Source organism: Aquisalibacillus elongatus, assembly GCF_003843875.1.
GTDB classification, from domain to species: Bacteria; Bacillota; Bacilli; order Bacillales; family Alkalibacillaceae; genus Aquisalibacillus; species Aquisalibacillus elongatus.
Map to the genome: position 1 here is coordinate 576,716 of NZ_RKRF01000008.1, position 45,862 is coordinate 622,577.

Here is a 45,862-nt window from a genome sequence, read left to right on the forward strand (position 1 = left end):
AAAACAGACCTTAAGTATTATCCTGACATAATCACTAAAGTGAACAATAAGACATTTGCTATTTCAATCGTAACTAATGTTAGCCCTACTACTGATAGCAGCTTAGCAAAGCAGATAAATACTAGGCATGAGTATTTCAAGGATAATGATATGATTCCGCTTTGGTATATTGAAAAAAAGGAATCTGCAATTGAAAAAGACAAAAACGCTATAGTTCTTTGGGATGCTGAAAACAATATTTCTTCAAAAACTAAGGAAGACAGAGAGTGGGATAGACATTTAGAGGATATTATCAAAGACAAAGAATTCTTTAAGCCTTTCAATTACCCAATTAGCATGGATGAAATAAAAATTGATGTTAGAAGTATGTACTACATTTATTCAACTGAGACAAATATTAAGGTCAAATTGCAAAGGTTTTTAAGGGACCGAACTGCTAAACCCTTTCGTGCATTCCTTCTGCTAGATGGATATGAACTTCCATTTGCCAGCACATTAAGGTTAGCAGAAGAATTTGAACTAAATAACGCTGAATTAGAGAAGCGAAGAAGAAGTGAGTTTTATGATTATTACTTTAAATTAAATGAAGAATATAATAAAAAAATGAAAGATGAAGAAGAAGCCCAATTAAAACTCATTGAAGATAACAAGAGAAAGCATCAATTAAATATAGAAAAAATAAAAAATGAAAATGTATTACTAGATAGTTCTTCATATTTTTCATATGATGATTTACGTTCTCTTTTAAAAGAGAAAATTAATCTTACTCAAAAAGAACAGAATTTACTTTGGTCAAAATATATGACAAGAATTGGATTCAAAAATCCCTATGTAGTATGGAATGTGGTGGTTAAGAATGGATGTAAGTCTTTTGATGATTTGCATAAAATTCTTGACGATGAATTACGAAAAAGAACTATAAAGAATTATTTTTAAAAATACTAAAAGACGTCTTTCATGGCGTCTTTTTCCTTTTCATTTTTATTGTTTACGTCAATTCATTGTTATTAATCTATTATTTAATGTAGGTAATAAATTTTTCTAGAATCTATTTATGATTATAAAAAATGAAAAGAAGCAGCCACTTAGGCTACTTCTTCTCAGGTAACTTTGATTTAGCAATAGTCAACCTTATATTAGGATGACCACCTTCTACGACAATTTTATTATAGAACTACTATAAAACTTAAGTCAAATTTCAATATAAATTACTGTATCAATTGGGTGTACTCTACTGGGACAAGATGAATTGCTTGATTTACCTAGTTTCGCAGTTTCCCATTTACATGTATCAAAACTAGATATAAAATATTTCTTAATATTACAATAATTAGTGGTGAATAAAAAAGTTCAACTAATTTTTTTATTGGAAAAATTTATTGTAAATCAGGGGTGCATTTTTAAGGTAGTTAAAAGTTATACGGAGGAATATAAATGGAAGAAGTTACTCAAGCAATATTAAAATATATTGACCAAGATAAACCAGATTATGCAATAATGATTAATGGTCCGTGGGGGAGTGGAAAAACATATTTTTGGAGGAATATTGTCAGGCCAGCTATAGCCGAAAAGAAAAATGAAAATAAGAGTTTAAAAGTTATTTACACTTCACTATATGGACTCAAATCGGTTGATGAATTGGGAAAAAAAATATTCTATGAATTTTATGCAAACTCAATAAAAAGCAATTCAAATATTAAAAAAATTACGGATAATAAATTTGTTGGAGCTATTCCTGAAATGGGGAAGATATTGCTTAATATCGGTAGTGGATTCGGTGTTAGTTTTGGTAATAAAAGTGTTGAATATGAAAATTTATTTGATTTGGAGAATTGTGTTTTATGTTTTGATGACTTAGAAAGAACAGATATAGAACTTACAGAAATACTAGGCTATATAAATAACTTCGTTGAGCACGACAATATTCACACAATAATAATTTGTAATGAGGATGAAATTGAAGGGAAAAATCATTCAATAAATTATGAACAAAAAGTTCAAGCAGCGGCAAGTCTAGTTGGTAATTCTATTAATAATATTGAAGAAAAAGTTGATTTCATTAATAATAATTTGACAAGTTTATTTGACACAATGAATGATTATAAAAGAATTAAAGAAAAACTAGTGGGCAGAACTATCACATTTGTTCCTAATTATGAGGAAATTATAAGAAATGTTGTTACTAATTCAGCAAGTTCAAGTGATATTAATCAATATTTAAATGATAAAATTGAGTTGATAATAAGAGTCTTTAATCAGAGTAAAACTAATAATGTTAGAATATTAAAACAAGCGTTAGTTGATTTTAGTTCTATATATGAGGAGACGAAAGTCGATAGTGAGTTAAAATGCCTTCAAGAAAAAATGTTAGTTTTAACACTTATACTATCTTTTGAAATTAAATCGGGAAACATAGATAAATCAACATTAAAAAAAATAGAAACGACGAAAAATTTAAGCTCATTATCTCTGCAATTTTATATTAAAGATAAAGGTAATGATACCGCTAAAAATAGATTGTTAGAAATGATACAAAAATATAAACTCACTTATCTTAAAAACATTCCTTTTTTAAAATTTATAGAGAGATTAATATGCGATGGAATAATAGATGGAAATTTATTGCTTCATGATAAACAAGTTATATGTAAAAGTGAAAGGGAACTTGAATCTTTTGAACATTTACTAAATGGGTACTGGGATTTGACAGATAATGAATTTCAGAAAAATTTAAGTGATACTTTATATAAATTAAGTAACAACGAAATTCCATTTTATTTATATCATAAAATTTATACCATATTGCGTAATCTTAGTGAAAATCAACTTATTGAGAACTTTGAAGAAGTTGTTAATCAGATTAAAAAGAATCTCCAAAAAGATTTAGACAATATTAAAGGAAGTTATCAGGATGATATTTCAATGAAACTTGATATTTTTAATAATTATCCAAACGATAGTGATTTGAATGAAATCAAAGAATTAATTTTAGAAATTAACAATGACATAAGAAACGAAGAAGACATAGAAGTATTAGAAAATCTAATTAAAAACACCATTTCTCTAGAGGAATTTATACAGGAAGTTGATAAAAAATTTGGGTTAAAACCTATATTTGACAAAATTGATTTACAGCTTCTAATTAAAACTCTTAATAAGATGGAAAATTCTGATTTAGTATCTTTTAATACATTGTTGAAAAATCGATATGCCTCCCAACATGATGAATTAAAAACAGACTATCCTTATTTAAAGGAACTAAAAAATTTAATTAAAAAAAATTGCTTAAGTGAATCATTAAAATTAAGCGATGTTATATTTAAACAAATTATTTCTAATATTGATAATATTGTTACGAAACAAAGCTAATATCATAAAAATAATTTATAAAACAAAACTTATATCGCTAAAAAGGAAAATACTAATGTCACTATTTGAGTTTCCTTTTCTTTCTAGTGTACAAACTTCAACACCATTAACCAGGTCAATTGACGGTGAAATTTATTCAGAAGTAATTACTCCTCAAACAAAAACTCCGACAACATTAAAAGAATACTTGAGAAAGCAAGAAAAAATTTTTTAGCGGATGGAACCATAGAACTAAAATATAACTTTTCGATTTCCACAAAAAGCACAGTGTAAACCAAGGCCACATTAAGAATTCTTTTCTTAATGTGGCCTTAATTTAATGATAGCAAGTCTACTATGTATATAATATTAGTTCATAAGTTTCATAGAATAATAATTTCATATATAATTAAAATAGTAATATTTGTTAGGAGGTAAAATTATGGCAGTTAATAACTATCTTACCCCCTATTATAATATCAGTATTATCAACCATTATAAAATCAAGTGTATACCTTTAATCAGTACTTTATTTACCGTTATAATTTTTTTAATATTTGGAGTTATATAAATATCTAAGTTAGTTTAACTTTAAGATGGACAAGCATCCTTGAAGTGTTGATTCCCAATTTTACATTGATTATATGATTGTCTTTATAAAGAATTATAATACTAAAAACTATCGTTGAATTTATGAACTGAAAAATTTGTATTAAAACGCTACAACAATGGAATACCTAGAATATTATAATCATTATTTATTTAGAATTTTAGAAGTACATACTACGTATTGGCAAGTATTATTTTGAGAATCCTGAAAGGAGCGTAACTAAATTGCAAGAAACAGGTTTAGCAACAAAAAAAGTAGAATTCCTTTTGAATAAACTAGAGCAATCTAATGAATTAGAATCATTAAGGTTAATTGCAGAATTTTTGGAGTACCAAATAATTAAAAATCCTATTGACCCTACAAGTGATTGGCAATTGTTATCCCACCCAGAGTTAGATGATGATTCTCAATCATTAATGGCTTTATATTATGATGAAACATTGGACGCCAACACAACAGTTAGAGAATTAAGGAAAAAATATGAACAAGTTGAATCTCAAAAAGAACTGTTTAGGGGGTATGATGTTTATTTATATGCTTTTGTAGGCAAGGGTCGCATTTTGGTATTTAAAGGGTATGACAGTAATCGAGATGAACGATTGGATATTTCGAAAGAATCCATTGAAAAAGTATCCTTATTTGCCGATAATTTATTAGCTCTTAGCAAAGACCGTATCACAATACAAGAAGATAGTTTTGGGTTCGGGAAAGAAGTTATAGGGCTTGATGAACTATTTAAGCGTGAATTATCGAACCTATTTATGTTGACAGTTCAATTATATAGAAAACGCATTGCAGAACTTATTACATCGAATAAGTCATTGGAAACTAAAATTCTAACACTATTACCTGAATATGAACAAATGACTTTAAAAAAGCAATCGTTAAATCATAAATTACTTAATGTTAATTTCAAACAGGCTATTGGTAGTGTTATTGATACCATTGTATTAAGAGTAATTTTGAGAAGGTTCCTTGAAAGTTACCATGGTATGGATACATTTACAAAACATGGTGGTTTTAAGGATATTGGGTTAGGTATTAGAGAAGGTAAAATGCAGGAAGTTATCCACGTTATGGCTGAGATTGAACATAAACATATCACCGAAAACAAACTAAAAAAAGTAATTAATGATGAAACACTAGGACAGATGTCTCTAGATTTATTTGATGAGATAACTACAGGGGTTCATGTAAAAGAAACAGAAATCACATTTGATGAAGTTTATCAAAGGATGAGAAAACAATTTGAGTCAGCATATGGTGGGGATTTGTTTTCTAGCGACATCTCTGAAGTAGTTAATAATGTTGAAGAAGAAATAAATCAAATAGAACCTGATTTACTATTAAGATTATTAGCTGATATTTCAGAAGAACGTTTTAACTTTAGATATGAGGACTTACCTCCTGAAATGATTCAAGATTTCTATGAAACAAGCATGGGTTATTCATTACATTACAGTTTAGACAAAAACGGAAACTCTGTTGTCACATATGCAGATGATTTACAAGAAAGAAAACAAAAAGGTGCCTATTATACTAACCAAGAATTAGTGGATTACATGGTAGCTAAAACAGTAGGTAAAAAAATAGACAGTTATCAGAATCAATTAAGTGAAGCCATTAAAAAACAAGACTCTAAAAAGATTAAGCAATTATTAAGTGATTTAGTTACACTTAATGTTATTGATATCACTTGCGGAGGTGGCTCGTTTTTAAGAGGAGCCTTTAGATATATATCCAGTCGACGAGATGGTATTGTACGCACCATAGAACAAATTCAAGATGATAAACTCTACCAAGATTTAATTGAAAAACATCCTTATTTTAAAAATGATGTTAAAGCTGAAAGTTTATGGGAAAAACATGTATTACTTGAGATGATTTACGGTATTGATATTGATTATAAGGCATTAATAATAAGTTCTCAGACCTTAACACTCAGTGCATTAAATCATTGGAAAATAGGGTCAAATTTACCACAATTAATCGGTCTTACGTTAATGCAGCAAAATGCACTAATCGGCCCTATAAGACCAAATGAGAGAAAAAAAATATTTGAGCCTTATAAACAAGAAATTAGTCGTATGATTGAGTTGCGAAGACAGGTGAGGAAAGAATCAATTCCTTCCATTGCAGATGAAGCAATGGAAGAACTTAAACAAATTAGGTTATCTGTACAAGGACATTTAAACCGAGATATTGAGGGGATTTTTGATGAAGAAGTCAAAGAAGCTTTAATGTCCCAGTCAATCGAAATAAACTTCCCTGAAGTATTTTTTAATGATAAAGGTGAATTCAAAGAAGATGGTGGTTTTGATATCACAATAGGAAACCCACCTTGGGAATCCTGGAAGCCGTTAGCAGATGAATTTTTTGAGATATATGACCGCTCCTACCGACAATTAAAACGAAAAGATAAGCTTGAGTTACAAACCGAAATATTTGATAATTATCCAGAAGTTGAGGAAAAGTGGAATTGGCTCCAAAAGTATTACGAGTCAGGTAGTCGCTATTTCTTAAGGCATGAATTTTATAATTATCAACGGATTAAAGTTGATGGTAAATTTACCGGAAGTGACATTAATTTATATAAAGTTTCTACTGAGAGAAATTACCAAATTTTAAAGCCTAATGGCATTTGTAGTTATCTCATTCCAGCCAACATGAATACCGATAGAGGTGCGACAGGTATCAGAGAGATGTTGTTTAATAACACTGACTTGCATGAAGTCGCGTCATTTGAGAATAGACGTGGAATATTTGATAACATACATCGAAGTTACAAATTCCAAGTAGTTACATTTACAAAAGGATATATAACGAAGGAATTCAAAGGTTTTTTCTATCAATTGCATTTAGATGCACTTCATCAATCCAACAAATTTATGAATATTCCAATAGAAGTAGCTAAAAAGCTATCTCCTAAATACTTTGCTATACCAGAATTCAGGGATAAAACAGAGGTCAACTTAATGAAAAAACTTGTACAATTCTCTCCATTAGAGGATTATCGTAGAGGTTCGTGGAATTTAAGGTTTATTCGAGAATTTGATATGACCAATGATAGTAATTTATTCAACATAGAAGGAAAGGGTTATCCTTTATATGAAGGGAAAGATATTTGGCAATATGAATTAAATATGGATAATGTTCGATATCACGTTGATAAATTAATTGGAAAAAAAGTATTAACAAAAAAAGAATTAAAACGAATCAAAAAAGTTAATAAGACAATTAAAAACCCAGAAGTCAAACTCCACAGTGACTACTATAGAATAGGGTTCCGTGCAGTTGCATCGAGCACTAATAGAAGAAGTTTAATTGCAACTGTACTACCTAAACATGTATTCTGTGGGAATAGCTTAGTACTGAGTATCCCTTACGAACTTGAAAACATAAATAATAGTATAAAGCGCTTGCCAAACTATACATTAGATGAATTAACCGTGATAACGGCTTTATTAAATTCATATATTGCTGATTTCATGTTAAGACGAAAAATCTCAACAAATGTCAATATGTCTTATGTATATGAACTACCTATCCCTAGACTACAAGTTGGAGACATGTATTTTGACGAAATAATGAATCGTTCCGCAAGACTGATATGTACATCAGATGAATTTGATGAGATTAAAAACGAAATTGGCATCAGAGATTCCGTTTACTCCTCTGAGGATAGGCAAACTCTTCAAAATCAAATAGATGCATATATCGCTCATATTTACGGGTTAAATAGGGATGAATTTTTATATGTATTATCAACTTTTAAATCGGCTAATCATGCAGATAATGTGGAAAAAATATCACAAGATATTATAGAGCACTATGATGTTTTAAGCGAAGGTGGTGAATTATCTTGTCCGAAATAAGTAATGTATTTGCAAGGAAGGTTATCGATAATCGAGAGATTAGTATGGTAGACTCATTTAAACAAATATTACCGTTATCAAACCATATTGACATAGGGGTAGGGTATTTCTTCTTAAGCGGGTTTGAAGTTATAGAAGACAACATAACAGAATACATGAATCGTGGCGGTAGCATCCGCATACTTATGGGTAATATCACCACAATTAAAACAGGTGAAACCATTCATGAAGGTTATGAACAAAAAGCACAGACAAAAGAGCTTTTATTTGAGGAACTATCAAAAGCTAATCAAAAAGACGAAAGTTTAACATTAATTAAGAAGATACATCAATGGATTTCAGAACAAAGGCTTGAAGTTAAAATATATACTGGTGATGCAAACTATTTCCACGCTAAATCTTATTTGTTTTATCGACAAGATAAAAACCAAACCTACGATGGAGTGTCCATCGTAGGTTCTAGTAATTTCACTAAAAGTGGATTTATAGGAAATACAGAGTTGAACTCCGTAAGCCAAGATAATTTTGGACCTCTTTCAATTTGGTTTCAAGATATTTGGAATAGCGAAGAAGTAATGGATTTTTCAATGGAGTTATTAGATTTTATTGATTCTCAGGTCATAAAATCTGACGTAGAATTAGAGAAAATTATATATATGCATCCAAAAGAAACTTATAGCACTTTTGCAAAGTACTTTGTAAGAAAATTGCCTGAACAAATTAGCGGCGAATTTATGGACAATCTGTACAAACACCAAAAAGTAGGGGTATCAGAATGTAAATATAGGCTAGATAGATATAATACTTGTGTCTTGGCAGATGGTGTAGGCTTAGGAAAAACAAGAACTGCTGCAGCAACTATTTTGGCATCTCACTCTAAACCCGTTCTCATATTAGCATCAAGGAAGCTGCATGAGCAATGGAGAAATGAACTAAATGCTGTAGGGGTTCGAGAAGACCGTTACCTACTAAAGAGTAAAGAAGAAGTGGCTAGAAAAGAGTTAGCATCCTTAGATGAATATTTGGATACAGAGTTAATCATTGTGGATGAAGCGCATCAAGGTTTAAAGAACAGCCGAACTAAACTCTATAGGAATTTGTATTTTATTAAAGAAAGAAGTCCTCAAAAAGTAAAAGGTCTTTTATTAACAGCTACTCCCTGGAATAATTCACGAAGTGATGTTTTTAATCTAGGTCGTTTATTTTTAAGTGTTAAAAACATTCATGCCGAAACTCCTTATTACCCATATTTATTTCATGGAAGGCGTAAAGCTGAAAAAGCAATCCAAGAAGATGATAAAGCTTTTAAAACGTTTTGGAGAGATTTATTTTTACAACGAACTAAACGAACATATGGTGGACAAGACGTCATTTATTCTGAAAGGAACTTTCCAGTTATAGAGGTTAAATATGAACCTCAAAAAGAAAAAGCTTTTTCAGCAAATGGTGAAAGAATTGACAGATTACACTTACCTTACATGAACCCTCTTCGATATATAAGAAATGAAGAACAAGAAGAGTTCACTGCAAACCGAATGAAAGTATTGTTTTTAAAGCGTGCGGATTCTTCTTGGGCGGCTTTTAAGGATACTTTGGAGAAAGTTTTATATCATAATTCTAAACTTTTGAATGATTTAAATAATATTTATCAAAAATCCGATAATGTCGCACAATTTAAAGAATGGTTAAGGGCTTTTTATGAATTGGATATAAAAGACCAATACGGAGAGTTATTTGAAGGTATTGATGAAGAAGAAATCAATGAAATGTTCAAGTTGGAAGAAATATCTTTCCAACGTAAAGAAAAGAATCGTATTCGCTTAGATACTAAAATTCAATCTATATCTCATAACAAAGCTGTACAGACAATGAAAGCCATGATTAAACATGCTGAAGATGACTTAACTATTCTGAAAACTATTATTGATGAATTAGATACTGCCTTTAGACGAAAAGATGAAAAATATGAGAAAATTAGAGATTCTATTCTCTCATATCTAAAAAAAGGAGAAAAAGTACTTTTAATATCCCAATTTCGTTCAACGGTAATTAATTACTATAAACGTTTTGTTAATGATGAAAAATTCAAAAAATATAATTTAGCACAAGTTACTGGAAGTGATGATGAGTGTTATATAAACCATGATTTAATCAATTCAAAAGATGAGGTGTTAGAACGCTTTTCACCGCAGTCCAAAAATCGTACTGACATTGTTCATAGTAACCGTGAAGTGCAATTAGTCATTGGAACAGAAACACTATCTGTAGGACAGAATCTACAAGACTGTAATGTGTTAATGAATATCGACTTACCTTATAATCCAATGAACCTCGAACAACGCATAGGAAGAATAGACAGACCAAGGGAAGAAGTTGGAACTGGAATAATTGATATTATCACTTTCCCATCAATGCCAGTAATTGAATCAGAATTAAAACTAACTCAAAGATTAAGACAGAAATTACATGGCATATATGAAGATACTAAATTTGATAATTTGGTATTACCTGAATATCAAGATTTCTTAAATCAAGTATTAGACAAAAGAGCCGTAGGTGGAAAAGACATGGAAACAATGGTCGATAAGACCATTCAATCTACTGTTTTAACAATAGATGCAGAAGAACATTCAGTTGCTTATATTGAATCACAAAAACGCATGAAACAAGAACTTGATAAAGAGTATGAAATTAATCATGAGGCAGAAATTAGAGATTGTAGTTTTTCTAAAAACAGTGGACACACTGCTGTTGTTAAAATCACATTGAAAGATGTTAATAGTAACATTATCGATGAATACAACAAACATATTATGATATACAATAATGATATTAAAGAGGAACTTACTGAGGTAGAGCCTTTATGGTATAAAGCTTATGACTCAAGTATATTAAATCAAAAAGAATTAAGTTTAGATGAAGCTCAAAATAAGTTAATTGAAGTAAAAAATGAAATTGTTAATTCATTTCTTAAAAAGGAAATAAATCAGTACAACCAAAGAATAAAGATTGAAGATGAATTGGATAGTCAAATGGTTGATAAAAAGGTTAAAAAGGTTATAGTTGATATTAAAGAAAACACTAGGGGACAAAACAAAAACCTAATTGCCTCAAAAATTAAACAAGCTGGTTTTGAACCTAAATCAATTAAAGTTCTCATTAATCATATCCAATATATTGACAGGCAAATTGATGTTCAAGATATGGAGTTAATTAATGAGTTATATGAGAACATCGGTAAATTATGGGATAGTTATTCATATTATTATTCTCAGTTAGTTAAAGAAGAACAAATGGAACTTGACCATGATTTTTCTGGTGCTGTGCGTATGGCGGATGAACAGCAAAGCGAAGTCCAATGGATAATAGGAAACATAGGGATTAACTTCTAATTAATATGAGAAAAAACACGTTCTAAATTAGTTAAAAAGAATATAATTTAATTTAATTTAATTTAAAATTAAATATTACACAAATTTTAAGGCAGAAGTTATTGATTTTTATACTTCTGTCTTTTTTAGGAGGATTATAATGACTATTAAAACAGTTAATTCTGGTTTTGAATCATTTATTAAAGATTTTGTTAATTTAGATGAAGATAATACTAAGACTGCTCGTTCAAGTAGGGATTGGTTATATGAGCAATTAAAAGATTTCCCTAATAAAGTTGATAATTTCCCAAGTTTATATAGTGGAAAAGAAACCAAAGGTTTTGGCTCTTTTCAACGTCGGACTAAGATACGTCCTTTAGATGATATCGATTTTCTACTTGTATTTAAAGGTGAAGGAACAACATATACGGAATATTCGGTAGATGAAATAGAGTTGAATGTCCCTGATTCATCAGAAAAACTTAGGAAGTTATGTAATGCAGATAACAAGTTAAATTCTATTAAGGTAGTAGAAAAAATTAAAAATTCGCTCTCTAACATACCACAATACCAAAAAGCAGAGATTCACAGGAGGCAAGAAGCTGCTACATTAAAAATGACTTCCTATGATTGGAATTTTGATATAGTCCCCGCGTTTATAACGAATGAAGATTCGTTTGGTAAAAATTACTATATAATACCGAATGGAAATGGTAAGTGGAAAAAGACCGACCCTAGGATTGATAATGATAGAACCAGAAACACTAATAAAAAGTTTGATGGGAGTATTTTAGAGTTTATTAGGTTAATAAAGTATTGGAATTGTAATTCTAACACTCCTAAAGTTTCATCGTATTTAATGGAAAATATTATCTTGGATTATTTTGATGGTAAACATTCTTGGATTGGAAGAAAAGAGGAAATAAGAGATTTTTTCTTTAACTTAAAAACCTCAATCTTTCTTTCTCATTATGACCCAAAGGGTATACAAGGAGACTTAAATGATTTAGATTATGATATTAAAGTAAAAATAAGTAATCATGCTGGTAATTGCTATGATTATGCATCTGAAGCAATTGAGTTAGAGTCTCAAAGTGAACATAAGAAAGCAGTAGAAAAGTGGCGAACAATTTTCGGAAATGATTTTCCAGAATGTGACGAGTAGGAGATAATAAAATGCTTGATAGACAGAATGAAGAAAAAAATATCCTTTTACTAAAAGCAATGAGGCATACTTATAACCGAGCCAAGAAAGTCTATGGGATAAGGATGACAATAGGGGTTTTTATCCCTATTAGTTCTATTATATTTTCATTATTAAATCAATATGGAATAACTGGTGATTTTTCCTCTTTGTTTTCCATATTAGGCTTAGTTTGGCTTCCTGTCTTCTACTTTTTAAATCAACTTGAAAATAACGAAATAGGAAATGGAGCAAAAATCCAAGAAGAATTTGATACGAATGTATTTTCACTTCCCTGGAATAAAGCTTTAGTAAGAACTAGGATTTCTCCAGAGGATATTCAAGAGAAAGCTATTTTTTATAAAGGGAATATTTCAACTTTAAGAGATTGGTATGTTGGATTGGATTCTAAGCATTACTTAGTAAATGTGCTTTTGGCTCAAAGGAGTAATTTAATGTGGGCAGTTTCTTTGAAAAAGAGGTTTTCAAAATTAATTTTAATAGTCTCAATACTATACCTAATCATAACAGTAGCTTATGCATGTTTTATTGATATGTCAATGCAGAGCTATTTAATGATAATTTTCTTACCTTCTATTTCAGTATTACTCTATGGGGTGAGTACATGGTGGGAATTAAGAAAGCAAAGTAACATAATTTGTGAACTGGGAGAAGACATAAGAATTGATTGTGAGAAATTTGTATCAAATGAAATTGATTTAGATATTACGTATTGTAGACAATATCAAGATGCTATTTATGTTTATAATAGAACAAATTCTGTACTTATACCAGAATGGCTATACTGGATGAGAAGGAAAAAAGATGATGAGAAAATGCTTGAAGTAAATAGAAGACTTAGTAAAGAATCGAATAAAAGAGAGAGCTAACGTATAATTAAACTAAAATTAACAATATGTTATTAATGGATAATGGAGGATTAGCATGGAAAAAAGACCAAGAACAATTCAAATCTTTTTGCCTTATGGTTCACCACGGGGAATAAAAATTGCAGAAATCACAAATAGGACTGTTCAAGCTATTTTAATACCTAGAAATGAATTTAATCGAATTAGCGAAAGACATGAAATACAGAATGTAGGTATTTATTTTTTATTTGGTCACGACGAAGAAAATTCGAAGCCTCAGGTATATATAGGAGAGGCTGAAAATTGCTACAAACGTTTGAACACTCATAATAAAGAAAAAGATTTTTGGGAAGTTGTTGTTGTATTTGTAACAAATAATCCCCAAAATCAATTTACTAAAAGTGATGTGAAGTATTTAGAAAATCTTTCTTATCTTAAAGCTGTTGAGAATAATAGGTTTTATATTAATCAAACTATTCCACAACAAACTTTTGTGCCAGAATGGAGAAAAGCAGATTTAGAGGATATTTTTAATACAATTAAAATTTTGCTATCCACACTTGGATACCCACTATATGAATCTATGAGAAAAGTAAGTGAAACTGATGAGAGTGAGATATACTTTTGTTCTAATAATGAAGTAAGCGCAAAAGGAGAATATAACGAAGAAGGATTTATCGTTTTTAAAGGTTCAAGTGTTAGACCACTAACAACGAAAGCTTTTAAAGCTAAAAGTAAAAGAGATAAACTAATAGAAGATAAAGTTATTATTGAAAAAGACGGAAAGTTTATATTTTATGAAGACTATCAATTCACATCGCCTAGTTTGGCTGCTTCAATAGTTTTAGGAAGGAATCAAAATGGATGGATAGCTTGGAAGAACAAAGCAGGGAAAACACTGGATGAGATTAAGAGGCAGTAAAAATGAGTAACATTGTTAACAGGGTTAGTTAAGGAGTTAACACCATCCACAATTTTGTCCCACCTACTAACCTCACAATAAGTATTCTAGACTAAAAGAAAATGAAGAAATAAGCATGTTAACAAGAACCTTTCTTATTGCAAGGTTCTTATTTTATTAACTGGTAATTTTATGTATTCAAAAAATCTTTACTAGGAAAAAATAGCTTTTATTTTAAGGACATTTATATGTATTTTTTTCTATTAATTGTTGATTTGATGATAAGGTACTTTAATCCTGAGAAATATATATATAATGCTAATGTAGATAACTTATAGATAAATTCTAATAATTTTAATTTGAAAATTATGGTACTATTTACTAAAGGAACTTTTAAACTTAAAATTTGATTTTTAAGGGGAGGGTATTATGTCGACATTGTATGAAGCTATATTGGAATGTTTTAGAACTTCACAGAAAGTCATGACTATTCAGGAAGTGAGTGACTATATTGATAAGAACTATTCACAGAGTTGGAAAGATATTAGGACTACCCTAGCAGATATGACCCACGAGAATTACGATGGGAATTCTAGTTCTACAGTACCATATGAATTTAGACGATTAAAAAGAGTGGGCAGAGGTAGATATGAATTAATACCACTACAACATGAAAATCGGTAATGATATCAAATCTATTAAAAGGATGATTTTTAATGTCAGAAGTACACTATTTTCCTAGATATTCACAAAAAGAAAATATGGTTACAAATAACACCTTATTATTATTTAGAAGACTATATAATCATAGCCCTATAAAATTTACTGAATTCATGAATGCTCTTTTCGAAAACAATGATATAGTACTGAATACAACAGTAAAGTTTAAGCAGCAAGAGAAAGCATCAAGTGGTAGTGTTCCAGATGGTTATATTGAACAAGAAAGTATTAAAGTAGTTATTGAAACAAAGTTGTATGGGCAGAAAAATTTACCTCAAATAAAGAAACATTGGGATGGTTTTGAAAACGAAGACCAACAAATATTTTTATGGATAAACAAAGAGCCTATTTCTGGTGATTATCTAGATAAAATAAACAAAGTATTAAATACTTATAATGATGACAATCAACAAAATATCCAATTTGTAGCAACAACATTTAAAGATATTTGTAATAGTTTTAATAATGTTCTAAATGACTATGATTTAGAGATGAAAGGTCTAATAGATGATTATGAATCATTTTGTAATGAAACAAACTTAATCGATAATTCTGATTCAAAAATTAGAGTCGTATTAACAGGCAAAACATTAGAACAGAATTTAAAATATAATGTTTACTATAATCCTGCTGACAGAGGTTATCAAAACACGAAATATTTAGGTTTATATAAAGAAAAGGCTGTTCGAGCAATTGGTGAGTTTTCATGTATTGTTGACGCACAGTACATACCTAAAGCAGACAAAATAGATATCATTAAAGAAGTAAAAGGAAGTGTAACAGAGGAACAAAAGGAAATTATTAAAGAGGTAACGATTGAAGCGAAACATAAATATGGCTATCAGCTTGAAGAAGGACGAAGGTTTTTCTTTGTTGATAAATACTATGAAACTAATTATATGAAAAAATCAAAAGGAGCTGTGCAAGGCACACGATATATAGATTTACCAGAGATTGATGGTATTGACCAAGATATGTCAGCGGCTGATATTGCCGAACTATTAAACGGTAAAACATGGGAGATATAGGTTGGAAATTTCTAATGGGAGATGTGGTAACTTGGAACCAATCAATTTAGAAGACAAAATTTCATCTAAACAAAAAGGTGATATTACCGAGAGTAGAGTTGCAGAACTAATAACTCTAGGTTCAAGAGGACAGTTAACATGTTACACACCTTCTTCAGATGATGATGGAATTGATATTATTGTAAATGCTAAAGGTGAATTTAATACTTTATACATACAAGTTAAAAGTAGATTTAATTTAAATAAGAAAAAACGTTTTGTTACAAATATTGGTTGTAAAACATTTAAAAGTCACTCTTCGTTTTATATCATTTTCATGTATTTTAGTCCTAAAGATTTAGAAGTAGAGACAGTATGGTTAATACCTTCAAAAGATTTTGAACAATTAGCTTATTTAATATCAGAAGGCAAATCTCATAAATCTTCTTACCGATTCGCTGCTAATCCTAAATCTGAAATTGATAAATGGGCGAAATATAAAGTTGATAAGTCACAGTTAGGGCAACAGATTTTAAAAACTTGTTTAGAGGAAAATGATAAAGAAGAAATCATTCACCATTGTGGAAAAAGTTATTGTTAAATTAAGAGAGAGTGATTGGGAGGGAAACCTTTGGCTAGTCGCGAGGTTATAAAAAGTGAGGAAGTAAGAGAATTATTTAGTGATAAAACCAATGATATAGTTGAAAATTTCTTAAAATTATATGAAAGTAAATCATCAAGACGCACGTATAAAAGTAAGATAAATAAGTTATTGTTTTCTTTAGAAAAGGAAGTTACTGAAATAACAATAGATGACTATTATGCAGAAATTAATAAAAATGGACAAAATTCACATAAAGAATCCTTTTTTAAATTCTTATATGCCTTTGAATATTTAAGGAATCCGGATGGCTTTAATTCGTTATGGATTAAAGAAAATTTAATTGAGGAGTTTTCAAAGGAAAATAGAAAGAAACAAACAAAAAAGAAAAAAACTAATGAACCTTTATCTGTATTAGAACTAACAACTATTCAACAAATATTAAAAAAAGATTTTACAAGACTCGAATTGCATAAAATGGATTTTTGTTGGTATATGTTGTTTGAACTAGGGTGTAGTGTAGAAGAAGTGAAAGAACTAAAAAGTAATCAATTAGCAAATGGTTTTATTACTACTCATTTAGGTAATAATCTAAAAATCCCAGAACGATTTAATCGGATGTTCGATGAACTTAATAAACGTGATAATAATTACAATGGATTCTATACGGTTCATGTGCTTATAGCCGAATTAGGAGAAATGGCAGGTTTAGAGAGGAAATTAACACCTATAATTATTAAAAAAACTAGAAACGCAAATATGTTAACATGTTCAAATTGTATTGAATCATATTGGAATACAACGGATAATTGGTTTTCCATTAATAATAGGGTTATCTGTAAAAAATGTTCTGATGAGTTAAAAAAAAACTAGGATTTCAACTAGAAATAAGTTCTATAAAGAATAAAGACGTTGAAGTTATGTCTACTGAACATGAAGTTAATTTAAACCCGTTTATGTATTCATACAACATTTTAAAGGACAATATTAAGAATCAACCCATTGATTATTTACAATTACATGAAATACAAATGAAAATTGGTAAACTAGGTGAAGCGTTTGTCTATGAAATTGAATGTGAGAAATTAAAGGGTACAAAATTTGAGTTAGAAATAGATAATAAAAAAGCCTTAGACCCTAAAAATGGTTACGATATTCTCTCATTTACTATTGAGGGTGAGCCAATTCATATAGAGGTTAAAGCTACAACGGGAACGGAAGAGACTTTCTACTTGTCTAAAAATGAATTTAGAACAGCGGAAGAAATGAAGAAAAAAGGGAAAGTTTATGTAATTTATTTTGTTCGAGATATAATGTCTGATAACCCTAATTTAAATATAATTAAAGATATTACAAATAATGAAGAATACTCATTTGAAGAAATGAATTGGAAAGTATCGAAAATTTTATAACATCATATTAAATGAAAATATAATTTTATCATGATTTTAAAGATGGTGGGTAGTTGATTGAAAATTTTAAAATTAATTAAAATAGTTTTTGGTAATATATGCAATTTGATTCTAGTGTCATATATATGTAAGAAGAGAGGCTATTTCCAGTCTCAAAAACGGTAAGATTTGGGATGTTTTTTTCAATTTAAACTCTAAATAAGGTTACAGAGGAAGTTGAAGAATGGAATGTTATGTATGTAACAATGATTTAACAAAAGAAAATGAGACTGAAGAACATATTATATTAAATGCAATCGGAGGAAAATTAAAATCAAAAAAACTAGTATGTAAAGACTGTAATTCAAAGTTTGGCTTTGAAATTGACAACATACTTGCTGAACAGTTAAATCCAATAGCGAATCTATTAGATGTTAAACGGGACAGGGGCCAACCTCGTAGTATCAAAGGAACATATCAAAACAAAGAAATTTTAATTGAGCCTGGAGGAAAAATGAAACTTGCAAGACCCTATTTTGATTTGGATAAAAATCACTTTAAAATTCAAACATCATCAACAAAACAAGCTAGGCAAGTACTTAATGGGTTAAAAAGGAAATATAAACAAATCGATATTGAAGAAAATCTTAATAATGCAAAAAGAAACAAGTCTTATTTACCTTCTGTTACCATTAATATTAATTTTGGAGGAGAGAATACTAGCCGTGCTTTATGTAAAATGGCTGTGAATTATTTCATTTTTAACGGAGGTAATCGAAATGAGATAAAACATCTTTTACCTTTTATAAATGGAGAAAAAGCTGAAGAAGAAGTAGAAGTTTATTATTTTTACCCTAAATCAGAGGTTTTTAATAAAGGTGATAATGACATATACCATTCTTTGATATCATTGGTGAACCCCAACATAATCTTCTTTATGTTTTTATTGAACTTTTTAACGAATTTAAAATGGTTGTTTTTTTAAACAGTCAATACATTGGAAACCAAGTATATGAAAGTTATCATTATAATGTAGTTACCAATGAAGTAGTCGTGTTTGAAGAGCCTGTTAGTATTTCACCTCAGCAAATAAAAAAATACACTTCTAAAAATATTAATACAAAAAAGTTTAAAGAAAGAATGAAATACCTGTTGCAGAGAATAGATAAAATTGTAATTGATAGAAGGATAAATGAAATAACAACGAATGCTATGAAGGAAATGAATGAAAAATATCCTCAAAAAGAAAATCCAGTATTTACTCAAGAAATGATAAGTTTTTTGTCTGAAAAGATAGCTAAAGAGTTTGTTTTGTCATTTCAACATAGATTTAGTAAAAAGAATTAGTTAATAAAGTAACAAGTAATATAGATGTTAACACATTGAACGAGTGACGGAGTTGAATGTTGATTTTGTCATTTCGTTCAATTAATATATTATTAACGTAATTAATTACGTTAATAAATCAAATAACACGAAATGCAAGTAGAAATTTCACGACATTTAACCTCGAAATATTACGTAAGCAGTTCGATTGCACGTGAGCGAGTCTTGTGTTTTGCCGAGTGGAGTGTAACGGATAACACATGAGATTCCGGTTCTCACGATGGGGGTTCGATTCCCTCCGAGGGCGTTTATATTAAAATCAAAATCCCAAATAGAGTGCCCAAATAATATGAAACATAAAAAACACCTCCTATGTCTAAATTATTATTAATTTGACTTTTAAGAGGTGTTTTTCTTTATGAGCAAAAACAATTTTTTAGTAAGACACGATATAGTTTTTATTAGCCTATAATAACCTTCTCTTTTGGATAGTGATAATTGTCTTTATAAGTATATCCTCGTAATAAGAATAGGAAAGAGAAAATGCCAATACGACCCACAAACATAAGAAATATAATTACACATTTACCTGGAGTAGATAGTTCTGGTGTAATGCCCATGGATAATCCAGTCGTTCCGAAAGCTGATGACACTTCAAACATGATGGCCATTAATGGAAAATTTTCTATCTGAGTCAGAACAATAATGGCCAAAATACATAGCATGCCAGCTGTTGTAATGACAATAAATGATCTTATAATATCTTCAGTTTCGATTTCACGCCCAAATACTTTAATGGATTGGCGCCCTTTGGAAAAGTTATAAATTGTTAATAGCATAATAGCAAATGTTGTCGTTCTAATACCTCCACCAACACTACTAGGTGATGCCCCAATAAACATAAGAGCACACATCATAATTAATGTAGGGTTTGTGAATTCACTTACATCCATTGTAGACAGACCGCCATTCCGAGTCGTGACACTTTGAAACAGACTATAAAAAATTCGTTCATGCCAAGATTTATCAGCAAAAAACGTTCCATTATGTTCTAGCAATAAAATTAATACAAATCCCACTAATATTAATATAAAAAAAGTGAGTGTAGTTAATTTTGTAAATAAAGAAAAACTGTTTTTAGGATGTATCTCTCTACGCCCTTTCGAAATGAGATCCTGGACTTCTATTAATACAGGAAAACCAATTGCACCAAGGATTAGTAATAACATATTTACAAATTGAACGAAGTAGTCATTAGAAAATGGCTGGAGTGATGAACCGGTAATATCAAAACCAGCATTTGTCGTTGCACTGACTGCACCAAAAAAGCCTTGTAATATTGCTTCATACCACGTATCGAAGTATTGTAAGAAATAAGTACTAAGGATTATAGTGCCTACCAATTCAACGATTAATACGATCTTAAAGACTTTTAATAATAAATTGACTAATCCCCCTAGGGTTGCTCTATTTTGGTCAATTTGTATAAGCGCTCGCCCTTTTAATCCAATTTTTTTACCTAACAATACCCAGATTAAAGTGCCAAGTGTCATGATCCCAATGCCACCAAACTGTAATACGACCGCTAATGCAATACTACCTGCTGCATTAAACGTTTCTGCTGTAGAAACGACAGTAAGACCAGTGACACTCACAGCACTTACAGCTGTAAATAATAGATCAATAAACGTTAACTCCACACCTTCATTATGAAAAAAAGGAAAGCTTAATAATATTGTCGAAAACAAGACGGCCACAACATAGAAGAGAACAATTAATCTTATTGTTGATAACTGTGTTATTTTAAATATTTTTGAAAATATTTTCATAAATATTTCCCCCGTTTAGTCGGTGGCTTAAAATATTATATGGTAAGTAAATCACTGGTTTATATAAAAATCAATATTAAATTTGCTTTAAAATCTATTAATAGAGGGAAGTTTTCAACACATATTCCAACACATAAGAAGATGAAATTACTAATACATCAACGTTTAAAAATAATTATAAATTCCTTTGAAGAGCGTTTTGATAAAAATTGACGAGTGGAAAACAACCTCAATCCCTTGCAAACAAAGGGGTTGAGGTTATTTTTGTCTATAATCTACAATTGCATCAATTTTCCAATTACTTTAAGATTAAAACACATAAATTTGTTTCGTAGATTTTTTCTTAGGAGAGTGATTTATTATAAATAAAATAACTATGATGTCGATTTTCATCGCTTTTATTTTACTGTGTGTTAGTTGTTCTCCTAGTGAAGAAAACTTACACTATGAAGGAGTGACGGGATCAATTATTAATATCGATGATAATTCATTTTTGATACAAAGTAATAATGAAAAAGTGGATTTAACAATTACTAATGATACTGTCTTTGAGGGAAAAGATCGTAATGATTTTAAAAAAGGTGACAAAGTTAAAACTTGGTATAGTAATGAACCTCTTGATAGCAATCCATTACAGGTTGGAGCATCAAAAATAGAATTTATTGAATAAATATAAACAACCCCAATCCCTTGCAACAAAGGGATTGGGGTTGTTTTTGCACTAAATAAATGCAAGAAACAATATTAGACTCATATAGTATGGATAACGTCACATTTGTTGGGAGTGAGCCTGATCATGCTCAAATACAAAATACTATTAGGTTTATTATGTATAATTACAATAGTAAACGGTGTTTATACGTATCTCAATCCAGGTAGTAACTTTCTTTCTACACTAAACCCCATACTATTATTCTTAATAGCTATAGTTTTGTTAATAATTGGAAAGAAGTCGGATTAACCAAATATTGATTGATATAAATAACCAATATACATGAATATAAAAAAGCTAAGACTCATGAAGATATTTGAAATGATGCCTATTTTGCTTTTGCCTAAATATCCTAGAAAAATTCCAATGGGGTTAATAAAAAATGTGATGATCCAATAACCGTATGCCTCTTGGAGAATAATGTTAGGGAGCCATGCAGCTAGTCCAATTAGTATACAAAAAAATGAAAGATACCTACATATGGTTTTAACATTATTCAATAGACTTCGCCCCATTCCCTAAAAAAGTAATTGTATGAAAATTGTACCATAAGAGGTATGTTGAAAAATGCTTCTTATTAAAATCAGGCACCGATTAAATTCGGTGTCTTTTGCTTTAGCGCAGTTTTAGGTCAAATTTCTAATTTTGTAGTACAGAAAAACTATTTCCTTAATATTCCTTGACAAGAATATTCCTTAAATGGAATAATAAAAATAACATCATAGTACGACTGAAATTTAAATAAGGTGGAGGTGTTATGCTAACAAAACTCTTAAGTTTGGCGGTCGTATTCAAAATATTATGGTAGGAGCTGATTCAACATGAACGCACAGACATTTAGTGCATTGGCAGATTCTAATCGACTAGAAATCGTAGAGTTACTTCTTGATCAACCGTTATCAGTAGGGGAAATTACAGAGCAGCTTGACTTAAACCAACCTCAAACATCTAAACATTTACGTGTGTTGAGTGAAGCTGGATTAGTCGAGGTTCAGCCTGAAGCTAATCGCAGAATTTATAAATTAAAGGCAGAAACATTTCAGGAAATGGATAAGTGGCTCAACTCTTACCGCCGAATGTGGGAGGCAAAAATGGATCGATTGGATGATTATCTTGATGTATTACAAGGTAAGAAACCATTGAATTGATGATTAGAAAAAGTTATTTACTAAATCTAAATCAAGGGAGGAACTTAATATGTCTATTAATGAAATGAGTTCTAAAGTGGAGAATGACCAGGTGCTGATTCTTGAACGTGATTTTGATGCGCCGCGTGACCTCGTTTTTGAAATGTTTAAAAAGCCTGAACACCTTAAGCATTGGTGGGGACCTGCTGGCTGGGAACTTCCCGTTTGTAAAGTTGATTTTAGGCGGGGAGGTATTTGGCATTACTGTATGAAATGTGTAGACCCTAATCAAGGTGATTTTTATGGAATGGAAGCGTGGGGTAAAGCCATTTACAAAGATATCATCGAGCCTGAGATGATAGCATATACAGATTATTTTTCGGATGCTGAAGGTAACATAAATGAAGAATTACCACCTTCTGAGAATACATTAGAATTCGTCGATCTAGGTGGTCAAACAAAGCTCGTGAATCGTGCTGAGTTCAAATCTGCTGAAGATCTTAAAACAGTTATGGATATGGGCATGCTCGAAGGTATCACCGAAACTTGGGATCGCCTAGAAGACTATCTTAACAAGGTTCAGTAAGGTCTCAAGATTAATAAGGAGGAATTTAATGCATAATCAAAAAATTGTCCCGCATTTATGGTTTGATGATCAAGCAAATGAAGCGGCCGAGTTTTATACGTCTATTTTTCCTGACTCAGCCATTACAAATCTTTCGACTGTAAACGACACGCCGTCTGGAGATAGTGATATCGTGTCATTTAATCTAGCAGGATTTTCGTTTATGGCCATTAATGGAGGGCCACATTTTCAATTTAACCCTTCAATTTCCTTTTTCGTAAATTTCGATCCATCTAAGGATCCAAATGCGAAGGAAAACTTGGACTCACTATGGGATAATCTAGCGCAAGGTGGCGAACCACTTATGCCACTTCAAGAATATCCTTTCAGTAAACGCTATGGTTGGATCCAAGACAAATATGGTCTTACGTGGCAATTGATACTAAAGAGTGAAGAGGATGAAGAACAACCGTTTATCATGCCGTCGATGATGTTTGTTCAAGATATGGCTGGAAAGGCAGAGGAAGCAACTGATTATTATCTTTCTGTTTTTAACGACTCAGAGAGAGGGAGTTTGGCACGTTATCCTAGTGGTATGGAACCAGAACAAGAAGGAACGGTTATGTATACGGATTTTATGCTTGAGAATCAGTGGTTTGCGGCTATGGATAGTGCGCAGCAACATGATTTTAAGTTTAATGAAGCCATCTCACTATTGGTTAAATGTGAAAATCAAGACGAGATTGATTACTATTGGGATCGACTTTCTTCAGATCCAACGGCTGAACAATGTGGCTGGTTAAAAGACCCTTATGGTGTCTCATGGCAAGTCTGGCCCGAAGTGATGGGGGAAATGCTGTCGGAGGCTGAAGGCGAACAGAAGGAACGTCTGACCCAAACGTTTCTACAGATGAAGAAGTTTGATATACGTAAGCTGGAGGAGGCGTTTCGTGGTAAATAGTCTGTAATTGTATATTAAATATAAGTGTATGTTACATGAAAGAATTGAATAATATAAGTTATAATTAAAAGGAATGCTATCTCATCACAGCTCCGCATGCATGATAGTGAGCTGTTCACTCTCTTAGATGCTTAGTTTTTCTTACGACTACCTTGCTCCCTTAAGCAAGGTAGTTTTCTTTTGTCTGCGTTGATCATAAACATCAACGGTAAAACAAACTTCCTTTATAACAATCGTTATGTAATTAGACAATTGCGACATTTAACAAAACCCTTCATATTTATCCAATATTAACCGATACCTCCAATTAGGAGGGATATCATGTTAGACATTCAATTATTAAACAAACAATTCATTGCAGGAAAATGGATTGATGGACAAAGTAGTAAAACGTTAAAAGACCTGAACCCTTATAATGGTGAGCTCATAACAGAATTTAAAATGGCTTCGACTGATGATGTTGATCAAGCTTATCAAGCAGCTCAAGATGCGATGGAAGAATGGAATCAGATTAACGCATATAAACAGCGAGATATTCTTGAAAATGCGGTGAAGTACATAGAAGAGCACGAAGAGGATATCGCGAATATTATCATTGATGAATTAGGTGGGACTCGACTTAAGGCGGCTTTTGAGATCGGTCTTGTTAAAAATATGATTAAAGAAGCGGCAACGTTTCCGTTAAAGAAAGAGGGCAAGATTTTACCATCTGTTGAGGATGGAAAAGAAAATCGGTTATATCGTTTACCGGCAGGGGTTGTCGGTGTTATTAGTCCGTTTAACTTTCCGTTTTTCTTATCGATTAAATCGATTGCTCCGGCTCTTGGTGCAGGAAATGGTGTTGTACTTAAAGCGCATGAGGAAACGCCAATTGTTGGTGGGACGTTGATTGCTAAGATTTTTGAAGAAGCAGGCGTTCCAAAAGGGCTCTTTAACGTCATTGTGACGGACATCAAAGAAATTGGGGATTCGTTTGTCGAGCATACGATTCCGAGAATTATTTCATTTACTGGTTCAACAGCCGTTGGTCGACACATTGCTCAGGTAGCAGCTAAAAACTTTAAAAAGCCATTGCTTGAATTAGGTGGCAACAGTGCCTTTATCGTGTTAGATGACGCCGATATTGATTATGCGGTGAATGCAGCGGCGTTCAGTCGTTTTACGCACCAAGGACAAATTTGTATGTCGGCGAACCGGGTCATGGTTCATGAGTCGATCTATGATGAGTTTGTAAGTAAGTTTAAAGAAAAAATTGCATCACTTAAAACGGGTGACCCTCGCGATCCGGATACGGTAATTGGTCCGGTTGTTAATGAAGGGGCTGCTCAGAACCTTGAGAGATTAATAGAAAAAGGTATTGAGCAAGGCGCAACAGCAGTTCTAAAAGGTAATATTTCTGGAAACATGGTGGAGCCAACGATTTTAGCTGATGTGACGACAGATATGGATGTAGCTCAAGAGGAAATGTTTGGTCCAGTTGTTGGTGTTATGAAGTTTAAGACAGATGAGGAAGCGATTCAAATCGCCAATGATGCTCAATTTGGTTTAAGTGGTGCGGTCCATACGGCTGATGGTGAGCGTGGCGTACAGCTAGCTAAACAAGTTCAAACGGGGATGATTCATGTCAATGACATTACGATTAATGATGAACCGATTGTTGCTTTCGGTGGCGAAAAACAGTCCGGCATTGGTCGTTTAAATGGTGAGTGGAGTTTAGAAGAATTTACGACGTTAAAATGGATTTCGATCAATCATGGTCAGCGTCAATTACCATACTAATAATAATGGAGGGATATGATGACTGAACAAACACCTCAAGTTGAAACACAATCAGATATTTTAAATGCATTTATTAAAGTAGCACCTATGCTTAATCGATTAATTAATGATGATATTACAGTTGGAATCTATGATACTGAGAAATTAATCATTAATATTCCTGGTGAGACGTTTTCATTAAATGTTAAACCAGGGGACCCACTAGTAGAAGGGGATATTATTACCAAGGCAATTAGAAATAATGAACAAAAGTCAGAAATTGTGCCGAAAGAGTTATTTGGATTTCCGTTAATCGCAAGGGCGCTTCCTGTAAAAGATGAGACAGGGACAATCGTTGGCGGTGTTGGAATTGGTACAAGTTTAGAAAAAGCAAATAAACTTAATGAAGTAGCTGAAAGCCTTTCAGCGGTTGTTGAAGAAACAGCGGCATCCGTTCAAGAAGTTACAGGTTCTATTACAGAATTAGCGAACCATGTGACGGAAGTCTCTTCTCAGGTAAAAGAAGTTAATCAAAGTACAGAGGAAATAGGTGAGGTTTCATCGGTTGTAAAAGGTATTTCTGATCAAAGTAACTTACTAGGGTTAAACGCATCAATTGAAGCTGCTCGAGCAGGTGATGCTGGAAAAGGTTTTGGAGTTGTTGCTGAAGAGATTCGGAAATTATCGACTAATTCTAAAGACAATGTGGACAAAATCGATGAAGCAACAAATAGAATTCAAGGTTTAATCCAGCAACTTGATGAATCGTTCACAGGCATTCATGAAATGACGGACAATCAAGCGGCTGCAATTGAAGAAATATCATCTACCATTCAAGAAATTAGTACAAACGCACAGGATTTAGCTGAACTAGCTGAAGAACAACTTAAAAAAGAGTAGTAATAAAAACGGCACCCGACCAATGCTGGGTGCCGTATTTTTATCTATTCATTTTTCTTACTTAATTTGTTTTCAAGTTTTCCGAGTTGTGTTTTAGCAAATTCACGGCCGCCAATACCAAATGAGATGGCGAATGCGATCATAAGACCACCTAGAATGAGTAGGAAGCCGATGTTGACGATTGTTTTTGCGAATTGTAGTTGGTCTAGGGTCATGAATACAGCAAATACAATCACAACATATTTGACGATTTCGGCTGAGAATGGACTGTTCGTATATTTCGAGATCCAATTACTTAGTAGGTTAGCTAAGAATAGTCCACCACCAAGAATGAGTAGGGCACTTACTAAGAACGGTAGATATCCGATTAGCGCGTCTCCAATAGTGTTAAGCACTTCAAGTTCTAGAACGTTTAAGGCTTCAACTGTAAAGAATAGAATGATTAATGTTTTGACAACCGTTCCGAGTAATTGAGCTAGATCTACGTTTGGTTTATCTTCATTGTTTAAGCCAAATGATTCATAGATATTATTAATACCTGTACCTTGTAGAAGGTTTGTTAATAAGTTGCCTAGTAGTTTTGCTAGATAGTAACCAACAATTAATAGAACGATCGCTACGAAGATATTTGGAATCATGGTTAAGACATCATTTAAGACAGCTTGAATCGGTTCAGAGATCGTTCTGATTTCTAACGCTTCAAGTGCCATCGTGATGACTGGAATTAGAATGATGATATAAATGATATTGGCTAGAACAGTGGATAGTGTTGTTTGAACGTCATCTCCGCCTGTGTTATTTGGACTGACTTTGTTGAACCAGTCATCTAGGTTTAGGCTTCTGAAAAACTTTTCGAAAAGGTCTTTGATGAGTTTAGCAATGAAGATTCCAATCACTAATATGATAGATGCGGCTATGAGGTTAGGGATAAATCCGAGAAGTTTATCCATCATATTGGAGATTGGTTCGGAGACCGATCTCATATTTAGAGCGTCTAAAATCGCTGGTAAGAATAAAATGAATACAAGGAAATAAATCACTTTACCAAGGCTTTCTAAGATGCTTTTACCTTGATTTTCATCTTCAACGACAGGTGTTTTACCTAATCCTTTGTGTAATCCAATTTTGACAAAGAGTTTTTGGACAATGTTTTTGGATACAACTGCAACAATCCAAGCTAATAATAGAAGTAGTAAAGCTGTAATGACATTCGGAATGGCTTGGATTAAATCGTTCAGCATATTCTGGAATGATGTGGCTAAATCGTTCATTTAATCCTCTCCTTTTTTGTATGGTATATTTTTTATATAACCTAATATCACGATCTAAAACATTTAAGAAGGTGTATTTATATGTCAGCTAACCAAGTCCACTTTTATACAAAACCTGAATGCAAACTATGTGACGAAGCCAAAGCAATGCTCGAGACGTATCAATTGATGTATGAATTTGAAGTCATAGAGCATAATATCGAAGAGAATAATCAATTACATGAGCAGTATTTTTTGAAAATTCCAGTTGTGAATATTGGTGAAGTAGAACTTGATGCAACAGAGCTTAATATGGCGACATTAGATGATGTTTTATCCGAGAAGTTTAAGGCATAAATTGTTTGCCAAAGTACAATCGGTTTGCTATTCTAATGATAGAATATTTTTTTGATCTACGCGGGACATTTTTTGACTAACTGAAGGACATTTTTTGACCATTAAAAGAAGGTGATCGTTATTTGAATAAACTTTATCAGTTTCAAAAAATGCTTGTCCCTGATCTGTTAGATGTGATCGACAGGCGTTATCATGTGTTAAAAACGATTCACTTATATGAGCCAATCGGCCGCAGAATGTTGGCTGACCGTTTGAATAAAACGGAACGCCAAATGCGGAGTGAGATTGAGTTTTTAGTCGAACAAGAATTAGTATCGGTCACCACTAAAGGGATGTGGGTGAGTGATGAAGGCAAGCAACTTGTCGGAGCTTATCCTGAAGTCATGCGTGATATTTCTGACATTGATAACTTAGAAGTGAAGTTGAATCAAACACTTCCAGTTAAAAAAGTCAAAGTTGTCCCAGGCGATGCGGATCAAGACGAAGATGTAAAGCAACTGTTAGGTCAGGCAGCTGCGCATGAAATGAATCAGTTGGTACAAGATGATTCCATTGTGACGGTAACAGGCGGTTCAACGATGGCTGCTGTTGCTAGTCAGTTGCACCCGATTGACCGCATTCGTCCTTTGTTTGTCCCAGCACGGGGTGGACTAGGAGATATGCACGAATATCAAGCCAGTTCAATTTGCGTGCAGATGGCGAAGCAAATGAATGGTAGCTACAGACTACTTTACGTGCCGGATACGGTCGGTAAAGAAGTTTACGCGAAAATGATGGAAGAGCCAGCGGTTAAAGATGTCATTTCGTTAATTGAGAAAGCCAATATGGTGATTCACGGCATTGGTGATGCGCTTAAAATGGCGAATCGCCGGAAAGCAAGTGCTGAGCAGATGGACATTTTAAAAGAAAATTCAGCAGTTGGCGAAGCTTTTGGTTATTACTTTGACCAGAACGGGAAAACTATACACCAGTTGAACTCAATCGGAATGACGAAAGAGCATTTAACCGATGATAAGAACGTAATAACGGTTGCTGGTGGTACATCGAAATGTAAGGCAATTTCGGCTTTCTTCAAATGGGGGCGCAGTGATGTGCTCATTATTGATGAAGCCATTGCTCGATACTTATTAACTCAACAATAATTTTAGGAGGTATTCATAATGGCAGTAAAAGTAGGAATTAACGGTTTTGGACGTATTGGACGTCGTGTGTTCCGTGCAGCTTTAAAAAATGATGACGTAGAGGTTGTAGCGGTTAACGACTTAACAGATGCTGACATGTTAGCGCATCTATTAAAGTATGACACGGTTCATGGTGAATTAGATGTAGACGTTGAAGCGAAAGGTGACGCTATCTCAGTTGATGGAAAAGAAGTCAAAGTGTTATCTGAACGCGACCCAGCGAATTTACCTTGGGGCGACTTAGGTGTTGAGGTTGTTATCGAATCAACGGGTCTATTCCGTAAGCGTGAAGAAGCTAATAAACACATTGAAGCAGGAGCGAAGAAAGTTATCATCTCAGCACCTGCACCTGATGAAGACTTAACGGTTGTAATGGGTGTTAACGAAGATAAATATGACAAAGATAGTCATGACATCGTATCAAACGCATCTTGCACAACGAACTGCTTAGCTCCAGTAGCAAAAGTACTAAGCGACAAGTTTGGGCTTAAGCGTGGCATCATGACAACAGTTCACTCATTTACTAATGATCAGCAAATTTTAGATCTACCACATAAAGACTACCGTCGTGCGCGTGCAGCTTCTGAGAATATCATCCCAACGACAACTGGTGCAGCAGAAGCGGTTGCAAAAGTGTTACCTGAAGTGAATGGTAAGTTAACAGGAATGGCGATGCGTGTTCCAACGCCAAACGTATCATTGGTAGACTTAGTGGCTGAATTAGATCAAAACGTAACAGCTGAAGAGTTAAACCAAGCACTTAAAGAATCAGCTGAAAATGAATTAAAAGGTATTATGGACTATAGCGACCTTCCATTAGTATCAAGTGACTATAACGGAAGCCCATACTCTTCTATTGTTGATGGCGAATCTACGCTTGTAATTGAAGATAATATGGTAAAAGTCATTGCATGGTATGATAACGAATCTGGTTACTCAAACCGTTGCGTAGACCTAGCAGCTTACATGGCTAAGCAAGGTTTATAAGTTTATTCGAATGATTGGTTGAATAATGGTAAAATATAGGGAGGGACATTCAGTTGTTCCTCCCTATTTTCTAGAATTTTGTCGATGTAAGTAAGAACTGCTATATTAGTTACATAAAGACTAATGGAGGTAATTTTTTTATGCGTAAGATGACGGTAAAAGATATCGAATTAAAAGGTAAGCGTGTTTTTTGTCGCGTGGATTTTAACGTGCCAATTTCAAAAGGTGAAATTTCTGATGATACGCGTATTCAAGCAGCGCTTCCGACGATTCAGTATTTAGTGGACCAAGGCGCGCGTGTTGTATTGGCAAGTCACTTAGGTCGCCCAGGTGGCGAAGTGGTTGATGAACTAAGATTAGATCCTGTGGCGCAACATTTAAGCAATTTACTCGATCAGCCTGTACTGAAGGCAGACGACGTGTATAGTGATGAGGTCGTTAGTAACGTGAATAGTTTAGAGAACGGCCAAGTGTTACTACTAGAAAATGTCCGTTTCCATCCAGGTGAGAAGAAAAATGATGAAGAGTTAGCGAAGCAATTTGCATCACTTGCTGATGTTTATGTCAATGATGCTTTTGGCGCAGCTCACCGTGCGCATGCGTCGACTGAAGGTGTGGCACATCACTTACCAGCTGTGTCTGGACTTTTATTAGAAAAAGAATTACGTGTACTAGGTGAAGCCTTAGAAAATCCGGATCGTCCATTTACAGCGATTATTGGTGGGGCGAAGGTTAAGGATAAGATCGGTGTAATCGACCATTTACTTGACCGAGTGGACCATCTATTAATCGGCGGTGGCTTGTCTTATACGTTTATTAAGGCATTAGGTTACGAAATCGGACAGTCGCTTCTTGAGGAAGATAAAATTGATATGGCGAAGGGTTTTATTGAACAAGCGAAGGAAAAAGGCGTATCGCTTCATTTACCGATTGATTGCGTAGTCGCAGATGACTTTTCACGTGAAGCGAATACGAAAGTGGTTCCAATTGAAGAAATCCCTTCTGATTGGGAAGCACTTGACGTAGGACCTAAAACGGTTGAGAAGTTTGATGAGATTATTCAAGATTCGAAGCTCGTAATGTGGAATGGACCAATGGGTGTGTTTGAATACGAAGCGTTCTCTAATGGTACCAAAGGTGTGGCAGCAAGTTTAGCTCGTACGGAAGGTTACACTGTAATTGGCGGTGGTGACTCCGCATCAGCCGTTGAGAAGTTCGGATATGCCAATCAAATGGATCACATTTCAACAGGCGGCGGTGCATCATTAGAGTTTATGGAAGGTAAAGTGTTACCAGGTGTTGCAGCATTAAAAGATCATGAAGATGAGGTGAAATAATGCGAAAACCAATTATTGCAGGAAACTGGAAAATGAATAAATTAGTCGCAGAAGGGGCGCGATTTGTCGTCGATATTCGCGAAAAAGTTCCTTCGGGTGACGAGGTAGATACAGTGGTGTGCGCACCATTTGTTCATCTTCCGTTTTTAACCGAAGCGGCAAGGGAGTATCATGTTCAAATTGGCGCACAAAATATGCATTATGAAGAAAGCGGTGCTTTTACTGGCGAAGTAAGCCCGCAAATGCTTGAAGATCTATTAGTCGATTATGTCATTATTGGTCACTCTGAGCGTCGTCAGTATTACAATGAGACGGATGAGACGGTTAATAAGAAGACGCTTGCGGCGTTTGAAAATAATTTAAACCCGATTGTTTGTGTTGGTGAAACGTTAGAACAGCGTGATAATAACGAGACGATGAGTTTTGTTGAAGGGCAAGTCAGACAAGCGCTAGACGGTTTAACTGAAGAGCAAGCGAAGCAAGTTGTCATTGCTTATGAACCGATCTGGGCAATTGGTACTGGTCGTACAGCGACAAGTGAGCAAGCAAATGAGGTTTGTGCACATATTCGAAAGGTCGTTAAAGATCAATTTGGCGAAGACGTTTCGGAAGCTGTTCGTATTCAGTATGGCGGAAGCGTTAAGCCAGCAAATATTGAAGAACTACTAGGCATGTCAGATATTGACGGAGCACTTGTTGGTGGTGCGAGTCTTAAGGAAGAAGATTTCTTAAAATTAGTGGAGGCTGGTCAGAATGCCCGCTAATCCAATGGCAGCTCTGATCATCTTAGACGGATACGCTTTACGCGACGAAGAATACGGCAATGCGGTGAAGCAAGCCAACACGCCGAATTTTGACCGCTATTGGAACAAGTTCCCGCATTCAACATTAAAGGCGTTTGGCGAAGCGGTCGGCCTTCCAGAAGGTCAAATGGGCAACTCCGAAGTCGGCCATTTAAACATCGGCGCAGGTCGTGTCGTATATCAAAACTTAACACGTATTAATTTATCGATTAGAAATCGCGAGTTTCATCAAAATCTAGCGTTTGCAAATGCTTCATCGCATGCGAAAGGTCATGATGGTGCGCTTCACATCTTTGGACTTTTATCAGACGGTGGCGTGCACAGTCATATCGATCATATTTTTGCTTTGCTTGAAATGGCGAAGGAGCAGGACGTTGACGAAGTTTATGTTCATGCGTTTTTAGATGGACGCGATGTTGGTCCAAAAACGGCGACGACTTATTTAAAGCAGTTAAATGAGAAAATGTCCGAGCTAGGCGTTGGAAAATTGGCGACGGTTTCTGGCCGCTATTACGCCATGGACCGTGACAATCGTTGGGAGCGCGTGGAAAAAGCGTTTCGCGCGATTCGAAAAGGCGAGGGTTCAATAGCTGAAGACGCTGTTCAAGCCGTTGAACAATCATACGAACAAGACGTCGTTGATGAGTTTGTTGAGCCGTTTGTCATGACTGAAAATGGCGATTCTGTCGCTCAAGTGCATAATGGCGACGCCGTTATATTTGCCAACTTCAGACCTGATCGCGCACTTCAGTTAACTGATGTATTAACGAACAATCGATTAGATGTTTTTCAAGGACAGTATGAGGACATTCGTGATCTTTATATGGTGACGATGACGCAATATAGTGACGAGCTTGATGTCGACGTGGCTTACCCACCTGAAATGCCAAAAAATACGATTGGTGATGTCGTTGCAAATGAAGGTTTAACTCAGGTACGTATTGCTGAGACCGAAAAATACCCGCATGTGACATATTTCATGAATGGTGGTTTAGATCAGGAGTTTGACGGCGAAGACCGAATTTTAATTGATTCGCCGAAAGTTGCAACGTATGATTTAAAGCCTGAAATGAGCGCGTACGAAGTGACTGATGCCTTACTAGATAAGTTAGAAAATGACACGCCGAATCTCGTTATTTTAAACTTTGCTAATCCAGATATGGTCGGGCACTCAGGTAGACTTGAGCCGACGATTCAAGCAGTCGAAGCGGTTGACGAATGCTTAGGAAAAGTCGTGGATAAAATTCATGGCTTAGGCGGCCATGCGGTTATTACAGCCGATCACGGTAATGCTGACCAAGTCATGAACGATGACGGAAGCCCAATGACTGCACATACGACGAACCCTGTTCCAGTGATAGTGACGAAAGAAGGCGTCGAGATTCGAGACGGCGGAATTTTAGGCGACTTATCACCGACTGTGTTAGAGTTGTTAGGGATTAAACAGCCTGAAGATATGACAGGCGAGTCTTTAATTAAAAGATAACTCCAAACCTGCTGGTAAATTTGAAAAACTTGCGGGTAAATCTTGAAAACCTGCTGATAAAATTTAAATCCTGCCGATAAATCTCGAAAACCTGCTGGTAAAGTCAGAAAACTTGCCGATAAGTTTGAAAATTTTAACGTAATATTTCAAGAACTTGCCGTAAAATCGGAAAAACAGGCCGTAATTATTAAAAAACTTACCGAAACAAAGGCCTAGAAAATTATAAAGGAGCGTTTTAAACATGCCATTTATTGTTGATGTTTATGCTAGAGAAGTGTTGGATTCACGAGGTAATCCAACAGTAGAAGTTGAAGTATCCACCGAGTCTGGAGCATTCGGAACAGCTTTAGTGCCGAGTGGGGCTTCAACAGGTGAATATGAAGCGGTTGAGCTTCGTGATGGCGACAAAGATCGTTACTTAGGAAAAGGCGTTGAAACAGCGGTTAAAAACGTCAATGAAATCATTGCGCCTGAAATTGTAGGTTTTAGCGTAACGGACCAAGTTTTAGTGGACCAACAACTAATTGCGATTGATGGAACTGAGAATAAAGGTAACCTAGGCGCTAACGCCATCTTAGGCGTATCAATGGCTACTGCTCATGCAGCGGCTGACTATCTTGGCGTCCCGCTTTATCAATACCTAGGTGGTTTCAATGCCACACAGCTTCCTGCACCAATGATGAACATTCTTAACGGTGGCGAGCATGCGGATAATAACGTAGACATTCAAGAGTTTATGATTATGCCGGTTGGCGCACCAACATTCAAACAGGCGTTACGCCAAGGTGCTGAAATCTTCCACGCGCTTAAGAACGTTCTGAAAGATAAAGGCTACAACACGGCTGTAGGTGATGAAGGTGGTTTTGCGCCAAACTTAAAATCGAACGAAGAAGCGCTTGAGACGATCGTGACAGCGATTGAAACAGCAGGCTATAAGCCAGGTACAGAAGTGAAACTAGCAATGGACGTCGCTGCTTCTGAAATTTATGATAACGGCAAGTACAACCTTAAAGGCGAAGGCGTAACCCGTACAGCTGAAGAAATGGTTGATTGGTACGAGTCGTTAGTCGATAAATTCCCGATTGTTTCAATTGAAGACGGTCTAGATGAAAATGACTGGGACGGCTTTAAGCTATTAACCGATCGCATTGGCGACCGTGTGCAGCTTGTCGGTGACGACTTGTTTGTAACCAACACTAAAAAGCTTTATGAAGGTATTGAAAAAGGCATCGGCAACTCAATCCTCGTTAAAGTTAACCAAATTGGTACATTAACTGAAACGTTCCAAGCGATTGAAATGGCGAAAAAAGCTGGATATACAGCAGTCATCTCTCACCGTTCAGGTGAAACGGAAGATGCGACGATCGCAGATATTGCTGTTGCAACAAATGCTGGTCAAATTAAAACAGGTGCGCCATCCCGTACGGATCGCGTAGCAAAATATAACCAGCTCTTACGCATTGAAGATTATTTAGGAACTGCTGCAACATACGCAGGCACATCAGCTTTTTATAACATAAAATAAACCTTTACCATCCCCATCAATTCCCAGATGGGGATGATTTTAACATCCGTGTAATGGTCAAACGTGTGCTAAACTAGAATAGCTCGTCTATTATTATATAAAGTATCCATTTAATCAAAAGGGGAGGGATCTTTTTGAAGAATCTAACAAAATGGATTTTAATATCGCTTTTATTAGGTATTATTGTAGGTTTAGGCATGAACTTCTTAATGCCAAATGTATTCGATTCAGTAGACTACTATTTCTTTTCACCACTAGGGGATATATTTTTACGTTTAATTCAAATGATGGTTGTCCCTATCGTCTTTATCTCAATAGTATTAGGTACAGCTAGTATCGGCGATCCGAAAAAGTTAGGGCGTATCGGAGGAAAAACAATCGCCTTTTTCTTATTATCAACTGCGGTAGCGATTACAATTGCGATGACACTAGCGTTTATCGTTAAACCAGGTTCACCTGGACTCATGGATGAAAGCGCTGCAAATTACGAAGCTTCAGAATCACCATCTGTTGTGGATACGTTGGTAAATATCATCCCAACGAATCCAATCGCCGCTATGACAAATGGTGAAATGCTACAGATCATATTCTTTGCTATTTTCATAGGTTTTGGTTTAACGATCTTATCGAAGAAAACTGATCGCATTTATCGTTTATTTGAACAGGCTAATGAGTTAGTTATGTATTTAGTTATGGTTGTTATGTACACTGCTCCATTTGGTGCATTTGGTCTAATCGCATCAGCTGTTGGTGGGGCTGGAATGGAAGCGATTAAATCGATGGCTGCTTACTTCTTAGTGGTTTTTGTAGCACTAATTATTCATGCCATCGTCACTTACGGTTCCGTTATTAAATTTGTTGCTAAGAAAAGTCCGATATGGTTCTTAAAGAACTTCTCGCCAGCGATGAGTGTCGCATTTGGTACAGCAAGTAGTGGAGCTACTTTACCGGTTAGTATGAAAACTGCTCAAGAAAACTTAGGCGTTCGAAAATCAGTCAGTAGTTTCGTTCAGCCTCTAGGCGCAACGATTAATATGGACGGAACTGCGATCATGCAAGGCGTTGCAACTGTATTCATCGCTCAAGTTTATGCAGTTGATTTAAGTTTCACTCAATTATTAACCGTACTTCTGATTGCTATATTAGCATCCGTCGGTACAGCAGGTGTACCAGGGGTGGGTCTAATTATGTTAGCAATGGTTTTAGATCAAGTTGGACTACCGCCAGAAGCGATCGGCCTTATTTTAGGTGTAGACCGCTTACTCGATATGATGCGTACAGCAGTTAACATTACAGGTGATGCGACTTGTGCCTTATTCGTATCTGAAACTGAGAAAGATTTAGAAGAGAAAAATCCAACTGAAGAACAAGCATCATAATGTTAAGGGGGCTCGCATGGGCTCCCTTTTTATTTTTATAGAAAGCCTTTTGAGCACTAAATTATGTGTTTTGAGGAGAAAGAACATCTTTTTGAGCACTAATTGGATCTATTTGAGCAGTAATTACGTCATTTGAGCACTAATCGCACTTATTTGAGCACTAAGCAAAAGGAGTGAGACTTTCGTCGATTGATTACTTCAAGGCACTACAGAATAATCCCTATAAATATTATCTTGCAACTTAGGCTATGAGTATGCTACATTTATATTATGGAATTGTCCGTATGAACTAGGAGGTCAATGAGTATGTATACATTTTTAGTGACGCTATTATTTATTGTAACAATCGGATTAATAACTGTTGTTTTACTACAAGCTGGTAAAAGCGCTGGCCTATCTGGTGCAATCTCAGGTGGCGCAGAGCAATTATTTGGTAAACAAAAAGCAAGAGGAATCGATGGCGTATTGCACCGTCTCACAATTGTGTTTGGTGTATTATTTATGGTCATCACTTTCCTTTTAGGTTATATTGTTTAAGACAAAATAAATGATTAGGTTAAACAGTAAGTGTCATGCTTACTGTTTTTTTATGGAAACATGCATTGGTAATGATTAGCAATCCATTAAATAGGGAAAATTAGAAGAAGTGAGTTGCGGGAGGAGATCAAGATGGAAATTAAACTACCAGAACCATTTACATTTGAAAAAGGGAATCGAGCTGTCTTATTACTACATGGATTTACAGGCCATACAGCAGATGTTCGAATGCTAGGGCGATTTTTAGAGAAAAAAGGCTACACATCACACGCGCCGATTTATGAAGGTCATGGTGCACCGCCAGAGGATTTAGTTAAATCAACAGCTAATGATTGGTGGCAGGATGTGTTAGATGGATATGATCATTTAAAAAATTCAGGTTATGACGAAATTGCTGTTGCAGGATTATCATTAGGAGGTGTACTCGCTCTTAAATTAGCTTACAACAAACCAGTAAAAGCCGTAATTCCGATTTGCACACCTATGTATTTTGATAATGTTGAGGAATTGACGCAAGGTTTTAAGCAATTTGCGAAAGAATATAAGCAGTTAGAAAAGAAAGAAGACGACCAAATCCAGAATGAAATAGAGGAATTAATGAAAGATTCCGATGAGACGTTTGAAACGCTCAGTCATTTGATCCAGGAAGTGCATGACAATGTTGATACCATTTACGCTCCGGCGTACGTACTTCAGGCAGAAGAAGATGACATGATTAATAAAGATAGTGCCAATTATATTTATGAAAATATTGAATCAGACGAAAAAGATATTAAGTGGTACGAAGGTGCACCACACGTGATTACATTAAGTGATTACAAAGATCAGGTGCACGAAGACGTCTATCAATTTTTAGAAGGGCTGGATTGGTCAGAATAGAAATGAGGTGACAATATGGAAGGATTGAAACAACAGTTGATGACGTATTTTGAAGAAGAGGTTCAAAGACCGATGAAAGTCTCGGACCTTCAAGAAGAAATGGATCTTCACGATGGTGATCAACTAAAAACATTAATGAATTCATTAAATGAACTAGAAGAAGAGGGAAAGCTCGTACGAAATCGTAAAAACCGCTACGGCTTACCGGAAAAAATGAACCTAATCCGTGGCCGTATTCAAATGCACTCTAAAGGATTTGCATTTTTAATCCCGGATGATGAAGACCGATCTGATATCTACATTCATCAGTCCGATTTAATGACAGCGATGAATGGTGATACAGTACTCGTTCGCGTTGAATCGGATTCAGTCGCAGGGAACCGCCCAGAAGGTGTTGTCGTAAGAATCGTAGAACGCAATAACGCGCCAATTGTCGGGACGTATCAGGATAATGGTCGTTTTGGCTTTGTGATTGCTGATGATAAGCGAATCCCGAATGATATTTTTATCCGAGAAGGTAATTCCGGCGGTGCCATTGACGGACATAAAGTTATTGTCAAAATTACTGTATACCCTGAAGGACGAAAAAGTGCAGAAGGGGAAGTCGTTGATATTTTAGGTCACAAAAATGACCCTGGCATTGAGATCTTATCGATTTTACACAAGCATGGGATCAATTCGGATTTCGACCCGGAAACGATCGAACATGCGAACTCAGTGCCGGATGAGATTTCAGAAGACGAAATCCCGAACCGCCGTGATTTACGAGACAAAATGATCGTGACTATCGACGGTGCTGACGCCAAAGACTTAGACGATGCCGTTCGTGTTGAAAAAATGGACAACGGCAACTACTTATTAGGCGTTTATATTGCCGATGTTTCGTACTATGTAACCCAAGGCTCACCAATTGATAAGGAAGCATTTGAAAGAAGTACAAGTACTTATTTAACCGACCGTGTCGTACCGATGATTCCGCACCGACTGTCTAATGGTATTTGTTCCTTAAACCCACAAGTTGATCGTTTAACGTTAGGCTGTGAGATGGAAATCGATTCAAACGGCGATATCGTTAATCATGAAATTTTCCAATCTGTCATTAAAACGAATGAGCGCATGACGTATGTTGACGTTAACGGCATTCTAAGTGGTGAGGAAGCTTTAAGAGACCGCTACGAATCACTTGTGCCGATGTTTGAAAACATGCAGGAACTTGCTCAGGTTTTGAGAAATAAACGTATGGCGCGTGGTGCGATTGATTTTGACTTTAAGGAAGCAGAAATTTTAGTCGATGATCAAGGCGAGCCGACCGATGTAGTCCTTCGTGAACGTGGCGAAGCTGAACGAATCATTGAAGACTTTATGTTAGCCGCGAACGAAACAATTGCTGAGCATTTCCATTGGATGGACGTGCCGTTTATTCACCGAATTCACGAAGACCCAGATCCTGGCAAACTTCAAACATTCTTTGAATTCGTTGCTAACTTAGGTTATACAATTAAAGGCTCGATGGATGACATTCATCCAAAAGCCTTGCAAGGTGTGTTAGAAGAAATACGCGGCAGTAGAGAGGACTTAGTTGTCTCTAAACTGATGCTAAGATCCATGCAACAAGCCCGCTATGCGCCTGAGAGTGTCGGACACTTTGGGCTTGCGACGGATTTCTACACACATTTTACATCACCAATTCGTCGTTACCCAGATTTAATTGTCCATCGCTTAATACGCACGTATTTAATTGAGGGCAATATAGGAAAAGACACGCAAGATCATTGGAGTCAAAAACTCCCAGACATCGCTCGTCACACATCCGAAATGGAACGACGTGCGGTGGATGCTGAGCGCGAGACCGATGACCTTAAGAAAGCTCAATTTATGAGTCATAAAATTGGTGAAGAGTTTGATGGTATCGTTAGCTCAATCACGAACTTCGGTATGTTTGTTGAACTTCCGAATACGATTGAAGGCTTAGTGCACGTCAGTACGCTAACCGACGATTATTACCATTACGATGACCGCCACCAAGTGATGATCGGTGAGCGGACAGGTAATATTTATCGAATTGGCGATGCCGTTCGTGTACAAGTCGTCAGCACCAACGTTGAAGAACGTGCCGTTGATTTTGAAATTGTCAGCGCAGATGAAGACGATGAGGTTGTTGAGGAGCCTAAGGTTATTAAGGCAAAGAAACTCAATAAACGACCACGTAAAAACAAATAAAAAAACAGCCACAGTTGATCGCTGTGGCTGTTTTATGGTTTACTTCCATTTTCCGTGTAATATCCAAGGGTCTTGAATTTGAAAGGCGTCATCGACTGCTTTTTCGCGGGTCGTATCCGTTAAGTCAGTGCGAATATGAACATCTTCACCGTACTCTTTTTTGAAGAGTTCATGCGTTTCAAAGATGGTTTCCCATAAGCCTGGCTGTTCAAACAGGTCATCCCATAAATAGACGACATGCGCATAGTTATACTTTTTCTGGTCGTAATAGATGATTAGCACGCGGTCGTTTTCTGGGTTTTTAAAGAAATACCAGTCCTTAATCTCATCATCCTTAAACAACTTAGAAGAGGCAGGGAAAGGATAGTAAGCTTGATATGGAAAAATTAACTCAGAATCCTGTTCAAATTTAGAAGTCCACTCACGCTTCTCATCTAAAGAGGTAATTGGAGTCCAAGGCTCACCTTTTTCGTAGTTTAACAGCCTAGGTTTAACCAAGGTGGACGCGTGAAATGTTATTAACTGAGGTAAGTCCGATTTTTCCATCACTCTTAAGGCTGAGTAGTTATGGAGCTGCGTGTTGGCTCCAACCCACTTAATCTCTGGGACTTGATTAAGTTCTTTTATTATATGTTTGAATAATTGAGTGGCATAACCATTCCCAGAATAACGAATGTCACTTCTTAAACGGCCAAGCATCGCATATTGTTCAGCAAATATCGTATAACCCGCAATGGATACGAGTTGACTTTCAACAAATAAACCGTATACTTTATGTTCATCATTCGTCATGAGTCGCTCCCAGATCCGAATGATATAGTCATCTTCAATACCCGTTTCCATTTGCGTCAAAAGATCATAATCATCCATGGTTAACGGGCGAATTTGAACGGTGTCAATCATGTCGTGAACCCCCTTAAATTCTTATCTAATTACATATAGTGCCACAAAAATGAAATCATTGTCTATTAAAACGTTAAATAGGATTTTGACAGTTTGCTTTACGCCTTGTATTTGGTAAAATATCGTTATGCAGTGAGGAGGAAGAGAAATGGCGAAAAAAAGTTCTGATGCCATTGCAACAAACCGAAAAGCTAGACATGACTTTTTTATAGAAGAAACGTTTGAAGCGGGAATTGTGCTAAAAGGTACAGAGATTAAATCGATTCGCGCTGGAAGAGTGAACTTAAAGGACGCCTTCGCTCGGATCTCAAAAGGGGAAGCTTATGTTCATAACTTGCATATCTCACCTTATGAGCAAGGCAACCAATTTAACCACGAACCAACACGAGCAAGAAAACTTTTACTTCATAAAAAAGAAATTAATAAGCTAATTGGTCAAACACAGCAAAAAGGCTACTCCTTAGTCCCACTCAAAATTTATATTAAAAACGGTGTGGCTAAGTTATTGATTGGATTAGGTAAAGGTAAGAAGAAATATGACAAACGTGAAGACTTAAAACAAAAGGCCATGAAACGCGATGTCGAACGCGCTTTAAAGGATAACTACTAAGCAAGTATTTCCATTTTCAATTGTATGAGTGCGTGTTATAATAAGTATACAAACGAATAAAGTTTGATTTTATCCGGGGACGTTCCGGATTCGACAGGGATAGGTCGAGCTTAAGTAGCGAGCCGAGGTGACGACTCGTTAAACGTCATACAGTTAATAATAACTGGCAAACAAAACGATTTCGCTGTAGCTGCGTAAGCAGATTCTACAGGATCCTTCCTGCCATCGCCCGTGTGGCAGCCTGAAGGGTCTCAAACGAAGCGGGCTACGCTAAAGGCCACCGTCTGAGGTCTTTAGAAGAGAATAATCAGACTAGTCACTCGGAAGCCTGTCGGTAGGCTGAAGGGTCGGCGAATGACAATATACCGAATACGCTCGTAGAAGCTTAAGTGCCGATATCCTTGGACGCGGGTTCGACTCCCGCCGTCTCCATAATTTTGCATTAAAACTAAAATGCAAATGTGTGACTTAAGGCATAAGTTTGCAGTAATTGCAAACTTATGCTTTAAAAAACTCTCTACAATTTTATGCTTGAAATAATGAACTGTAAACATTAAATAGCGTTTACAGTTTTTTTGTTTTATACAAATGTAAATTAATTTATTAATAACTTCATTATAAAACAATGAACTAAAAAATGGATAATTATGTTACGATTTAAGAAAGAATTTTAAGAGTTTGTGAAGAAATGTACTTAAATTAACGGGGCAGGTTAGTTGAACAAGAAAAAGCGTAATTTGTAGTGGGAGGTGTAGGTCATAAAAAAATTCTATGTTCCAATTTTACTTGTGTTTCTCCTAAGTTTTATGGGAGGAAGTTACTTTATCTTACGGCTTAGTAATATTAGCAACATTACAGTAATTTTATTAACGTTAACCCTAATGATTCTCCCTCCAATGAGTGTCTATTGGTTATTGATACGTCCAAAGTCAATGCCGAAATTATTTGTTTATCTTTCAATTATTGTATGTTTGGGAGCATCCCATTTAATAATCCCTTCTTCGCAAAAGGGATTATTTAATCAGATTTTGATTTGGCTTATACCTGTCTTGGAAGTTAGTATCGTAATTGTAGTAGTGTATAGTGTTATAAAAAGCATAATCCGCTATAAGAGAAACAATAAAAGTAAAGAAAACGATTTTCTTGAAATAACTAGAATAACGCTTGAACCTAAATTGGGCAACGGTTTTGTTTTAGAAGCAATTTTAACAGAACTAAGCGTTTTCTATTATTCAATAGTAGGATGGTTCAGAAAACCAACCGTGATTGAAAATGGAAAAGTCTATTCATATCATAAGACTTCGCAGATAAAGACTATTGTAATCGTATTCTCAATCTTAATTATATTGGAAGGAATATTATTTCATTTTCTTATCCAGTTATGGAGTGAAGTTGCTGCGTGGATTTTTACAATAATAAATATCTATGCATTGCTTTATATGATAGGACTGTATAATTCTGTACGATTTTTGCCTCATAACTTTTATGGAGATAAACTCATTATTCGCTTTGGATACCAGAGCAGTATTGAATTAGATATTACAAATATAGAAAGTATCAAAACCGCAAGAGAACAAGGTGGCATTTGGGAAAATAAATCTAAAGAAACGTATTACGCATTGTTGAATATGGATACTCCACAGTATGAAATCTTTTTAAAAGAACCTGTTTTAATGATAAGTTCGTATGGAAGAAAAAAATATGTTAAAACGATTGTATTTAGGACTGACGAACCAAAAAAAATGGTTGAGGAGATAAATTTTAATATAAACTCTTTAAGTGGATAAAAAGATAATTGTTCAATTAACTGGGGCAATAGCTTAAGAAGGCGATCATTATGTTGGTCGTCTATTTATTTTATCTGATAAAATGTTGGAATATTATGTTAACATTATTTTAGAAAGGTCTTGAGCTAAATAGGAAGTATAGTGGAGTAAGCTTCAATGTATTTTTGAGACCCATAAAAGGTATTATTCGTAACGTAAAATAGAGGTGATAAATTGTATTTTTCGTCAAAAAAAGACTCATGGATGACAATTATAGTTTGGTTGTTTGCATTTCTTTTTATTGTGCCACCTATTTTCTCTCCAGACTTTGGAGTTTGGATGACCCCTGAGTTCCTGGACCAACATTGGATCAAAATAGTTTTTTTATGTCCAATAGGATTTTGTTTACTATGGATATGGTTTAAGACTGGATATACAATCCAAAACAATTTTATCAAAATACAATACGGACCTTTTAAAAAGGAAATAAAGATTGATGAAATTCACAGTATTAGGGAGACCAAGAATCCATTTACAGCTCCCTCGCTTTCAATGTACCGAATTGAAATAAATTACGGAAAATATAATACAATACAAATCTCTCCTAAAAACATAGATGAATTTATATACGAGTTAGAAAAGAGAAATTCCAATATTCAAATTAAAAAAATTTAACCTTTAAATGGATAAAAAGCAATATTCAAGTAAAAAGGCAAGAATTGAAGAGAGAAGTTTGACTCTTGTTCAGGAGAAAGGTACATAATGAGATAATTGTTTTCGAATTATAAAAATTTGAAAGGGGTTTTAAAAATGAGTGAGAAATTATTGAGGGTTGGAACTACTTATATTCCAGTAACTAATGTAGAACTTTCATCTGAATGGTATGTAAATAAATTAGGTGCGGAGTTAAGTTATATAGATGAAGACAAAGCGATTTTAAATCTTGCTAACCAAAGTATTTTTTTAGTTAAGTCAAATGAAAATCAAAGTTCTAATTTTATTGATATTTATGGTCAAGAACGTTTTTCTTTAACTTTTGAAGTTAATGGGTTAAATGCTCTAGAAGCAGTACATAAGGAATTTATAGAAAAAGAGATAAGAGTTGGAGATATTGAAAACAGAGGACACTCTGGCAGGAATTTTGTTTTTTACGATTTAGATGATAATAAATTTGATGTATGGAGTGAACTTAGTCCAATTTTCAAAGAAAAATATTTAATCTGAACAATAATCAAAAACTATTACTTATTGTGCTAACGGGGGCAATAGTTGAAGAAGGAATTCTAGCGTTGATCAACTAAAGGGGCAATTAGTAGAGAAGTAAAATAAAAAGGGGAAATAAAATGAAAAGTACATTTTTAAAAAATATTACTGAGTCATATAACAAGAAGGCAGTTGAAAGAAATACATCTAATATACCCGACTGGAAGGTTAAACAAAGAGAGAATTTTTTGAATCTGATACATAATGAAAGTTATAGTAGTTTATTGGAGATTGGAGCAGGAACAGGGAAAGATAGTCTTTATTTCAAAGAGCAAGGATTAAATACATTCAGTACCGATATTTCATCTGAAATGATTAAGTTGTG

At 34.5% G+C, this 45,862-nt stretch carries 37 protein-coding genes, 1 other RNA gene and 1 pseudogene (1 of these 39 only partly in view); 36 read left to right on the top strand and 3 right to left on the bottom strand.

Annotated elements, in window-relative coordinates:
• The 13 genes from EDC24_RS07930 to EDC24_RS07990 all read left to right on the top strand — a co-directional run.
• Positions 1–936, top strand: partial view of a competence protein CoiA family protein gene (locus EDC24_RS07930; protein ID WP_124221398.1) — the 3' portion only. 354 nt of this gene lie to the left of the window's left edge; the window shows 936 of its 1,290 coding nt (coding positions 355–1,290); its start codon lies off the left edge, out of view; the stop codon is at positions 934–936.
• A 498-nt stretch (positions 937–1,434) separates the two neighbouring features.
• Entirely contained in the window at positions 1,435–3,369 is a 1,935-nt protein-coding gene (locus EDC24_RS07935; protein ID WP_124221400.1) for a P-loop NTPase fold protein, read from the top strand.
• An 813-nt stretch (positions 3,370–4,182) separates the two neighbouring features.
• On the top strand, positions 4,183–7,833 hold the full coding sequence (locus EDC24_RS07940) for an Eco57I restriction-modification methylase domain-containing protein (protein ID WP_124221402.1): 3,651 nt from the start codon (positions 4,183–4,185) through the stop codon (positions 7,831–7,833).
• Positions 7,821–11,225 (top strand): helicase-related protein, encoded by a 3,405-nt coding sequence (locus tag EDC24_RS07945; RefSeq protein WP_124221405.1) that lies wholly within the window; start codon positions 7,821–7,823, stop codon positions 11,223–11,225. Before EDC24_RS07940 ends, EDC24_RS07945 begins: the two co-directional genes overlap by 13 nt.
• Positions 11,226–11,364: 139 nt before the next feature.
• Positions 11,365–12,369 (top strand): nucleotidyltransferase, encoded by a 1,005-nt coding sequence (locus EDC24_RS07950; protein ID WP_124221407.1) that lies wholly within the window; start codon positions 11,365–11,367, stop codon positions 12,367–12,369.
• A gap of 11 nt (positions 12,370–12,380) precedes the next feature.
• Positions 12,381–13,277 carry an S-4TM family putative pore-forming effector gene (locus EDC24_RS07955; RefSeq protein ID WP_124221409.1) on the top strand — a complete coding sequence of 299 codons (897 nt, stop codon included), beginning with the start codon at positions 12,381–12,383 and terminating at the stop codon, positions 13,275–13,277.
• A 55-nt stretch (positions 13,278–13,332) separates the two neighbouring features.
• Positions 13,333–14,178 carry a GIY-YIG nuclease family protein gene (locus EDC24_RS07960; RefSeq protein ID WP_124221411.1) on the top strand — a complete coding sequence of 282 codons (846 nt, stop codon included), beginning with the start codon at positions 13,333–13,335 and terminating at the stop codon, positions 14,176–14,178.
• 695 nt (positions 14,179–14,873) lie between these two features.
• Positions 14,874–15,905 carry a hypothetical protein gene (locus EDC24_RS07965; RefSeq protein WP_124221413.1) on the top strand — a complete coding sequence of 344 codons (1,032 nt, stop codon included), beginning with the start codon at positions 14,874–14,876 and terminating at the stop codon, positions 15,903–15,905.
• Between the two features lie 31 nt (positions 15,906–15,936).
• Positions 15,937–16,485: a PDDEXK-like family protein gene (locus EDC24_RS07970; RefSeq protein ID WP_124221415.1), complete on the top strand. Its 549-nt coding sequence runs from the start codon at positions 15,937–15,939 to the stop codon at positions 16,483–16,485.
• Positions 16,486–16,515: 30 nt separating this feature from the next.
• Positions 16,516–17,358 carry a hypothetical protein gene (locus tag EDC24_RS07975; RefSeq protein ID WP_124221417.1) on the top strand — a complete coding sequence of 281 codons (843 nt, stop codon included), beginning with the start codon at positions 16,516–16,518 and terminating at the stop codon, positions 17,356–17,358.
• 47 nt (positions 17,359–17,405) lie between these two features.
• Positions 17,406–17,897 carry a protein NO VEIN domain-containing protein gene (locus EDC24_RS07980; RefSeq protein ID WP_124221419.1) on the top strand — a complete coding sequence of 164 codons (492 nt, stop codon included), beginning with the start codon at positions 17,406–17,408 and terminating at the stop codon, positions 17,895–17,897.
• Positions 17,898–18,120: 223 nt separating this feature from the next.
• Positions 18,121–18,861 carry an HNH endonuclease gene (locus EDC24_RS07985; RefSeq protein ID WP_124221421.1) on the top strand — a complete coding sequence of 247 codons (741 nt, stop codon included), beginning with the start codon at positions 18,121–18,123 and terminating at the stop codon, positions 18,859–18,861.
• Positions 18,846–19,223, top strand: a complete 378-nt coding sequence (locus EDC24_RS07990) for a hypothetical protein (protein WP_170158511.1) — start codon at positions 18,846–18,848, stop codon at positions 19,221–19,223. The genes EDC24_RS07985 and EDC24_RS07990 overlap by 16 nt, the downstream gene beginning before the upstream one ends.
• 440 nt (positions 19,224–19,663) lie before the next feature.
• Here the strand turns inward: EDC24_RS07990 and EDC24_RS08000 are convergent, their stop codons facing one another.
• The gene (locus EDC24_RS08000; RefSeq protein WP_124221425.1) at positions 19,664–21,031 is read right to left on the bottom strand and encodes a TrkH family potassium uptake protein; all 1,368 of its coding nucleotides are present in this window, start codon (positions 21,029–21,031) and stop codon (positions 19,664–19,666) included.
• Between the two features lie 379 nt (positions 21,032–21,410).
• On the opposite strand from EDC24_RS08000, the gene EDC24_RS08005 reads away from it, so the two are divergent.
• The 6 genes from EDC24_RS08005 to EDC24_RS08035 all read left to right on the top strand — a co-directional run bounded on the left by EDC24_RS08005 (position 21,411) and on the right by EDC24_RS08035 (position 27,054).
• Complete coding sequence (locus tag EDC24_RS08005; RefSeq protein WP_170158512.1) at positions 21,411–21,701, top strand: DUF3221 domain-containing protein; 291 nt, start codon at positions 21,411–21,413, stop codon at positions 21,699–21,701.
• A gap of 863 nt (positions 21,702–22,564) precedes the next feature.
• A complete protein-coding gene (locus EDC24_RS08015; protein WP_124221429.1) occupies positions 22,565–22,891 on the top strand; it encodes an ArsR/SmtB family transcription factor in 327 nt (108 codons plus the stop codon).
• A 49-nt stretch (positions 22,892–22,940) separates the two neighbouring features.
• Positions 22,941–23,456, top strand: a complete 516-nt coding sequence (locus EDC24_RS08020; RefSeq protein WP_124221431.1) for an SRPBCC domain-containing protein — start codon at positions 22,941–22,943, stop codon at positions 23,454–23,456.
• A gap of 28 nt (positions 23,457–23,484) precedes the next feature.
• Complete coding sequence (locus tag EDC24_RS08025; RefSeq protein WP_124221433.1) at positions 23,485–24,396, top strand: VOC family protein; 912 nt, start codon at positions 23,485–23,487, stop codon at positions 24,394–24,396.
• 321 nt (positions 24,397–24,717) lie between these two features.
• The gene (locus EDC24_RS08030) at positions 24,718–26,175 is read left to right on the top strand and encodes an aldehyde dehydrogenase family protein (protein WP_124221435.1); all 1,458 of its coding nucleotides are present in this window, start codon (positions 24,718–24,720) and stop codon (positions 26,173–26,175) included.
• Positions 26,176–26,193: 18 nt separating this feature from the next.
• On the top strand, positions 26,194–27,054 hold the full coding sequence (locus tag EDC24_RS08035) for a methyl-accepting chemotaxis protein (RefSeq protein ID WP_124221437.1): 861 nt from the start codon (positions 26,194–26,196) through the stop codon (positions 27,052–27,054).
• Positions 27,055–27,098: 44 nt separating this feature from the next.
• On the opposite strand, the gene EDC24_RS08040 is transcribed toward EDC24_RS08035, so the two are convergent.
• Entirely contained in the window at positions 27,099–28,325 is a 1,227-nt protein-coding gene (locus EDC24_RS08040) for a mechanosensitive ion channel (RefSeq protein ID WP_124221439.1), read from the bottom strand.
• An 81-nt stretch (positions 28,326–28,406) separates the two neighbouring features.
• Between EDC24_RS08040 and EDC24_RS08045 the strand changes: the two genes are divergently transcribed.
• The 11 genes from EDC24_RS08045 (at position 28,407) to rnr (ending at position 40,995) form a co-directional block, all read left to right on the top strand.
• Positions 28,407–28,661, top strand: a complete 255-nt coding sequence (locus EDC24_RS08045; protein WP_124221441.1) for a glutaredoxin family protein — start codon at positions 28,407–28,409, stop codon at positions 28,659–28,661.
• A 122-nt stretch (positions 28,662–28,783) separates the two neighbouring features.
• Entirely contained in the window at positions 28,784–29,803 is a 1,020-nt protein-coding gene (locus tag EDC24_RS08050; RefSeq protein WP_124221443.1) for a sugar-binding transcriptional regulator, read from the top strand.
• Positions 29,804–29,821: 18 nt separating this feature from the next.
• The gene (gene gap / locus EDC24_RS08055; protein WP_124221445.1) at positions 29,822–30,829 is read left to right on the top strand and encodes a type I glyceraldehyde-3-phosphate dehydrogenase; all 1,008 of its coding nucleotides are present in this window, start codon (positions 29,822–29,824) and stop codon (positions 30,827–30,829) included.
• A gap of 140 nt (positions 30,830–30,969) precedes the next feature.
• Entirely contained in the window at positions 30,970–32,166 is a 1,197-nt protein-coding gene (locus EDC24_RS08060) for a phosphoglycerate kinase (RefSeq protein WP_124221447.1), read from the top strand.
• Positions 32,166–32,930 carry a triose-phosphate isomerase gene (gene tpiA, locus EDC24_RS08065; RefSeq protein ID WP_124221449.1) on the top strand — a complete coding sequence of 255 codons (765 nt, stop codon included), beginning with the start codon at positions 32,166–32,168 and terminating at the stop codon, positions 32,928–32,930. Before EDC24_RS08060 ends, tpiA begins: the two co-directional genes overlap by 1 nt.
• On the top strand, positions 32,920–34,455 hold the full coding sequence (gene gpmI / locus EDC24_RS08070; RefSeq protein WP_124221451.1) for a 2,3-bisphosphoglycerate-independent phosphoglycerate mutase: 1,536 nt from the start codon (positions 32,920–32,922) through the stop codon (positions 34,453–34,455). Before tpiA ends, gpmI begins: the two co-directional genes overlap by 11 nt.
• Positions 34,456–34,696: 241 nt before the next feature.
• Positions 34,697–35,980, top strand: a complete 1,284-nt coding sequence (eno, locus tag EDC24_RS08075) for a phosphopyruvate hydratase (protein ID WP_124221453.1) — start codon at positions 34,697–34,699, stop codon at positions 35,978–35,980.
• 134 nt (positions 35,981–36,114) lie between these two features.
• Positions 36,115–37,359, top strand: a complete 1,245-nt coding sequence (locus EDC24_RS08080) for a dicarboxylate/amino acid:cation symporter (protein ID WP_281274507.1) — start codon at positions 36,115–36,117, stop codon at positions 37,357–37,359.
• A 306-nt stretch (positions 37,360–37,665) separates the two neighbouring features.
• A complete protein-coding gene (secG, locus tag EDC24_RS08085) occupies positions 37,666–37,896 on the top strand; it encodes a preprotein translocase subunit SecG (RefSeq protein WP_124221457.1) in 231 nt (76 codons plus the stop codon).
• A 132-nt stretch (positions 37,897–38,028) separates the two neighbouring features.
• Positions 38,029–38,775 carry an alpha/beta hydrolase gene (locus tag EDC24_RS08090; protein WP_124221459.1) on the top strand — a complete coding sequence of 249 codons (747 nt, stop codon included), beginning with the start codon at positions 38,029–38,031 and terminating at the stop codon, positions 38,773–38,775.
• A gap of 15 nt (positions 38,776–38,790) precedes the next feature.
• The gene (gene rnr, locus EDC24_RS08095; RefSeq protein WP_124221461.1) at positions 38,791–40,995 is read left to right on the top strand and encodes a ribonuclease R; all 2,205 of its coding nucleotides are present in this window, start codon (positions 38,791–38,793) and stop codon (positions 40,993–40,995) included.
• A 39-nt stretch (positions 40,996–41,034) separates the two neighbouring features.
• Here rnr and EDC24_RS08100 read toward each other — a convergent pair whose 3' ends face one another.
• Complete coding sequence (locus EDC24_RS08100) at positions 41,035–41,898, bottom strand: GNAT family N-acetyltransferase (protein ID WP_124221463.1); 864 nt, start codon at positions 41,896–41,898, stop codon at positions 41,035–41,037.
• 148 nt (positions 41,899–42,046) lie between these two features.
• On the opposite strand from EDC24_RS08100, the gene smpB reads away from it, so the two are divergent.
• The 6 genes and pseudogenes from smpB to EDC24_RS08130 all read left to right on the top strand — a co-directional run.
• Positions 42,047–42,508: an SsrA-binding protein SmpB gene (gene smpB, locus EDC24_RS08105; protein ID WP_124221465.1), complete on the top strand. Its 462-nt coding sequence runs from the start codon at positions 42,047–42,049 to the stop codon at positions 42,506–42,508.
• A 75-nt stretch (positions 42,509–42,583) separates the two neighbouring features.
• Positions 42,584–42,943, top strand: a transfer-messenger RNA (tmRNA) gene (ssrA, locus tag EDC24_RS08110).
• Positions 42,944–43,557: 614 nt separating this feature from the next.
• Positions 43,558–44,295, top strand: coding sequence for a hypothetical protein (locus EDC24_RS08115; RefSeq protein WP_245998030.1), 738 nt, complete (start codon positions 43,558–43,560; stop codon positions 44,293–44,295).
• A gap of 243 nt (positions 44,296–44,538) precedes the next feature.
• A complete protein-coding gene (locus EDC24_RS08120) occupies positions 44,539–44,949 on the top strand; it encodes a PH domain-containing protein (RefSeq protein ID WP_245998033.1) in 411 nt (136 codons plus the stop codon).
• A 135-nt stretch (positions 44,950–45,084) separates the two neighbouring features.
• On the top strand, positions 45,085–45,498 hold the full coding sequence (locus EDC24_RS08125) for a VOC family protein (protein ID WP_124221471.1): 414 nt from the start codon (positions 45,085–45,087) through the stop codon (positions 45,496–45,498).
• Positions 45,499–45,617: 119 nt separating this feature from the next.
• Positions 45,618–45,862 (top strand): annotated as a pseudogene (locus tag EDC24_RS08130) (class I SAM-dependent methyltransferase); the annotation flags it as partial.

Coding starts and splice junctions, on each gene's coding strand:
- tpiA (WP_124221449.1), top strand. CDS start 32,166: ATGCGAAAACCAATTATTGCAGGAAACTGGAAAATGAATAAATTAGTC.
- EDC24_RS07980 (WP_124221419.1), top strand. CDS start 17,406: ATGTCTACTGAACATGAAGTTAATTTAAACCCGTTTATGTATTCATAC.
- EDC24_RS08125 (WP_124221471.1), top strand. CDS start 45,085: ATGAGTGAGAAATTATTGAGGGTTGGAACTACTTATATTCCAGTAACT.
- EDC24_RS07960 (WP_124221411.1), top strand. CDS start 13,333: ATGGAAAAAAGACCAAGAACAATTCAAATCTTTTTGCCTTATGGTTCA.
- EDC24_RS08005 (WP_170158512.1), top strand. CDS start 21,411: ATGTCGATTTTCATCGCTTTTATTTTACTGTGTGTTAGTTGTTCTCCT.
- EDC24_RS08035 (WP_124221437.1), top strand. CDS start 26,194: ATGACTGAACAAACACCTCAAGTTGAAACACAATCAGATATTTTAAAT.
- EDC24_RS08060 (WP_124221447.1), top strand. CDS start 30,970: ATGCGTAAGATGACGGTAAAAGATATCGAATTAAAAGGTAAGCGTGTT.
- EDC24_RS07935 (WP_124221400.1), top strand. CDS start 1,435: ATGGAAGAAGTTACTCAAGCAATATTAAAATATATTGACCAAGATAAA.
- EDC24_RS08030 (WP_124221435.1), top strand. CDS start 24,718: ATGTTAGACATTCAATTATTAAACAAACAATTCATTGCAGGAAAATGG.
- eno (WP_124221453.1), top strand. CDS start 34,697: ATGCCATTTATTGTTGATGTTTATGCTAGAGAAGTGTTGGATTCACGA.
- EDC24_RS07990 (WP_170158511.1), top strand. CDS start 18,846: ATGGTTGTTTTTTTAAACAGTCAATACATTGGAAACCAAGTATATGAA.
- EDC24_RS08045 (WP_124221441.1), top strand. CDS start 28,407: ATGTCAGCTAACCAAGTCCACTTTTATACAAAACCTGAATGCAAACTA.
- EDC24_RS07950 (WP_124221407.1), top strand. CDS start 11,365: ATGACTATTAAAACAGTTAATTCTGGTTTTGAATCATTTATTAAAGAT.
- smpB (WP_124221465.1), top strand. CDS start 42,047: ATGGCGAAAAAAAGTTCTGATGCCATTGCAACAAACCGAAAAGCTAGA.
- EDC24_RS08025 (WP_124221433.1), top strand. CDS start 23,485: ATGCATAATCAAAAAATTGTCCCGCATTTATGGTTTGATGATCAAGCA.
- EDC24_RS08090 (WP_124221459.1), top strand. CDS start 38,029: ATGGAAATTAAACTACCAGAACCATTTACATTTGAAAAAGGGAATCGA.
- secG (WP_124221457.1), top strand. CDS start 37,666: ATGTATACATTTTTAGTGACGCTATTATTTATTGTAACAATCGGATTA.
- gap (WP_124221445.1), top strand. CDS start 29,822: ATGGCAGTAAAAGTAGGAATTAACGGTTTTGGACGTATTGGACGTCGT.
- EDC24_RS08040 (WP_124221439.1), bottom strand. CDS start 28,325: ATGAACGATTTAGCCACATCATTCCAGAATATGCTGAACGATTTAATC.
- EDC24_RS08100 (WP_124221463.1), bottom strand. CDS start 41,898: ATGATTGACACCGTTCAAATTCGCCCGTTAACCATGGATGATTATGAT.
- gpmI (WP_124221451.1), top strand. CDS start 32,920: ATGCCCGCTAATCCAATGGCAGCTCTGATCATCTTAGACGGATACGCT.
- EDC24_RS07965 (WP_124221413.1), top strand. CDS start 14,874: ATGTCAGAAGTACACTATTTTCCTAGATATTCACAAAAAGAAAATATG.
- EDC24_RS08000 (WP_124221425.1), bottom strand. CDS start 21,031: ATGAAAATATTTTCAAAAATATTTAAAATAACACAGTTATCAACAATA.
- EDC24_RS08120 (WP_245998033.1), top strand. CDS start 44,539: ATGACAATTATAGTTTGGTTGTTTGCATTTCTTTTTATTGTGCCACCT.
- EDC24_RS07985 (WP_124221421.1), top strand. CDS start 18,121: ATGGAATGTTATGTATGTAACAATGATTTAACAAAAGAAAATGAGACT.
- EDC24_RS08020 (WP_124221431.1), top strand. CDS start 22,941: ATGTCTATTAATGAAATGAGTTCTAAAGTGGAGAATGACCAGGTGCTG.
- EDC24_RS07955 (WP_124221409.1), top strand. CDS start 12,381: ATGCTTGATAGACAGAATGAAGAAAAAAATATCCTTTTACTAAAAGCA.
- rnr (WP_124221461.1), top strand. CDS start 38,791: ATGGAAGGATTGAAACAACAGTTGATGACGTATTTTGAAGAAGAGGTT.
- EDC24_RS08015 (WP_124221429.1), top strand. CDS start 22,565: ATGAACGCACAGACATTTAGTGCATTGGCAGATTCTAATCGACTAGAA.